This is a genomic window from Pseudoalteromonas sp. ATL1 (assembly GCF_058933015.1).
In genome coordinates this window covers 3,305,858-3,363,528 of the sequence record NZ_JBZYXL010000001.1, presented here as the reverse complement: position 1 = coordinate 3,363,528, position 57,671 = coordinate 3,305,858, and the positions used below count along the sequence as shown (strand labels likewise).

At 42.3% G+C, this 57,671-nt stretch carries 54 protein-coding genes, 1 tRNA gene and 2 pseudogenes (2 of these 57 running past the window's edge); 49 read left to right on the top strand and 8 right to left on the bottom strand.

Annotated features, from left to right (window positions below):
* Positions 1-474, top strand: the 3' portion of a protein-coding gene (locus AC5FX4_RS14740; protein WP_493607111.1) for an Ig-like domain-containing protein. It extends 2,388 nt beyond the left edge of the window; 474 of the gene's 2,862 nt are visible here — the last part of the coding sequence; its start codon lies off the left edge, out of view; it ends in the stop codon at positions 472-474.
* A 45-nt stretch (positions 475-519) separates the two neighbouring features.
* Here AC5FX4_RS14740 and barA read toward each other — a convergent pair whose 3' ends face one another.
* Complete coding sequence (barA, locus tag AC5FX4_RS14735) at positions 520-3,282, bottom strand: two-component sensor histidine kinase BarA (protein ID WP_493607110.1); 2,763 nt, start codon at positions 3,280-3,282, stop codon at positions 520-522.
* A gap of 80 nt (positions 3,283-3,362) precedes the next feature.
* Between barA and rlmD the strand changes: the two genes are divergently transcribed.
* The 5 genes from rlmD (at position 3,363) to eno (ending at position 10,838) form a co-directional block, all read left to right on the top strand.
* Positions 3,363-4,676, top strand: a complete 1,314-nt coding sequence (gene rlmD, locus AC5FX4_RS14730; RefSeq protein ID WP_493607109.1) for a 23S rRNA (uracil(1939)-C(5))-methyltransferase RlmD — start codon at positions 3,363-3,365, stop codon at positions 4,674-4,676.
* A gap of 5 nt (positions 4,677-4,681) precedes the next feature.
* Positions 4,682-6,838, top strand: coding sequence for a GTP diphosphokinase (relA, locus tag AC5FX4_RS14725; RefSeq protein ID WP_493607108.1), 2,157 nt, complete (start codon positions 4,682-4,684; stop codon positions 6,836-6,838).
* Between the two features lie 16 nt (positions 6,839-6,854).
* On the top strand, positions 6,855-7,646 hold the full coding sequence (gene mazG, locus AC5FX4_RS14720; protein WP_493607107.1) for a nucleoside triphosphate pyrophosphohydrolase: 792 nt from the start codon (positions 6,855-6,857) through the stop codon (positions 7,644-7,646).
* 118 nt (positions 7,647-7,764) lie between these two features.
* Positions 7,765-9,399 carry a CTP synthase gene (pyrG, locus tag AC5FX4_RS14715; RefSeq protein ID WP_493607106.1) on the top strand — a complete coding sequence of 545 codons (1,635 nt, stop codon included), beginning with the start codon at positions 7,765-7,767 and terminating at the stop codon, positions 9,397-9,399.
* 146 nt (positions 9,400-9,545) lie between these two features.
* Positions 9,546-10,838 carry a phosphopyruvate hydratase gene (eno, locus tag AC5FX4_RS14710; RefSeq protein WP_493607105.1) on the top strand — a complete coding sequence of 431 codons (1,293 nt, stop codon included), beginning with the start codon at positions 9,546-9,548 and terminating at the stop codon, positions 10,836-10,838.
* Positions 10,839-10,971: 133 nt separating this feature from the next.
* Here the strand turns inward: eno and AC5FX4_RS14705 are convergent, their stop codons facing one another.
* Together AC5FX4_RS14705 and mutH are read right to left on the bottom strand one after the other, a co-directional pair.
* Positions 10,972-11,859, bottom strand: a complete 888-nt coding sequence (locus AC5FX4_RS14705; RefSeq protein WP_493607104.1) for a DUF2971 domain-containing protein — start codon at positions 11,857-11,859, stop codon at positions 10,972-10,974.
* A 223-nt stretch (positions 11,860-12,082) separates the two neighbouring features.
* The gene (gene mutH, locus AC5FX4_RS14700) at positions 12,083-12,757 is read right to left on the bottom strand and encodes a DNA mismatch repair endonuclease MutH (RefSeq protein ID WP_493607103.1); all 675 of its coding nucleotides are present in this window, start codon (positions 12,755-12,757) and stop codon (positions 12,083-12,085) included.
* Positions 12,758-13,190: 433 nt separating this feature from the next.
* Here mutH and rppH point away from each other — a divergent pair, with 433 nt between their 5' ends.
* From rppH to galU, 6 genes are all read left to right on the top strand, one after another.
* Positions 13,191-13,715: an RNA pyrophosphohydrolase gene (gene rppH / locus AC5FX4_RS14695; protein ID WP_493607102.1), complete on the top strand. Its 525-nt coding sequence runs from the start codon at positions 13,191-13,193 to the stop codon at positions 13,713-13,715.
* 12 nt (positions 13,716-13,727) lie between these two features.
* Positions 13,728-15,998, top strand: coding sequence for a phosphoenolpyruvate--protein phosphotransferase (gene ptsP, locus AC5FX4_RS14690; RefSeq protein WP_493607101.1), 2,271 nt, complete (start codon positions 13,728-13,730; stop codon positions 15,996-15,998).
* A 75-nt stretch (positions 15,999-16,073) separates the two neighbouring features.
* Positions 16,074-16,883, top strand: a complete 810-nt coding sequence (locus AC5FX4_RS14685; protein ID WP_493607100.1) for a sulfite exporter TauE/SafE family protein — start codon at positions 16,074-16,076, stop codon at positions 16,881-16,883.
* Positions 16,884-16,892: 9 nt separating this feature from the next.
* Positions 16,893-17,690: a prolipoprotein diacylglyceryl transferase gene (gene lgt, locus AC5FX4_RS14680; RefSeq protein ID WP_493607099.1), complete on the top strand. Its 798-nt coding sequence runs from the start codon at positions 16,893-16,895 to the stop codon at positions 17,688-17,690.
* Between the two features lie 18 nt (positions 17,691-17,708).
* Complete coding sequence (locus AC5FX4_RS14675) at positions 17,709-18,542, top strand: thymidylate synthase (protein WP_493607098.1); 834 nt, start codon at positions 17,709-17,711, stop codon at positions 18,540-18,542.
* 8 nt (positions 18,543-18,550) lie between these two features.
* Entirely contained in the window at positions 18,551-19,429 is an 879-nt protein-coding gene (gene galU / locus AC5FX4_RS14670) for a UTP--glucose-1-phosphate uridylyltransferase GalU (RefSeq protein WP_493607097.1), read from the top strand.
* A 49-nt stretch (positions 19,430-19,478) separates the two neighbouring features.
* Here the strand turns inward: galU and AC5FX4_RS14665 are convergent, their stop codons facing one another.
* Positions 19,479-20,804: an IS4 family transposase gene (locus AC5FX4_RS14665; RefSeq protein ID WP_493604995.1), complete on the bottom strand. Its 1,326-nt coding sequence runs from the start codon at positions 20,802-20,804 to the stop codon at positions 19,479-19,481.
* A gap of 168 nt (positions 20,805-20,972) precedes the next feature.
* On the opposite strand from AC5FX4_RS14665, the gene AC5FX4_RS14660 reads away from it, so the two are divergent.
* The 11 genes from AC5FX4_RS14660 (at position 20,973) to AC5FX4_RS14610 (ending at position 30,178) form a co-directional block, all read left to right on the top strand.
* Entirely contained in the window at positions 20,973-21,521 is a 549-nt protein-coding gene (locus tag AC5FX4_RS14660) for an SPOR domain-containing protein (protein ID WP_493607096.1), read from the top strand.
* A 138-nt stretch (positions 21,522-21,659) separates the two neighbouring features.
* Complete coding sequence (locus AC5FX4_RS14655) at positions 21,660-22,268, top strand: DUF4402 domain-containing protein (RefSeq protein ID WP_493607095.1); 609 nt, start codon at positions 21,660-21,662, stop codon at positions 22,266-22,268.
* Between the two features lie 16 nt (positions 22,269-22,284).
* Positions 22,285-22,725: a DUF4402 domain-containing protein gene (locus AC5FX4_RS14650; protein ID WP_493607094.1), complete on the top strand. Its 441-nt coding sequence runs from the start codon at positions 22,285-22,287 to the stop codon at positions 22,723-22,725.
* 6 nt (positions 22,726-22,731) lie between these two features.
* Entirely contained in the window at positions 22,732-23,535 is an 804-nt protein-coding gene (locus tag AC5FX4_RS14645) for a fimbrial biogenesis chaperone (protein WP_493607093.1), read from the top strand.
* 39 nt (positions 23,536-23,574) lie between these two features.
* Positions 23,575-26,502 carry a hypothetical protein gene (locus AC5FX4_RS14640; RefSeq protein ID WP_493607092.1) on the top strand — a complete coding sequence of 976 codons (2,928 nt, stop codon included), beginning with the start codon at positions 23,575-23,577 and terminating at the stop codon, positions 26,500-26,502.
* Between the two features lie 16 nt (positions 26,503-26,518).
* A complete protein-coding gene (locus AC5FX4_RS14635; protein WP_493607091.1) occupies positions 26,519-27,247 on the top strand; it encodes an SPOR domain-containing protein in 729 nt (242 codons plus the stop codon).
* 66 nt (positions 27,248-27,313) lie between these two features.
* Positions 27,314-27,910 (top strand): FlgO family outer membrane protein, encoded by a 597-nt coding sequence (locus AC5FX4_RS14630; RefSeq protein ID WP_493607090.1) that lies wholly within the window; start codon positions 27,314-27,316, stop codon positions 27,908-27,910.
* 13 nt (positions 27,911-27,923) lie between these two features.
* Positions 27,924-28,601 carry a FlgO family outer membrane protein gene (locus AC5FX4_RS14625; protein ID WP_493607089.1) on the top strand — a complete coding sequence of 226 codons (678 nt, stop codon included), beginning with the start codon at positions 27,924-27,926 and terminating at the stop codon, positions 28,599-28,601.
* A gap of 8 nt (positions 28,602-28,609) precedes the next feature.
* Positions 28,610-29,269, top strand: a complete 660-nt coding sequence (locus AC5FX4_RS14620; protein WP_493607088.1) for a FlgO family outer membrane protein — start codon at positions 28,610-28,612, stop codon at positions 29,267-29,269.
* 82 nt (positions 29,270-29,351) lie between these two features.
* A tRNA-Arg gene (locus tag AC5FX4_RS14615) sits at positions 29,352-29,426 on the top strand.
* A gap of 278 nt (positions 29,427-29,704) precedes the next feature.
* Positions 29,705-30,178, top strand: coding sequence for a DUF1203 domain-containing protein (locus AC5FX4_RS14610; protein WP_493607087.1), 474 nt, complete (start codon positions 29,705-29,707; stop codon positions 30,176-30,178).
* A 112-nt stretch (positions 30,179-30,290) separates the two neighbouring features.
* On the opposite strand, the gene AC5FX4_RS14605 is transcribed toward AC5FX4_RS14610, so the two are convergent.
* Positions 30,291-31,481, bottom strand: a complete 1,191-nt coding sequence (locus tag AC5FX4_RS14605) for a flagellar assembly protein T N-terminal domain-containing protein (protein WP_493607086.1) — start codon at positions 31,479-31,481, stop codon at positions 30,291-30,293.
* Between the two features lie 189 nt (positions 31,482-31,670).
* Here AC5FX4_RS14605 and AC5FX4_RS14600 point away from each other — a divergent pair, with 189 nt between their 5' ends.
* The gene (locus tag AC5FX4_RS14600; protein WP_493607085.1) at positions 31,671-32,069 is read left to right on the top strand and encodes an LPP20 family lipoprotein; all 399 of its coding nucleotides are present in this window, start codon (positions 31,671-31,673) and stop codon (positions 32,067-32,069) included.
* A gap of 47 nt (positions 32,070-32,116) precedes the next feature.
* On the opposite strand, the gene flgN is transcribed toward AC5FX4_RS14600, so the two are convergent.
* The 3 genes from flgN to flgA all read right to left on the bottom strand — a co-directional run bounded on the left by flgN (position 32,117) and on the right by flgA (position 33,596).
* Complete coding sequence (gene flgN / locus AC5FX4_RS14595) at positions 32,117-32,545, bottom strand: flagellar export chaperone FlgN (protein ID WP_493607084.1); 429 nt, start codon at positions 32,543-32,545, stop codon at positions 32,117-32,119.
* On the bottom strand, positions 32,538-32,864 hold the full coding sequence (gene flgM / locus AC5FX4_RS14590; RefSeq protein WP_493607083.1) for a flagellar biosynthesis anti-sigma factor FlgM: 327 nt from the start codon (positions 32,862-32,864) through the stop codon (positions 32,538-32,540). Before flgM ends, flgN begins: the two co-directional genes overlap by 8 nt.
* A gap of 69 nt (positions 32,865-32,933) precedes the next feature.
* A complete protein-coding gene (gene flgA, locus AC5FX4_RS14585) occupies positions 32,934-33,596 on the bottom strand; it encodes a flagellar basal body P-ring formation chaperone FlgA (protein WP_493607082.1) in 663 nt (220 codons plus the stop codon).
* 184 nt (positions 33,597-33,780) lie between these two features.
* Here flgA and AC5FX4_RS14580 point away from each other — a divergent pair, with 184 nt between their 5' ends.
* The 25 genes and pseudogenes from AC5FX4_RS14580 to AC5FX4_RS14460 form a co-directional block, all read left to right on the top strand.
* Complete coding sequence (locus AC5FX4_RS14580) at positions 33,781-34,713, top strand: chemotaxis protein CheV (RefSeq protein ID WP_493607081.1); 933 nt, start codon at positions 33,781-33,783, stop codon at positions 34,711-34,713.
* Between the two features lie 17 nt (positions 34,714-34,730).
* Positions 34,731-35,564: a CheR family methyltransferase gene (locus AC5FX4_RS14575; RefSeq protein WP_493607832.1), complete on the top strand. Its 834-nt coding sequence runs from the start codon at positions 34,731-34,733 to the stop codon at positions 35,562-35,564.
* A gap of 82 nt (positions 35,565-35,646) precedes the next feature.
* Complete coding sequence (gene flgB, locus AC5FX4_RS14570; RefSeq protein ID WP_493607080.1) at positions 35,647-36,054, top strand: flagellar basal body rod protein FlgB; 408 nt, start codon at positions 35,647-35,649, stop codon at positions 36,052-36,054.
* A gap of 5 nt (positions 36,055-36,059) precedes the next feature.
* Positions 36,060-36,494, top strand: coding sequence for a flagellar basal body rod protein FlgC (gene flgC, locus AC5FX4_RS14565; protein ID WP_476287659.1), 435 nt, complete (start codon positions 36,060-36,062; stop codon positions 36,492-36,494).
* Between the two features lie 14 nt (positions 36,495-36,508).
* Positions 36,509-37,186: a flagellar hook assembly protein FlgD gene (locus AC5FX4_RS14560; RefSeq protein ID WP_493607079.1), complete on the top strand. Its 678-nt coding sequence runs from the start codon at positions 36,509-36,511 to the stop codon at positions 37,184-37,186.
* A gap of 45 nt (positions 37,187-37,231) precedes the next feature.
* Positions 37,232-38,584: a flagellar hook protein FlgE gene (gene flgE, locus AC5FX4_RS14555; protein WP_493607078.1), complete on the top strand. Its 1,353-nt coding sequence runs from the start codon at positions 37,232-37,234 to the stop codon at positions 38,582-38,584.
* A gap of 133 nt (positions 38,585-38,717) precedes the next feature.
* A complete protein-coding gene (locus tag AC5FX4_RS14550) occupies positions 38,718-39,482 on the top strand; it encodes a flagellar basal body rod protein FlgF (protein ID WP_493607077.1) in 765 nt (254 codons plus the stop codon).
* 18 nt (positions 39,483-39,500) lie between these two features.
* Positions 39,501-40,289 (top strand): flagellar basal-body rod protein FlgG, encoded by a 789-nt coding sequence (gene flgG, locus AC5FX4_RS14545; protein WP_493607076.1) that lies wholly within the window; start codon positions 39,501-39,503, stop codon positions 40,287-40,289.
* 15 nt (positions 40,290-40,304) lie between these two features.
* Complete coding sequence (gene flgH, locus AC5FX4_RS14540; protein ID WP_493607075.1) at positions 40,305-40,988, top strand: flagellar basal body L-ring protein FlgH; 684 nt, start codon at positions 40,305-40,307, stop codon at positions 40,986-40,988.
* 12 nt (positions 40,989-41,000) lie between these two features.
* The gene (locus AC5FX4_RS14535) at positions 41,001-42,095 is read left to right on the top strand and encodes a flagellar basal body P-ring protein FlgI (RefSeq protein WP_493607074.1); all 1,095 of its coding nucleotides are present in this window, start codon (positions 41,001-41,003) and stop codon (positions 42,093-42,095) included.
* A 104-nt stretch (positions 42,096-42,199) separates the two neighbouring features.
* Positions 42,200-43,177, top strand: coding sequence for a flagellar assembly peptidoglycan hydrolase FlgJ (flgJ, locus tag AC5FX4_RS14530; RefSeq protein WP_493607073.1), 978 nt, complete (start codon positions 42,200-42,202; stop codon positions 43,175-43,177).
* A 1-nt stretch (position 43,178) separates the two neighbouring features.
* Complete coding sequence (gene flgK, locus AC5FX4_RS14525; protein ID WP_493607072.1) at positions 43,179-45,179, top strand: flagellar hook-associated protein FlgK; 2,001 nt, start codon at positions 43,179-43,181, stop codon at positions 45,177-45,179.
* Positions 45,180-45,185: 6 nt separating this feature from the next.
* Positions 45,186-46,397 carry a flagellar hook-associated protein FlgL gene (flgL, locus tag AC5FX4_RS14520; protein WP_493607071.1) on the top strand — a complete coding sequence of 404 codons (1,212 nt, stop codon included), beginning with the start codon at positions 45,186-45,188 and terminating at the stop codon, positions 46,395-46,397.
* 322 nt (positions 46,398-46,719) lie between these two features.
* Positions 46,720-47,682: a flagellin N-terminal helical domain-containing protein gene (locus AC5FX4_RS14515; protein ID WP_493607070.1), complete on the top strand. Its 963-nt coding sequence runs from the start codon at positions 46,720-46,722 to the stop codon at positions 47,680-47,682.
* A 959-nt stretch (positions 47,683-48,641) separates the two neighbouring features.
* Positions 48,642-49,221: pseudogene (locus AC5FX4_RS14510) on the top strand (flagellin N-terminal helical domain-containing protein); the annotation flags it as partial.
* A 107-nt stretch (positions 49,222-49,328) separates the two neighbouring features.
* Positions 49,329-49,607, top strand: a pseudogene (locus AC5FX4_RS14505) (flagellin); the annotation flags it as partial.
* Positions 49,608-49,768: 161 nt separating this feature from the next.
* Positions 49,769-50,731, top strand: a complete 963-nt coding sequence (locus AC5FX4_RS14500; protein WP_493607069.1) for a flagellin N-terminal helical domain-containing protein — start codon at positions 49,769-49,771, stop codon at positions 50,729-50,731.
* Between the two features lie 85 nt (positions 50,732-50,816).
* The gene (locus AC5FX4_RS14495; protein WP_493607068.1) at positions 50,817-51,236 is read left to right on the top strand and encodes a flagellar protein FlaG; all 420 of its coding nucleotides are present in this window, start codon (positions 50,817-50,819) and stop codon (positions 51,234-51,236) included.
* Between the two features lie 25 nt (positions 51,237-51,261).
* Complete coding sequence (gene fliD / locus AC5FX4_RS14490) at positions 51,262-52,677, top strand: flagellar filament capping protein FliD (protein WP_493607067.1); 1,416 nt, start codon at positions 51,262-51,264, stop codon at positions 52,675-52,677.
* A gap of 11 nt (positions 52,678-52,688) precedes the next feature.
* Positions 52,689-53,117, top strand: coding sequence for a flagellar export chaperone FliS (fliS, locus tag AC5FX4_RS14485; protein WP_493607066.1), 429 nt, complete (start codon positions 52,689-52,691; stop codon positions 53,115-53,117).
* Positions 53,107-53,406 carry a hypothetical protein gene (locus tag AC5FX4_RS14480; protein ID WP_493607065.1) on the top strand — a complete coding sequence of 100 codons (300 nt, stop codon included), beginning with the start codon at positions 53,107-53,109 and terminating at the stop codon, positions 53,404-53,406. Before fliS ends, AC5FX4_RS14480 begins: the two co-directional genes overlap by 11 nt.
* A 1-nt stretch (position 53,407) precedes the next feature.
* Positions 53,408-55,492, top strand: a complete 2,085-nt coding sequence (locus AC5FX4_RS14475) for a motility associated factor glycosyltransferase family protein (RefSeq protein ID WP_493607064.1) — start codon at positions 53,408-53,410, stop codon at positions 55,490-55,492.
* 58 nt (positions 55,493-55,550) lie between these two features.
* Complete coding sequence (locus AC5FX4_RS14470) at positions 55,551-56,504, top strand: thiamine pyrophosphate-dependent dehydrogenase E1 component subunit alpha (protein WP_493607063.1); 954 nt, start codon at positions 55,551-55,553, stop codon at positions 56,502-56,504.
* Positions 56,488-57,552: an alpha-ketoacid dehydrogenase subunit beta gene (locus AC5FX4_RS14465; protein ID WP_493607062.1), complete on the top strand. Its 1,065-nt coding sequence runs from the start codon at positions 56,488-56,490 to the stop codon at positions 57,550-57,552. Before AC5FX4_RS14470 ends, AC5FX4_RS14465 begins: the two co-directional genes overlap by 17 nt.
* Positions 57,552-57,671 carry the 5' portion of a DegT/DnrJ/EryC1/StrS family aminotransferase gene (locus tag AC5FX4_RS14460; protein ID WP_493607061.1) on the top strand. It continues 1,059 nt past the right edge of the window, so only the first 120 of its 1,179 coding nucleotides appear in the window; the start codon lies at positions 57,552-57,554; the stop codon falls past the right edge of the window. Before AC5FX4_RS14465 ends, AC5FX4_RS14460 begins: the two co-directional genes overlap by 1 nt.

Below are 57,671 nucleotides of genomic sequence, written 5' to 3'. Positions count from 1 at the left end.
AGCCTCGCAGACTTTATCACGTTTAGTTATCAGGTAACGGATTTGGTGAGCCATTCTGATACTGCACAAGTTGTATTAAAGTTGACTAATACGATCCCTCAGGCTCAAAGCGCCGAATACAAAGTTACAAAGAATCAAACGTTTACTGTGCAATTAAAAGCGGAAGATGCTGACGCTGATCCAATGAGTTACCATTTAGTTGATGCTGGTTCATTATCGGGAATTAGCTTAGACAGCGCTTCTGGTGAATTGAAGGTTTCATCGAATCAAATGACTAGAGCGATGACTTTTGAGTTTTATGTTAGTGATGGTCGTGATCAGTCTGAGCCTCAAAAAGTGACTCTTAACATAGATAACAGTGAGCTAAGCAATGAAAATGGTGCTTCAGGAAGTTTTGGTATGTTATTTTTTTGGCTTCAAATCATGATTATTGCATTATCAAGACGCGCTTACTTACCAAGACGTAGCAAATAATTAATGTGTGAACCACAAATTAGTTTGTGGTTCACACATCACATCCTATGCAACCCCTGCTTGTGCATCATTCTTAAGGTTTGACAACTCGTCAATCAACTCGAGTAATTCTGGCTCAAATTCATTGATTGGCTTTGATTGCTTGAGTGCCGTTTCAAGTATTTCCGCAAGGTTCTTTAGTTTTGGTACACCTGTGTAACAGCAGGCACCATGAAACTTGTGAATGACTTGCAGTAAAGTATCTGTATCTTGATTTTCATAGGCTTGCTCAATCGTCTCTAGCATGGGTTCTAGGCCATCTAACAGCATATTGAGCATCTCTAGTGCAAGATCTGGTTTTCCTCCCGCGTGTTGTAGAGCAAGTTGCCAGTCAAGAAGCGCACTTTCAAATGGCGCTACGCTATTGTGTATCACCGTTTTATTTTTATGCTTGCTGATAGGGGATTTTACGCTGTGGTCACTGATTGTTTGCCTTAGCATGTCTTCGTCGATTGGCTTAGTTAAATAACCTTTAAAGCCATCTTTAAGTAATTGCTCTTTTTCGCCTGTTAGCGCGTGTGCGGTGACTGCGATGATTGGTGTGTCTTCATTTAATGACGATTCGAGTATGGTCTTACAGGCGGTTATGCCATCCATAATCGGCATTTGTATATCCATAAAGATCAGGTCATATTTATGCGTTTTACACAGGCCAACAGCCTGAGCGCCATTGTGTGCTGTGTCGATTACTTCTACTTGCTCTTCCAACAAAGTTGAAAGGAGCTTTAAGTTGGCATCGTTATCATCGGCTATGAGCACCTTCATCGGTAGAATTTGAATATCACTTTCTTCGATGGCAATGGTTGGGTGATCCAAGCGATACGGTGCGGCTAATACTTCACACAATTTTCTATGGTTAAGCGGTTTACTTAAGCATGCATCTGCACCGCTTCCGATGAGCGACTCACGCATGTTGTGTGAAATGGTATTAAGCATGAGGTACAGGTAGTCGGCTGAATCCCTAGCTTTGGCAATGTAACTCTTCACGGTTTGCATTTGTTCAACATTGGCCATGGCACCGATCAAACAAATATCAAAGCTAAAGTCTTTGCCAAGCGCTGTGAAAAACTCTTCTTCTGTTTGGCATGAGGTGATCTGCATATTCCACTCATCGAGTTGGGCAACCACCGAAGCATGGGTATGACTTTGCGGCTCAAAATACAAAATACGTTTGTTGGTCAAAGAGCCGTTAGGCAAATCGTCATTGTATAAACGATTTGGTAATTCAAAGATGGCATTAAAGGTAAAGCAAGTTCCGTTACCGGGCGCTGAGTTTAAAGTGATACGGCCTTTCATTGCTTCAACAATGTGCTTGGTGATGATTAGACCTAACCCAGTGCCACCAAATTTACGAGTGATACTTGAGTCGGCTTGTGCAAATGGAATGAATAGCGCGTCTTGCTTATCCATCGCAATACCAACGCCAGTGTCACTAACAGACACCAGTAAAGAGGCGTGAGAGTCATCAAGTAAACGATAAGTAATATCGACTTTGACTGAGCCTTTTTCCGTAAACTTAACGGCGTTACTGATCAAGTTGATCAACACCTGTTTGAATCGAGTTGGGTCGCCCACTAAGTTATCAGGCACTTGACGGTTAATCGAAATGGATAATTCAAGGTTCTTTTCATGCGCGCTAGGGGCCAAGAGTGTCATGACTTCGTTGACCGAATCTCGTAGCTGAAATTGGATATTTTCTAAATCCATTGCGCCTGCTTCTAGTTTTGAAAAGTCCAAAATATCACTGATGATAGTAAGCAGACTGTTGGCCGACAGTTCGATGGTATCTAAGTAATCTTTTTGATGTTTGTTAAGCGGTGTTTTGTACAACTGTCTGGTAAAACCAATTACGCCGTTGAGTGGCGTTCTTAACTCGTGACTCATTTTCGCTAAAAAGTCAGATTTTACGCGGTTTGCATCTTGCGCTTCTCGTTTGGCGATATTGAGCTGGATGTTTTGTGTTTCGTACTGCTCCAGCGTTTCTTTATAGTCGCTGGTGGCTTGGTCAATGTGCTTTTGCATCTCATCACGTTGGCTGATCATTTTTTCGTTGATGGTATTTAAACCTAGGCGCAAGAGTTCAAATTCTCCGACCATTTCGTGGTCAATATCAATATCTCTTTTACCTTCCACGAGCTTGTCGGTAGCGAGAAGCAGTTGCGAAAGGGGCATGGTAAACATTTTGCTTAGGCGTAGTGATAGGAAAGCACTCAGGAACAAGGCAAATAATATAACGCTACTACTCCAAATTAATGCCCGCTGTTGAGAGATAAGCGCCTGATTTTGGCTGACCTCTATTGCTAAAATTGCGATAGTTTTTGGGTGTGTTGAATTCCAGCGTTCCATATGTTTTGAGTGGTTTTTGACCGGGGTAAAAAACACGAAAGTATCATTGAGCTTCACTAGCTCGGTTTTGTGCAGTTGCGATATATCACCAAAAAAATAAAGTTTTTCAAAGTGTTCATGGTAATTACTGGTGAGTAGTAACTGATTGTCTCGATCAAATAGCGCAATACTTTTCACCAGCGGGGCATGTTTATTGTGTGCGGTACTAATAATGCGGTGTAATTCGGCCCTATCATGTTCTATCACGGCGTGCTCGGCGGCAATGGCGAGCGGCTCAGAAATACTGCTTCCTTGTTGATAGAGAATTTCTTCAAGCTCAACATAACGATTTACGGTAAAATAGCCTCCAAGTATTAAGCCGATCAGCACAGTGGGAATTAATGTAAGAACGAGAATGCTGTCACGCAGGCTAAGTTTAGTCATGTAAGGCAGTAGTCTGAGTTGTTTATTTCTCAATAGATTATCTAGTTAGTTGCTGATTAGCAATGTTTAAGGGGCAGAGTATGGCGCAGTTTTTTCGTGCTAAGGCATCATCTTCAAAAGGCAAAACCATAGAGCTTGAAATTGAGTCGATAGATCATCAAGGGCGCGGTGTGGGCAGGCATCAAGGCAAAGTGTGTTTTGTTGAGGGGGCGTTAGCAAAAGAGCGTGTGAAAGCACAAATCATTCATGAAAAAGCCAAGCTTATAGAAGCAAAGCAAGTAAAAGTGGTCAACCGCAGTGAAGATAGAGTGACGCCGTTTTGCCAACATTATCAGCAATGTGGTGGCTGTCAGTTACAGCATTTGGCACATACAAAACAGTTGGTACACAAGCAACAGGCGCTCGATGTTTTGTTTAAAAAGTTTACACAAAAATCGGCTATGCCTTGGCAACCATCGATTGAAAGTGAGCCGAGCCACTATCGACGTGCAGCACGTATAGCTTGTATTTTTGATAAAAAGACTCAGCAGCTAAAACTTGGCTTTCGTAGCGCTGGCAGTAAACACATTATTAATATTGCGCAATGCGATGTGCTGTCAGAAGCCTTTGCGACGAGTTTTGCTCAATTGCGAGAAACCATTGCCAGTCACAAGGCATATAGCTCAATTAGCCATATCCAATTGTGTGATGCGGATAATGGTCAATATGCCTTGTTTAGGCATACAAAACCCATTGCGGATGAACATAAACAGGCACTTGAACAGCATTTTGTTGCACAACAATGGCAGGTTCTTTGGGACAATGGGCAAGATCCCGTTGCTTATCAGCAATTACCTCACTACCAGGTTGCCGATTTACACTTTGATTTTAAGCTAGACAACTTTATTCAAGTTAACCGAGCTGTGAATGAGCAAATGTTACATCAGGCGCTTTCGTGGCTTAATCCAACCTCGCAAGATAAGGTACTCGATTTGTTTTGCGGTATCGGTAACTTTTCATTATTGATGGCAAAACAAGCAAACAGTGTGGTTGGGGTGGAAGGTTCGCAGTCTTCGGTTGCAATGGCTAAGCAAAATGCGCACACTAATCAACAAAGCAATTTGGATTTTTATTGTTTTGATTTAACGCGCGCATTAACAGAGGCTGAGTGGTTTTCTTCTAAGTTTAACGTTTTGCTGCTTGACCCTTCTCGAACAGGGGCTTATGAAATACTCAAGCAAATGCCATTAACGCAGTTTGAAAGAGTATTATATGTTTCATGCGATCCTGTGACGCTTGCTCGCGACAGTACATTGCTTTTAGATGCCGGATTTGAACTACAAAAAATCGGGCTCATGAATATGTTTCCACATACAGGACATATCGAAACTATGGCGTTATTCCACAGGAGGTAATAGGAATGGTTGCTACTCGCCAATCGCATCAACAACAGCTCCCCGCTGATTTTTCAGCGCGGTTGTCTTTGCTTGACTTATCAGACGAGAAAATGACTCGGCTGCAGCAAGCCCATGGTTTGTGCCCGGCTGAACCTGACGCAGAGATGTTGCACAATGCCATCGAAATGGTCGAAATTTTAGCTGAGTTGAATCTTGATGCAGAGTCTTTAGCAACCGCCTATTTAACCCCTTATTTTTTGTCTAATTTGGTCGATGTTGACAAGGTCGACAGTGAGCTGGGGAGTAACATTGCGTTATTGCTGCGTGGCGTAGAGCAAATGGCCACCATCAGCACTTTGGCTCATCAAGGCAAAGGCCATGTGCAAATCGACAACATTCGTCGCATGTTATTGGCGATGGTTGAAGATGTGCGTGCCGTGGTGATCAAGTTAGCAGAGCAAATTTGTCATCTGCGTGCAGTAAAAAATGCCGATGAAGATGAGCGGGTGATCGCCGCTAAAGCAACTGCCAACATCTTTGCTCCGCTGGCAAATAGACTGGGTATAGGCCAGTTGAAGTGGGAGCTTGAAGATCTTTCTTTTCGTTACCTGCATCCTGACACCTACAAAAAAATTGCCAAGCAACTGGCTGACAAGCGCCTTGATCGTGAAGCCTACATGGAGAACATGGTTAAGCTGGTAAGCGATAAGTTATCGGCTGCGGGCATCAATGCACAGGTTTATGGTCGACCAAAGCACATTTACAGTATCTATAAAAAGATGTCGCAGAAAAACTATGAGTTTGATCAACTATTTGATATTCGCGCTATGCGCATCGTGGTGGATCAAATTCAAGACTGTTATGCCGCTTTAGGGATTGTTCACACCAGTTGGCGTCATCTGCCGAAAGAGTTTGACGATTATGTCGCCACACCAAAGCAAAATGGCTATCAGTCAATTCACACTGTGGTATTTGGCCCAGAAGGCAAGACCGTCGAGATCCAAATTCGTACCGAAGAAATGCATCAAGACGCAGAACTGGGTGTGGCTGCCCACTGGATGTACAAAGAAGGAGCGTTGCCTGGGCGTGGCTCAGGTTATGAGCAAAAAATTAGTTGGCTAAGAAAACTGTTACAGTGGCAAGAAGAAGTTGTTGATGGCAGTGACTTAGCGGATGAGCTTAAAAATCAAGTAGTGGAAGATAGGGTTTATGTGTTCACGCCGAAAGGGGATATTTTTGATTTGCCTTTAGGTGCAACGCCACTGGATTTTGCTTACTACATTCATTCCAACGTGGGGCATCGCTGTATTGGTGCCAAAGTGTTTGGCAAAATTGTACCGTTTACTTACAAGCTATCAACGGGCGATCAGGTCGACATTCTTACTCAAAAGAATGCCTCACCGAGTCGTGATTGGCTAAACCCATCATTGGGTTACATTCATTCTTCGCGCGCGCGTAGCAAAATTCATCACTGGTTTAAGCAGCAAGACCGAGACAAAAACGTCCAAGCGGGCAAAGAAATTCTCGATACGCAATTGGCCAAACTTGATTTGACCTACAAGCAACTTGAGCCAGCTATAGAGCGTTTTAACTTCAAAAGCGTTGATGATTTAATGGCGGCCATCGGTGCCGGTGACATTCGTCTCAATCAATTTTTGAATTACGTTCAAGACAAGCCTGAAGAGCTGCCTAAGCTGAAAATAGCCTCTCCGCGCAAGCGCAAAGGCGACAAAAATGGCATTGTCGTGGAAGGGGTGGGTAGCTTGATGAGCCATGTGGCTAAATGCTGTCAGCCTGTGCCGGGTGATGAAATTGTAGGATACATTACCCAAGGGCGAGGTATCGCTGTACACCGGACCGACTGCGACGCGTTTGCTCATATTTGTGACTTGCATCCAGAACGTGAAATTGCGGTAAGTTGGTCAGAGGAAATTCAATCAGCCTATGCGATTACGGTACGTATTGAAGCGCACGATAGGCAGGGGCTTATTCGCGACATTAGTTCGATACTGGCTAATGAAAAGGTCAATGTGTTGAACATGAATGTGCAAACTAACGACGAACGTGCCGTTGCGGTGTTTGAAATGAAAATTGAAGTGTCTGACCTTTCAGCAATGAATCGACTTCTCACCAAACTACACCAAATTGAAGGTGTGTTTGAAGCAAAACGTCAGCATTAGGTGAGTACTTACTACTATGAGTAAAGAGATCACACAGCTTCTTGAAATAATGGCTACCTTACGCGACCCAAATAAGGGTTGTGATTGGGATAAAAAGCAAACCTTTCAATCGATTGTGCCACATACATTGGAAGAAGCCTATGAAGTGGCGGATGCCATAGAAAAGCAAGATATGGCTGCGCTTAAAGACGAATTAGGCGACTTACTGTTCCAAGTGGTTTTTTACGCGCAAATGGCCAAAGAGCAGGGCGCGTTTGATTTTGAGCAAATTGTCGCGAATTTGAATGACAAACTTACTCGTCGTCATCCACATGTTTTTTCAGAGCAAAAATCACTGACGGATGAAGAATTGGAAGCGCAGTGGCAGGCGATAAAAGCACAAGAAAGGCAACACAAAGCACCAGAACAAGCAGCGCTTTGGAGCGATATACCTCGCGCCATGCCTGCACTTTCTCGCGCCTTAAAAGTGCAAAAGCGCGCTGCAGCGTTGGGTTTTGATTGGCCTGATTATCATGGCGCGCTCGATAAAGTTGCTGAAGAAGTGGAGGAGGTCAGCGAAGCACTTGCGGTTGATCCCAATTCGGCCCACAGCGGCGAAGAATTAGGAGATTTATTATTTGCGACCGTTAACGTAGCCAGACATGCGCAGCATGACCCAGAGCAAATCTTACGTCTAGCCAGTGATAAGTTCGTAAAACGTTTTGCCCAAGTGGATAGCACGTTACAGCAAAAAGGCTTGAGTCTAGAGCAGGCCACACTGGCACAAATGGATGAGGCTTGGGAACAAGTTAAAAAACAACAAGGTTAAATATTTGCAACTTGTTTATGCTTAATTTTCGCTGGATTGATTTATCCTGCTTTGCTATACTATCGCCCCGTCCTGATTCTATTTGAATTCCATTTTTTCCTGATATTCTAGGGTTCGCATGAGTACAAAATTTATCTTCGTAACGGGCGGAGTTGTTTCCTCCTTGGGTAAAGGTATTGCAGCTGCATCATTGGCCGCTATTTTAGAAGCACGTGGCTTGAATGTAACTATTCTTAAGCTGGATCCTTATATCAACGTTGACCCGGGCACAATGAGCCCAATTCAACACGGTGAAGTATTTGTCACCGAAGACGGCGCTGAGACTGACCTAGACCTAGGTCACTACGAGCGTTTTGTTCGTACCAAAATGACCCGTCGTAACAACTTCACTCAAGGTCGAGTATTCGAAGACGTACTACGCCGTGAGCGTAAAGGCGAATACCTAGGTGCAACTATTCAGGTGATCCCACATATCACCAACGATATTAAACGTCGTGTATTAGAAGGCGCTGAAGGCTACGACATCGCAATCGTTGAAGTAGGTGGCACGGTGGGTGACATCGAGTCGCAACCATTCCTAGAAGCACTACGTCAACTAGGCACTGAGCTTGGCAGAGAGCACGCGTTATTTATGCACTTAACGCTTGTGCCTTTTCTTGGTACAGCAGGTGAAGTTAAAACCAAACCAACACAGCACTCAGTAAAAGAACTGCGTTCAATTGGTATCCAGCCTGACATTTTAGTATGCCGTTCTACATGCCGACTACCAGCTAATGAACGTGCAAAAATTGCCTTGTTCACTAACGTTGAAGAGAAAGCAGTTATCTCGCTTCCTGACGTAGACAGCATTTACAAAATTCCTGCACTACTTAAATCACAAGATTTAGATAACCTAGTGTGTCGTCGTTTCTACCTAGAAGCACCTGAAGCTGACTTGTCTGAGTGGGAACAAGTATTGTATCAAGAGTCAAACCCAACGGGTGAAGTGACCATTGGTATGGTGGGTAAATACATTGAATTACCTGACGCGTACAAGTCAGTAAACGAAGCACTTAAGCATGCGGGCCTTAAAAATCGCTTAACCGTTAAAATCGAATATGTTGACTCTCAAGATATTGAAAGCAAAGGCGTAGATAGATTATCGCACCTAGACGCAATCTTAGTACCAGGTGGCTTCGGTAATCGTGGTGTTGAAGGCAAAATTTTAGCGGCGAAGTATGCCCGCGAAAACAAAATTCCTTATCTTGGTATTTGTTTAGGTATGCAGGTTGCGCTTATCGAGTATGCGCGTAACGTAGCAGGCCTTGAAGGCGCAAATTCAACTGAATTTGACGCAAAATCGGCGCACCCAGTTGTGGGTTTGATCACTGAGTGGTTAGATGCAGAAGGTAACGTAGAATTACGTGACGAAGAGTCAGACCTAGGTGGCACAATGCGTTTAGGCGCACAAAAGTGTCATTTGAAGAAAGGCTCAAAAGTACGTGATGTGTACGGCAGCGATGAGATCGTAGAACGTCACCGTCACCGCTATGAAGTGAATAACCATTACGTTGAGCGTTTGGAAAAAGCAGGCCTACAATTCACAGGGTTATCAGAAGATAAAAAGCTGGTAGAGATCATTGAAAACAAAGATCACCCTTGGTTTATTGCGGCACAATTCCACCCGGAATTTACTTCAACGCCAAGAGATGGACATCCACTATTTGAAGGTTTTGTTGCGGCGGCGTACAGCTACCAAAAAGCAAACTCTTAACTGATGAAAGCCGTGCTTATGCGCGGCTTTTTTATGGCTTAGTAAGCAGCGATTTATATTTATCTTCAGTCATAAATCTAAACCAGTGCTTATTGTTAAGTATTTAAATTATTACACTCACCACTTTGGGAATAAGAGGAATCAAGATGTCAAAAATCGTTAAAGTGATTGGCCGTGAAGTTATGGACTCACGTGGTAACCCTACGGTTGAAGCAGATGTTCACTTAGCTTCAGGCGCATGGGGTCGTGCATGTGCTCCGTCTGGTGCATCAACAGGTACTCGCGAAGCATTAGAATTGCGTGATGGTGACAAGTCTCGTTATTTAGGTAAAGGCGTTTTAACAGCCGTTAATTTTATCAATGCGGATATTGCACAAGCACTTGAAGGCAAAGACGCACTTGAGCAACGTAACATCGACCAAATCATGATCGATTTAGATGGCACTGAAAACAAAGAAAAACTAGGTGCAAACGCGATTTTGGCGGTCTCTCTTGCAAATGCTAAAGCAGCAGCACAAGAAAAAGGCGTTGCGCTTTATGAGCACATTGCTGATATCAACGGCACGTCGGGTCAATACTCAATGCCAGTACCTATGATGAACATTATCAATGGTGGTGAGCACGCGGATAACAATGTTGATATTCAAGAGTTCATGATCCAACCAGTTGGCGCTAAGAGCTTCCGCGAAGCACTGCGCATGGGTGCTGAAATCTTCCATAGCCTGAAAAAAGTACTTAACGCACGTGGCCTAAACACTGCGGTAGGTGACGAAGGCGGTTTTGCACCAGATCTTAAGTCAAACGAAGAAGCACTAGAAGTTATCGCGCAAGCGGTTGCTGATGCAGGTTACGAGTTAAACAAAGACATCACACTTGCACTAGACTGTGCGGCGTCTGAGTTCTACGTTGACGGTAAATATGATCTGAAAGGTGAAGGCAAAGCGTTTGATTCAGCTGGTTTTGCTGACTTCCTAGCAGATCTTGCTAACCGTTACCCAATTGTTTCAATCGAAGATGGTTTAGACGAAAGTGACTGGGCTGGCTGGAAAGTACTAACTGATAAAATCGGTGAAAAAGTACAGCTTGTTGGTGACGACTTATTCGTGACAAACACGAAGATCTTAAAGCGTGGTATCGACGAAAACATCGGTAACTCAATCCTAATCAAGTTCAACCAAATCGGTTCATTGTCTGAAACGCTTGATGCAATCAAGATGGCACAAGACGCAGGCTTCACTGCGGTAATTTCACACCGCTCTGGTGAAACCGAAGATGCTACGATTGCAGATCTTGCAGTAGGTACAGCAGCAGGCCAGATCAAAACAGGCTCTCTATGTCGCTCAGACCGTGTTGCTAAGTACAACCAGCTACTTCGCATCGAAGAAGCGCTGGGTGAAAAAGCGCTATACAAAGGTCGCTCAGAGATCAAAGGTCAGTAATAGACTGAACTTTACTTAAGATGATGAAAATGCCGTCACATTTGACGGCATTTTTGTTTGGTTATATACCATTTGTAATGTAATTCCTGTACTTTTGTTTCTGATGGAGCTAAACCCTTCAGCGTCTTGCTGGCTAACATTTAATCAGACCATATTTTTTTGCCAATGCCATTACATCTCCAAGACTCGTAACAGGATTGACCTTAAGTAAGGATTCTTCTATTGACACATTTAGTTGTGCTTCCAAGCATACTTTTTCAACAACGGATGTGAACCAAGAATCAGCATAGGGTGAAATGATTATGCGCTCGATTGCACTTTGTAAATCTATGTTCAATAAGAGACCAGAATTGATTGGTGTATCTCGTTCGAGGTTGGTTTCTGAATTCCAGCCAATGAGCCTCACTTCTTTCTCGAATGAGTACGGCTTTGACTTAGATAAAAACGGCTCAAGAGGATCTTTGCCAAATTGGTCACGAATATGGCTTATATAATTAACCGCCCTAAGTTTTAAATTGTCAATCGAGCAATGTTTTAAATTGTCAATCGAGCAATTGTAATCAACAGAAGCTAAAAGTTTTTCTTTTGAAGAAAATATACAAACAGCATTTTTGTTAACACCGTATAACTTCCACATTGCTGCGCATTCATGATCTGACTGGTGCCAGCAGCTTACATATATCCACTCCCTGCACAATGGGTATAGTTTCTCTCCATTGCGACAAGAGTAGGGACCAAAAGGGGTCATAAAAGTGCGTTTGTTTATTTTTTCTGTAAATGCCTTTTTGTCTTCGTCTAAACTCTGTTTCTCTTCTTTATTTAAAGATGTACTAGGCCAATTTAAGTTTACTGCTGCGCTGAGGTACTCATGTTCATTAGATATATCGAAAAAATTGGTTAATGTTAATCCTCCTTCTAAGGCATCATCGAATGATGACATTTTAGCTAGGAAAATCTTTCTAGTTTGAATAAGGCTGATAAATTTAGGAACGTCAAAATAGCGCTGGATGATTTTCGACATCGAGTTGCCCTCATATAGAATAAGCTTGTTTAATAGTAGCGCAAAAAGGGGGGCCTCAAAGGAATCATGTCAAAGAGCTCTATCTTTGCCTTTTAACTGGTAGATATATGGCTAGCTTTTCGCAATGTTTCAGATCTTTGTCAGGTGGCGTGGCTTCGCCACTTATCCGACCTACGCGGCGTAGGTTGGATAAGCGGCAGGCGTCATCCAACAATGTCACAGCTTAAAGCTTAAATTCTTGCGCTAAAATCTCTTGGGTAAAGCTGGTTTTAAGATAAAAACCACGGGGCAGGGTTTTGATCAACTTGCCATTTGGGCCAATGGCGTCGGTGGTGACTTTACTATTGGCGGCTTTGGGACGGATTTGCATTACTTGACCAAGGTGTCCTGAAATTTCATCAACGCGGCCAAGAGCGATAAGTTCAATTTGTTCTTCCCAATCTCTTTTTAACAAAGCTTCTTGTTGGGTATTCGGTTGCCATAAAAAGCCACTGCCGATGGTGCGCTCAACCGGTTGCAGTTCTCGCTCTGCTAATACAGGTAACCACAACACATGGCTGAGCTTTTTCTTTACTGTACTTTCTTCCCAAGTCACTCCAGTTAAGTTCGTCAGTGGCACAATCGACACATAGGTGGTTTCGAGCGGTTTACCGTTGTAGCCAATGGGTAAGGATTTTAGCTCTATACCTAAATGTTCAAAGTCGGGCACGGGTTTTGAACCCGCACTTGCCCCCAGTACATACTCGAGTAATTGTCCGGGCCAACCTTTTTCCCTAAGCAAGTGTTCAGGGCTTTTAAATTGATAACGCTCGGCAAGTTCGCCGAGGGTTAGGCCGGCGATTTCATCAACACGCTGCATCAACTGCGCAATAGAGGTTGGGGGAGCTGGTTTATTCAAGAGATTTAATGGTATCCATGGTCGTTCATTCGAGCATTGTAACGAATGCGCAGTGAATAAAAAACCGTAACCATATAAATGGTTAACTTTTAACCCCTTTTTTATCGGGATAAAAAATAACCGTAAAAATATACAGTGTTATAGATTACTTATTTGATATATAAGCGATTTTTTACATGTAAAAGAAAAGCATGCACCTTTGGAAGTGGTCATACTTGGATAAATACAACAATATAAACATAATTATCCACAGTTTCTGTGGAGAAAGTACTGTATAAAACTCAATTTTGTGGATTTGTTTGTAAAACAACCTTAATAATAAAATTTTATGCACAAGTTGTGGGTAACTTGCGTAAAAGCGGGAATAATATTTGCTGTAGGCCAGAAGTTGTGGAACAATCATTAAAAATCGACTTATAAAAGAGGCACTAAGGTGATTGATGCCGAAGGTTTTCGTGCCAATGTCGGAATTGTGATCTGTAACAACCAAGGGCAGGTATTTTGGGCTAGACGTTTTGGTCAGCATTCGTGGCAGTTTCCTCAAGGTGGGGTGGATGACGGTGAGACGCCGGAACAGACCATGTACCGAGAACTACACGAAGAAGTGGGTTTAAAACCTGAAGATGTCGAAATTGTTGCCAGCTCAAAGCACTGGTTGCGTTATAAGCTGCCAAAGCGTTTGATACGAAGAGATTCAAGTCCGGTCTGTATTGGCCAAAAGCAAAAATGGTTTTTGTTAAAGCTTAGGTGCAAAGATGAAGATGTGGATTTACTTCATACTCACCATCCTGAGTTTGATGACTGGCGCTGGGTGAGCTATTGGTACCCTGTGCGACAAGTGGTGTCTTTTAAGCGAGATGTGTATCGCCGGGTCATGAAAGAATTTGCCCCATTTGCCATGCCATTTAATAAAAAAGACAACAATGGTCGAGAAAATGGCTATCGCCAGCGTCGATAAAAGGAGTTAAAAGTGTTAGCAACATTGCGTTCAATAGTCGAGTCAGTGTCACAACAAGCGGATTTAGAAGCTGCTTTGACACTGTTTGTGACTATGGTTAAAGAAGCAATGAAAACGGAATGTTGTTCAATCTACTTTGCAGACTATAGCCAAGATAATTTTGTATTGATGGCCAGTGATGGCCTTAACCCAGAAGCGATTGGGCAATTTCGTATTGGTTTTACGGAAGGCCTTGTTGGCTTAGTTGCGCAGCGAGAAGAACCGATCAATATCGCGCATGCACAATCTCACCCGCGTTTTAAACTCTCCCCAGAAGTCAACGAAGAAGGTTACAATGCCTTTTTGTCGGTGCCTGTGGTACATCAGCGTAAAGTACTTGGTGTTATTGTTGTGCAGCAAAAAATGGCGCGGGTGTTTAGCCATGATGAAGAGTCGTTTTTAATTACACTCTCGGCTCAACTTGCTTCTCAACTTTCACATGTGGGTATTCAAAGCGTACTGACTCAAGAAGCTACCGCGCATCAAACGTCGGTTTTGAAAGGGGTGTCGGGTGCGCCGGGTATCGCCATTGGTGACGCTTATGTGGTGCTGCCGAAACTGGGCTTTGACAGTATTGAGCCCCAAAAGTCAGACAATGTTGAGCACCAGCGGCAACTATTTTTACAGGCGGTTGCCGCCACACGGCAAGAGTTTCATATTCTTGCCAATACGCTCAGTGATACCATTCCTAAAGAAGCGCTGGCTGTTTTTGAAGTGTATCAGCAGCTACTCGATGCGCAGAGTTTAGGGCAACAAGTTGACGCCCAATTAAAGCTTGGTTGGAACGCAAAAAGTGCTTTAAAGCATGTCATTGAAAGCCTTGTTTCACAATTTAATGCGATGACCGATCCGTACATTAAAGAACGTGCAGTAGATGTGAACGACATCGGTTTGCGGGTTTTGCATCATCTGGTAAGTACCGAGCACGCGGTAAAATCTTACCCCGATAACACAGTGCTTGTCGCTCATACATTAACCCCAAGTATGCTTGCAGAAGTGCCCAAAGACAAACTCAAAGGGGTAGTCAGTGTATTAGGTGCCGCCAACTCACATGCATCCATTTTAACACGCGCCATGGGCGTGCCCGCAATTTGGGGTATAGAAGATATTCCCTTATTGCAGCTTGAAGGCAAAGAGATGATACTCGATGGCTATGCGGGCAGGGTTTATATTTCTCCCTCACAGTCATTACGCCATGAATATGAACAAATGCGCCGTCAAGAGAGCTTATTACACGATAAGTTTGAGGCGGAGCATGCATTACCCCCCATCACGCTCGATGGTGAACGCATCAGTTTACTGTTAAATGCTGGGCTTGATTTAAGTACCGAGTCATTGACCGCTAAATATTGTGACGGTGTCGGCCTGTACCGTACCGAAGCGTGGTTTATGCAAAAGGGCCGTTTTCCTTCACAAAGTGAGCAAGAGCAATGGTACCGTGAAGTGCTCACTCGTTATCACCCCGAACCAGTCGTGATGAGAACTTTGGACATCGGTGGAGATAAAGTACTTGACTACTTTGATATTAAAGAAGAAAACCCATTTTTAGGCTGGCGTGGTATTCGTGTATCACTTGACCACCCCGAGCTTTTTTTAGATCAACTCAAAGCAATGATAAAGGCAAATGCAGGGCTTGGAAATTTGCGCATTATGCTGCCGATGGTGAGCCACACCGAAGAGGTGGACGAGACGCTTTCACTTATCGAACAGGCTTATTTTGAGTTACAAGAAGAGTGGGCCGACCAATTTCTGTTGATCGATAGGCCTGAAGTAGGCGTGATGCTTGAGGTACCATCGAGTGTGTTTTTACTACCTGAATGGTCGAAGAAAGTGGATTTTTGCTCAGTAGGGAGCAATGACTTAACGCAATACCTATTGGCCGTGGATAGAAATAACGCACAAGTTGCTGATTTGTTTGACCCTTATCACCCGAGTGTTTTGCGCGTTTTAAACTCCGTTGCAAAAAGCTGTCAGGAGTTTGAATTGCCTTTTAGCTTGTGTGGAGAGTTAGGCGGGGAGCCAGAAGGGGCTATTTTGCTGGTGGCCATGGGCTATCGTCGCTTAAGTATGAACATTTCTTCTTTGTCTAAAGTGAAGTGGGTACTGCGTCGATTGAATGTCAGTGATATGGAAATGTTATTGGCGGAATGTTTGTCACAGTCATCAGTCAAACAGGTACATCGTTTGTTACGTAACTTTATGATTGAACATAATTTCAGCGAACTATTCTATCAATCGAATTAGCGCCTGTTTCAAGGATGCATGGCTATACATAATGCGTTACCATTACCCGCTCAAAATAATAAGAGATAACCATACATGAGCGAAGCCATTTTACTGATAGCCAGTTGTGCGTTATTAGGTAGCTTTGTCGGCTTTCTTGCTGGACTATTAGGAATTGGCGGCGGCCTTATCATTGTGCCTGTACTGTCGGGCATTTTGCACTATTTCAACGTCGTACCAGAACCTCAAATTGTGTTAGTTGCAATCGCCACTTCGTTAGCATCAATTTTGTTTACATCCACCTCTTCTGCGCTTGCACATCATCGAAATGGTAATGTGCCTTGGCATATCGCGCCTTACGTAATGGGCGGCGTAGCATTTGGCGCACTGATCAGTGGATTTTTTGCGGCCATGTTGCCCGAGTCGGTGATCCGCGGCATTTTTGCTGTCAGTGTCGTCGTCATCGCGTTAAAAATGCTCTACAGTAGCGCAAAAAAAGTACAGTCGAACCGTCAACTGCCCAGTGGTCCGATGCTCACCTTCCTAACGACGTTAATGGGTGGATTATCGGCGATGATTGGCATTGGTGGCGGGGCCTTAATTGTGCCGTTATTAAGTCATTTTTCATTAGATGTTAGAAAAGCGATTGGTTGTGCGTCCGCTTGTGGCATTGTCATCGCCTTGTTTGGTTCGATAGGATATATTACGTCTGGCAGTAGTCACTACACCGTGAGTCAAGGCTTTGCAGGCTTTATTTATTTACCCGCGTTATTTGGTATTGTGCTGACATCGTGGTTTACAGCACCCATTGGCGCGAAGTCGACGCAGTTTTTGCCAGTTTCGACAATAAAGAAAATTTTCGCGGCATTACTTTTAGTAATTGCCTTCAATATGATCATAAATTAAGGGAAAGCGATGGCTTTGCAGTTTCCACAGATTGATCCTGTCATATTTTCGATAGGGCCATTGAGCGTGCGCTGGTACGGCATGATGTATTTAATTGGCTTTGTGTTTGCTATGTGGATGGCAAATCGGCAGGCTGAGAAACCTAACTCTGGTTGGAGCAAAGAGCAGGTCAGTGATTTGCTGTTTTACAGTATGCTGGGTGTGATTTTAGGCGGCCGCATTGGCTATGTCTTGTTCTACCAGTTTTTATATTTCATCGAAAATCCGCTGTACTTATTCCGTATTGATCAAGGTGGTATGTCGTTCCATGGCGGCGCTCTGGGTGTGATCACCGCGATTATCGTGTTCGCTTTTAAAACCAAGAAATCAATCGTATCAGTGGGTGATTTTGTTGTACCACTGGTGCCAGTAGGCCTAATGGCTGGGCGCATTGGTAATTTTATCAACGGCGAGCTTTGGGGACGAACCACAGATGTACCATGGGCATTTGTATTTCCAACTGGCGGTCCATTACCAAGACATCCATCGCAATTATACGAAGCCTTTTTTGAAGGGTTAGTGTTATTTATCATGTTGATAGTTTTTGCCAAAAAGCCAAGACCAGCCGGTAGTGTTGCCGGGCTATTTTTACTCGGTTATGGGGTTTTCCGGTTCTGTATTGAATACTTCCGCGAGCCTGATGCACACATAGGGCTTTATGCTGGAGTGATTTCACAAGGTCAGATCCTGTCGTTGCCAATGGTGATTGCGGGCGCAGGTTTAATGATTTGGGCGTATAAAACACAGCCTGTAGAAAATAAGTCTTAGACAAGTAAGATAGCGATTATGAAACAGTATTTAGATTTAATGCGCCATGTGAAAGAGCATGGCACGGTAAAGCAGGACCGAACTGGAACAGGTACCATTAGCGTTTTTGGCTATCAAATGCGTTTTAATTTGCAAGACGGTTTTCCCTTGGTTACCACCAAAAAGTGTCACTTACGTTCAATTATTCATGAATTACTGTGGTTTTTAAAAGGCGAGACAAACATTGCCTATTTAAAAGAAAACGGTGTCAAAATTTGGGATGAGTGGGCAACGGACGAGGGAGAATTGGGCCCTGTATACGGTAAGCAATGGCGTTCTTGGACAGGTGAAAATGGCGAAGTGGTCGATCAAATTAAAGATCTGATCGAGCAAATCAAAACGAATCCTGATTCACGCCGTTTAATTGTGAGTGCATGGAACCCAGCATTATTGCCCGATACTCAGTACTCGCCAAAAGACAATGCTGCTATGGGCAAACAAGCGTTGCCGCCATGCCACACGCTGTTTCAATTCTATGTATTGGATGGCAAGTTATCCTGCCAGCTTTATCAGCGTAGCGGTGATATTTTCTTGGGTGTGCCATTTAATATCGCCAGTTATGCGTTGTTGACCATGATGGTTGCGCAGGTATGTGATCTTGAGCCGGGTGATTTTGTTCATACCTTTGGTGATGCGCATTTGTATTTGAATCATCTAGAGCAGGTTGATGAGCAATTGTCTCGCACACCATTTGCAAAACCAACGATGAAAATTAACCCTGATGTAAAAGACATATTTTCGTTTACATATGAAGATTTTGAGCTCGAAGGATATCAAGCTCATCCTCATATTAAAGCACCTGTGGCCATTTAGGAGAAAAAATGAAAGCTGTTATTCCAGTAGCGGGACTCGGCACGCGCATGCTACCTGCAACAAAAGCGATTCCAAAAGAAATGCTGCCAATTGTTGACCGTCCACTCATTCAATATGTGGTAGATGAAGCGGTTGCTGCGGGCGTCAAGGAAATCGTATTGGTTACACACTCGAGTAAAAATTCGATAGAAAACCACTTTGATACCAGTTTTGAACTTGAAGCGACGTTAGAAAAGCGTGTAAAGCGTCAGTTACTTGAAGAGGTGCAATCAATTTGCCCCAAAGACGTCACCATTATTCACGTTCGTCAAGGCGAAGCGAAAGGACTAGGACATGCCATCAATTGCGCTGCACCAATTATAGGCGATGCGCCGTTTGTAGTGATGCTGCCCGATGTATTGATTGATAATGTAGCGTGTGACCTGAAAAAAGACAACCTTGCACAAATGATTGCTCGCTTTAAAGAAACTGGCAACAGTCAGATCATGGTGGAGCAAGTGGCCCATGAGGATGTCGATAAATTTGGTATTGCTGACATTGGTGATGTAAAACTGAAGCCGGGGCAAAGCTGTGATTTGAATACCCTCGTTGAGAAGCCTGCCATTGATGAAGCCCCTTCAGACTTGGCTGTGGTAGGGCGTTATGTTTTGTCTAAAGCAATTTGGCCATTACTTGCCAAAACTCCGCTTGGGGCCGGTGGTGAAATTCAACTGACGGATGCTATTGCCATGCTGATGGAACAAGAAACTGTTCAAGCGTATGCTATGAAAGGCAAGAGCCACGACTGCGGCAGTAAACTTGGTTACTTACAAGCCAATGTTGAATATGCATTAAGAAGAGCGGAATTTGCTGAGCCTTTGAAGGCGTATGTGAAATCATTAGTGTAAGTAAAATTCAGTTTATGAATTAAAAAGTGCCTATCATGGCTAATGCCGTTCACTTAAGGTGAACGGCATTGTTACGTTTAGCAACCGGATATCGGTTTTTAGACACCTTCAATACCCTCGGGTAACTTCGCTCTCGTTTTCCCTCAAGTTTAAACTGACTAGCATTTCTTTCTATATCCAAGATGATTTTAGGGACATTGCCTGGGGCATATATTGGCATTTGAGTAAGTTTGTAGATGATATGTGATGAAGCATCTCTGAAACTAAGTTGATTTGGGTAAACACTTTTTAGCGATTTAGCCATCAATACCATTTTGTAGCGGATAAGGTTGTAAGCTAGTAACAAGCCCCATAGCTCTTGGTGAATTAGCTCCGGTAAGTTGCTGCGCAAGGTGAATCGACTTTCCAATAGGTGTTGCTTCATTTCTCGATAGCCCATTTCAATTTCCCAGCGGTGCGCATATAAATCTACAATCTCCGAAGCTGGATATGCCATGGCGTCAGTCATTGATGTGAGCACGCTTACTTCTTTTCCTTTCACTCGCCTAGTCAATAATCTCACTGTTATAGAGTCGGGTAAGTCAGGGCGCTTCTTCTTAGCCTGCGGCGTCATTGTTAGACGAACTAGCTTATCTTGCTTCCCTAAGCTATCAACAACTTCATACTGAGTGCCTTTCTTGAGGGGGAGCAACCAATGCGTGTTATTTCCTTTTTGCTCCCATTCATGTAGCAAGCCGAGTGAATAAAACCCCTTATCGAAGAGCGTCAAGCTATTATCAGGAATATGGTTAATGAGTCTGCTCGCTAGATTCATCTCGTTTTCACTTACACTATCAAAAGCGCTCCCCAGTATGAGGTGGCTGCTTAACTCCATTAAGCAGACCATCCTGACTTGCGGATAACCAGCGCAACTGGCTTTATTGGCTGTTCGGGCAAAGGCAGCACTGTTTGCACTGCTATCAGGCGTTCGCCAAACTACACCATCAACACCGTAAATATTAAGGCCATTCCAATGTGGATGCTCCGCACGTTCATGCCAAGTTTGGGCTGTACGGTAAAAAACATCTTGTACTACATTACTACCTAGCTTTTTTCTAGCTTGAGTGACGGCGCTTCGGGCGACATAATCCACGTCTTGAGGTAAGACGATATCTAACTTGTTAATTAGCTGACGAACGGACTCCGTTCGGAACAAGGACATACCAATGACAGCCCAAATCATAGCGTCCATTGGTAGCTTGCGTTTACGCAATGTTGCTACACCATTAGAATCTAAACAGGCTTGTATAATCTCTGGCTCTAAAACATCAGCCAAGCTTTGAAATTCAGTGAGACGAGAAATAGATGTGCGAGCAAGTGCTTCTGACAATTCCATTAAAAAATCCGATACCAGTAAACTGATATCGGATTTTGAAGCCTTCAAAAGATCGGTCAACCGATCATTGAAATATTTCTTAACTGATCGGCATTACCTATCATGGCACTTTTTTTGCTAAAAAATCGTATGGTATGGACAAGGGTTGTTTAAGGGGAACTAAGTACGATGTTAGCTAAAAATATGATGATTCTTTTGCTAGTCACTTTAATGCCTGCTTGTGCTTTGCTGGGTGAGCAGTCTATAAATGCACGGCAGCCCGTTTATCGTTCTGATATTGAGCCTTATCTGCAAGAGTGGGAACAAAGCAAGCAAAGTATTGCTCGGCTAAGAGAAATGGAAGAAGACCTTTCTCTATTACTCAAATTAGTGGCATCTCAAGCTAATATTGATGCCTTGCCCCCAGAGTTGCGCAGTGATGTTGAAAAAGTAACTCATCGAGCTACGCCGCAGACACAAGGTAGCCAAACAGTACAACCTTTCGTTAAATTGGGTACATTTCTACAAAAAGACCAAGCTCAGGCGTATCTAGCTGCATTCGAAAAGCGTTATCCGCAGCTGAAAACCATTATGTCCTATCAAATAACAAGCATTAATAACGGTAATGCAAACCGTTTCGTTGTGCTTGGTGGGCCGTTCCAATCTAGTAGCGACGCAAGTAAAGTTTGCCGAGTTTTAAATCAAATAAGTGAGTCATGTCAATTGGTTACTGACTAATTGCTACGAAAATAATCATATCTTTTAAAATATCAAAAAGTGGTACAAATTATTAAAGTTATGCGATAAAGTGTCGATAAAATTATGTCGCCATTCCAGCGTTAAGGAAGGCTAGTTCAAAAACATAAGGAATTTAATATGAATACAAAGGCCATAATTACTTCAAGTTTATTATCTCTTGCCATTGTTAGTGCAGCAGTTAACGCCGAGTCAGCAAGTTTTAAAGCAACCGTAAAGGTTACAAATATATTCTCTTTTGATAAGGTAACTGATTTGTCATTTGGTACTGTTAGGGCTAAGGCTGACACAACAGGAGCCGAGTCAGCAGGACTAGTACTATCCGCCGAACCTGGTGGTACTTTATCCCCTCTATCAAACGCTACACTCGCTAATGCAGCACTTACAGCTATGGGTGGAGAAGTATCTCCTGCAAGCTTTACGATTACTGGTGTTGCAAAAAACGCTCGTTTAACGGTTACACCGCCAACAGAAACGGATCTTATTATTGAGGGGAATCCAGACTCTGCTGCTAAATTTGTTTTGAGTGATTTCACGTATCACATCACAAAGGGCTTTACTACGGGGAATGTTGCTTCGGGTACGATCCTTCAAGCTGATGATGGGGGGAATTTGGATTTTAATCTAGGTGCAACCCTTCGCACGAGTAGCAATGATGCAAACGGTACCACAGAAGATTACACTGATGGAGATTACTCTGGTTCGTTTAATATAGAAGTAAACTATTAAGCTGTACTGTTGAGTTATGAAATGGATATTCATTAACGGTTTAGCGATATATTCAACAACCTGTATTGCGCAGGTTGTTGAACCGCTGAATTTTGGTTCCCTAGTTGTTCCTAACAATGCACGCCAGTCTTCGATAACGATCTACCCAGACAACAAAATTGAAACAAGCGGACTTTATGTGTACGAAGCTGGTAGTCCAGCGTTAATTGTATTCGACTCTTTACCTGTAGGAACTCGAGTTTATATTTCTGACGATGCGAGTGAGACACACCTAACTTCAAGTGCACATAGTCAGTATTTTGTAGTCGAAAATTTACATTATCAAAAATCACATATCGTTAATCAGTATGGAGAGCTGACACTTTCAATTGGCGCTACTTTAAGAACTTCAGCAAATGGTAGCCCATATTTTGATGGAAAATATTCTTCGGTCCTTGAGATTAGTTTGGATTACTAACTTGATATGAAAACACAATTTAGCGTTTATTCATTGTTACTTATTATGTTTCTTGTAAGTTTGGCTGGTAGTTTTAATGCGCATGCCAGTTTATTAATAGCGCCGACCCGAGTGGTGTTTGATGAGCGAACTCGCACGGCTAAAGTTTATCTCATTAATAACTCGAATGAGCGTAAAACTTATCGTTTGGGTTGGAAGGAGACACTTGCTAAACCAGAGGGGGGCTATGAAACTTTATCTGGCTTAATCGATTCATCCTTGAGTCCGATGGTAAGAATGAGCCCAAGCCAACTAACCTTAAGCCCTGGAGAGCGGCAAGTCGTCAAGTTGGCGATTAGAAAGCCTAAAGGCCTTAAGCAACAGGAATATCGCTCACACTTGCAATTCAAAGCATTGCCAAACCAAAAAGAGCACTCCAAAAAGCAAGTAGGGATTAACATCAGTATGATCATGAGTTATTCCATACCTGTAATGTATAGACCCAAAAAACAACCGCCAGTAGTTGATATTACAAGTGTCGAAATTAAGCAACCCAATACCCTGATAATTAATCTGAATAAGAAAGGGCAATATAGTAGTTTTGGTAATTATGAAGCTTGGTTTATTCCAGAAAATGGCAATGAAGAGAAACAAATTGCCGTTTTATCTCATGCCAGTATATATGCTGAAACAAACGAGGCCGTGGTTGAACTGAGCACAATTGATGGTTTTAAATTTAACCAAAATGGGACTATAAAAGTAACTTATATAGGTGAGCAAGAGTATAGAGGTCATACTTTTGCGCAACAAACAATTCCTTTTAAGCTTTAGAAGCGGTCCCTTCAAGTGCCAGTATGCAACCGGACGATTATGCCTCTGCTATTGGCGTTAGCTTTCAACACCAGCGCTAACGCCAATAATCACTATGACAATATTCTAGAAGTCTTAAAACGTATTGATGATAAATTCGTTGAATCTCAATTAAGTCCTCTACAGCAAAATGCATCCGGTAGTATTCCTGTCGGCGAATTGTTGTTTCTTTCTATTTATGTGGAAAGGAACTATTTGGGTGAGGCTGTGGCCGTTAAAAGTAACACAGGCGCTTGGCTTGAACTAACTAGCTTTTTTGAAAGTCTAGACTTTGCAATCGATAGTCACTCTGGAAAGTATAGCGGTTGGTTTATTGATACAAGCAATCGCTTTTCTTTTGATCCAGAATCGCTAGTAGCCGAAGTTGCCGGGCAAACTTATAAAATAGACAAATCAGACTTGTATAGTGAACAAGGCGAATTTTATATTGATTTAGCCGTATTAGAGTCTTGGTTTGGTTTAGAAGTAGAAGTTGATTACGCAGCTTTGCAGGCGAAAGTGAGTTCCAGGCATGTGTTGCCTATTGAAGCAAAATTGGACCGAAAAAAGCGCTCAAAGAGCCAATGGAGCGGTAGTCGTTATGCCACCAAACCATGGAAAGCTAGCCCTTATCGGTTTATGTCTTCTCCGTTGGCTGACATTCAGTTTGGGTATAGAAAAGATAAAGCACAAGACAACTTAAATTATTCAGTTTTAGGAGCGCAAGACTTCGCATACTTGAGAAGCGAGTACTATTTTTCAGGTTATGAAGGGGATTTACTTAATCAAGCTCGTCTGTCATTCAGTAGAGAGGAGCAACAAGGCAGTCTGTTTGGCTTTATGAATGCAACTCAGTTTAGTGTTGGGGATGTCGTTGCTACTCGAGTGGGGAGTTTGCATCAAAATCAACTAAGCAGAGGCATAAAAGTATCCAATACACCACTGGGTAAATTGCTTGATCAAAATCGCATATCTATTTTTGGTGATGTACAGAATGGGTGGGATGTTGAGTTATATCAAAATGGCGTATTGGTAGAACAACTATTTGACAGTAATGATGGCCGCTATATTTTCGAAAATATCAATTTACTGTTTGGATTAAATGAATTTGAAATCATCCTCTATGGCCCTCAAGGTCAAGTTGAAAAGCGTACTGAGCAGCATTTTATTGACGGAAATGCGCTAGATTCTGGTGAAGCCGTCTATGAAGCGTCTCTCACTCAGCAAGGACATCGAGTTCTTGACGACGAACAATATCAAATTGGCCCATTGGGGTGGCTTTTATCTACACGCTATGAACAAGGCTTATCAGACTCCATGTCTATATATGGTGCTACATCGATTCGTGAAGGTATTGGACAAGGGCCGAAGAGTATATTCTCCATTGGTAGTAATATGACACTGCTTGAACGTTTTCTTATCAATACAAATTATGAGCAAGATGATTTATCGCAGTCTCGTTTCGAGTTGATAACTCGTGGCAAAATCCTTAACCAAGCAATGCGATTGCACTACCTGCGTTTGAAAAAAAGTGTCTCAGATAACTTTTTAAAAAATGAAGTTAAGGCACAGTCAAATTGGGGAATTGAATTTTCTGGCAGTGTATCTTCATCTGAGTATGGGCGACTGAACTACAAAAATGCACTTTCCTATACAAGTAAACATGAGCTAAGTAGCAATAGAACGTTTACCAACGGGCTAAACTATACGATTGGCAGATACACGTTCGGTAATCAACTACAGTGGCGAGATACATCAAGCGGTGAACGCAGTGGGACTGGGAGCACACGATTCCAAACAAGGCTAGGGAAACTGTACGGTCGTTTTTCTGTTAATTATAAGTTCAAACCAGAGCGTGAATTGACAAGTTACTCAGCAGAGTTATACACAAATATTTTGACAGATATACAAGCTCAATTGAGCTATACAAGCTCGTTAGAAAACGAGCTAGATACCACTAAATTGGCGCTGAGTTGGCAACATGATGACTTCAGTATTAATACATCGATGTCATACAATAGTGACGACCATTGGCAGGTGGGTATATTCGGGCGTTTTAGTGTGGGTTATAACGCTATGGATAACAGCTACTTTACCGCTCGCAGAAGCTTAACACAAAGTGGTAGCGCACTTATTAGAGTATTTTTAGATCAGAATAACAATGGTCAGTTTGATGATACTGAATCGTTAATTGAAAATGTGAAGATTAAAGCAATACAAGCGAGTCGTTATGCTACAACGAATCAGCAAGGAATTGCAGAACTTACAGGTATGTTGGCAAATAGAAGGACAGACATCGTTTTGGATGAACAAAGTATTGACGATCCTTTTGTAATGCCAAGACATGAGGGCGTTTCAATAACACCTAGAGCTGGGTATGTTGAGTATTTGGACTTTCCTTTGGTTAACGCCAGTGAAGTTGAAGGTAATGTTTATATTGAGGGGGGCAAAACTTTGCCGTACGCCCAAGTTAAACTCATAGATGAGAACGGAACTAAGGTGGCCGAAACCGAAGCCGCTTTTGACGGCTACTATTTATTTACTGATTTAAAGCCTGGAAAATACACAGCTCAAGTTAGTGAAGCACAGGTGATGCGTAAAAACTTGAAAGTAAATGAGCAAATAGCGGTTGAGCTACCAGAAGAGGGTGCTGTGCTTTCTGGGGTAGATTTTACATTAAAAGAAATGAAAAAAGTGAATGGGCTGGTCGCAAGTTTAGGTGAATTCTCGAGTTTACCTATTTTGAAGACGTACTTTATAATGATAAACAAGCAGTTAAGTCAATACCCAAACTATTCTCCTTTTTACTTTAAGGAGTTAAAAAGTGGTAAATATTTATTGGCACTAGATTATTCAACTAACTCAACGAGCAGTGTGAATGAAGCATGTGAACGATTGAAAAACAATGGACTAGCCTGCGAAGTCAAGCAAGCACTGATGCAATACTGAATTTAAAGGATGAATGATGATAAAGCTCAAACTACTCAAAACAAGTGCTTTGGTTTGTGGAATTTTATTTTTAGTGGCAGGGTGTAGCAGTACGTCATCAAAAAATGAGAATATCGCTGTTATTACTAAATCAGAACTGGCAGAACTGCAAGAATCAGCGAAACAATGGCAAGAAGCTAAAGCTGGGGTTGATCGTTTGCTTAAAATAGAAAGAGATTTAGGCGTTTTAATTACCCAGCTAGATGGGTTAGTAAAAAAACAAATGGAACAAGAGTCTAGGCAGACAATGTATGCTCAAAATGTGCTTAGCAAAGACGCAGAGGTTGAAGTATCGAGTTTACCCGCCAAGCCAGTGCCAGTTGAAGATAATAAGACGCTAACCTTACAAACTGCTCCTTCTGAACCTCAAAATACTGTCACAGCAACAGTAAGTGAGCCAAAAGCAGCAGATAGAAGTAATCACGGTAATAGTGGCTTAAAATATGCGTTGCAGTTGAGCTCAGTGACGCAAAAGGCGCGTTTGGAGAGTTTACTTCCCTTGCTCAAAGCGAAGTTACCTGAAACATTATACAAACAGTTAAATGTTGAAACAGCCAATGTCAATAATGTGACTTTTTTTCGGCTTAAAGCGGGAGGCTATGCCGAAAAATCAGCCGCACTCGACGCTTGCAAAGACCTCAAGAAAAAAGCCATTAATTGTATTGTAAGCAACTTTAATCAAGACTCTCTAACTACAAAACTATAGCAACACCTTTTCGGTATGCTTTTTGCATTTATCATGAGCAGAACTGTTAATTTGGGCTCGATGATAATGCGCGTAGTACTTCTTTTAATTTGTATAGGCCTTGTTGGCTGCCAAAGCGCAGGTGATGTCGAGAAGCATCACCCGTTATATGTAACACCAGAACGTACCATGGCACCTTACACTGTACATCAGTATGTCAGTGATTTAAGTGTGCAATTGAGTAACATTACAGGGGTGAGAAAACGCAATGCCAGTATAGCCGTAATGAGCTTTTTCAAAGCCGACGGGTTAGGAAAAAGCCTTGCCAGCCAACAAATGTCGGGCCTAAGTCAGCAGATCCAAGAAAGCCTACTCACTCAGTTTACGCAACTGGGTTACCACGCTGTAGAGCATCGTCTAGAAAATCAACTCACGCTACTTGAGAACGCCGATAGCATGCTAAGTCGTAAGCTCGATAACTTAAGAGAACGTCAGAATATTGACTTTGTGATCACAGGTACCCTGACTCAGCAACAACATGCCTACATCGTCAATGCTAGACTTATTGATATGCAAAGCTCACGCGTTGTCTCTGCTGCAACTACTGAGATCCCAATCAATGTGATGTGGTCGGATGAAAAAGTACAGCAACGCGATGGTGCTATCTATCGTACTGAATATTAATGAGGAACACACAATGAAGAATTTGTTATATATATTGTTATTACCATTGGGTGTTGGATGCGCCAATATGATGGAATCATTTGGTACACAAAAGCAAGGTGATTTGTCAGCATCAAGTACTCAACGTGGCGTTATGGCACCTGCGACAACCAAAGAAGCATTTCAAGCGCGTAATGCAATTCCTAATCAAGTTAGCCAGATGGCAAGCGTCAGTCGTAAGAATATCAATCACTATGTGCGCGGTATCATGCAAGATATGATTGAAAATTTACAGTACGTCAACGCTAAGACTCCTTTGGCTGTTTCTAGTTTTGTATACCTAGATGATGACTACGGGCAAGGCACGTTGCTTGGTAACCAACTGTCGGAGAGTTTCATGCATGAGTTACATAAATTTGGTGTTGCAGTGGTGGACTTTAAAACGACAGACTATATGCGTGTGACGCCTCAAGGTGACTTTGTTTTTAGCCGTGACTACCTAGAGCTAAATGAAACTCAGAACTTTCAATACGTTTTAGCGGGCACATTAGTTAATCACCAAGGCGGTGTATTGGTTAATGCGCGAATCGTTGGGATCAATAGTAAGGCGGTGGTAGGCTCTGCACAGGGGTTTATCCCTCAGTCTGTAGTCGATGCCTTGGGTAACAGCTATCGAACCGATGGTGTTTTGTTAAAAAAAGCGAGTAATTGAGGTTTAAGATGAAACAGCAATTTTGTTTATGGGCAACGCTTTTAGCATCGTTAGCTGGGTGTCAATTAATCACACCGATGCAGCAGCCTGTTCATCCGCAACCAGCAGCAAGTCCATTGGATGAACTCTATCGTCAAGCACAAGCTACAAAACAACGTGAGCAGGCGGATGAATACGCAATGAATCAAAACGCATTGAAGTTTAACCCGATGCGACATAACTTGAGTTTGTCTAATTATGTCGAGCAAATGGCGCTCGATCTCGTAGACACGATGACTTACGAAGATGAGATACACATTGCTGTCGCGTCGTTTGTCGAGTTTGACAATAATTTGCGCTCAACCAATCAGTTGGGTAATCAGCTATCGGAAACTTTTATTCACCAGCTACAAAAGTTTGGCTATGGCGTGGTTGATTTCAAGACAGCCAACTCTATTACGGTGACAGCGAATGGTGATTTTTCATTTTCACGAGAATTGAAACGGCTGGCACAGAAAAAAGTGGCCAGTCATGTTTTATCAGGCACCATGATATACAGAAGCACCGGCGTTGAAGTGAATGCACGTATCGTTGATATCGAGTCCAAGCAGGTCATTGCTACCAGTAGTAAGCTTGTGCCCAGTTATGTTTTGCAAAGCGCTGATTTGATTGTGTCGCAATTTCCGTAAGCTTGTCTCGTTTCAAGTTACTGAGTTATATAAAAAAGTCTTGAAATTTCAGAGGCCAAAACGATATACTTTATACTGTTGCGGCCTCTTAGTTAAATGGATATAACAGTCCCCTCCTAAGGGATAGTTACAGGTTCGATTCCTGTAGGGGCCGCCAACTCTTCCCTTAAAAAACAATTACCTAATAATTTGTTTCGTTAATCCATATTCTTATGACTGGGTTCAAAATGAGCCCAAAGCGTACGACGAGTGGTACTCGTAGTTCTGTTGCTCCTAATCGTTCACTGTTTTCTAGAGTCACTTAACTCACGTCTTCGTGTGCGTCGTTTAACCTTTGTTTATTGATAACAACCTTTTGGCATTGTTGATTCTATATCTGGCGAGTATGTATCCAGCACATTTCTATAATGGGATTTCCATTAAAAGGGGAGTGTTATGAAAGAGCAATTTGTTATTAAAGGACTGAGTTATGAAGACGTTGCACATCTTTTCAATGCGCAAGCGGATGTGTTACAAGCACACAATGCGACGTGGTTGACCGCAGATGAGCAACAGGGTTATCCGTGCCGTTTGTCGCTAAAAGATGTAGAAGTGGGCGAGCGGGTTTTGTTACTTCACTACATTCACCACGATGTATCTGGGCCTTATCGTGCGTCTGGTCCTATTTTTATCGGTGAAAATAGTCAAGAAGCTAAACTTAAGGTGAATGAGATCCCTCAGGTACTGTACTCACGATCACTCTCACTCAGGGCTTATGATCAACAGGGCAATATGGTTTCAGCCCAAACAACGCTGGGGGAAGTTGTCGATAAATGTTTGCATGAGATGTTCAAGGTGCAAAGTGTAGAATACATTCAAATACATAATGCAAAGCCTGGCTGTTTTAGCTGTACTGCGTATCGAGCTTAACCATGTGCTGTTAATGCCCATGCGTAATTATTAAACAAGACTGTGCTGGCTGAAAATGGAGCAGTAAATTAAGTAAATTGGTATAAAAGGTGCCTATTGAGCACCTTCTTTATTATTCAAGCTCGAATGATTCATCAGACTTAACGAGTACTTGAACTATATCGTTGAGCTGTACATTGCTCAATGGGCGCGTATTTAAGTTAATGGCGGTTGCGCTTTGCATATTCACGTTGACAACCTTTAGTTGGTCGATAGTTTGTCGCGTTGAATTTATAATTTTGCCATTACCAGTGACGATGTCACTACGATGCATGATTGACAGTACTTTGCCTGGTTCTAGGCCATGTTTCTTGCCCAAATTAATCACAACTTGCTCATTATCGATGTACAAGATCTTGCCTTTGGTTGGTATACAAGCCACTGCTATATCTAGGTCTTGACTTACTTTATTAAAAATATCTTGGATCTGTTGTCCATAGTGCGATCGCCAAAATTGCTCACTATATACGTCAACAATTTTAGTCTTTTTGAATGGCCAAACCCCTTGAGTAACATAATGTTGCTGCCATACCTGCTCGAATGTCATTGAGTCGTATAGCGCAAAGTCAATTTTAAAGCTGCGAAGATACTCATCATCTTGCCAAAAGGCATAATCATTATTGAGTTTATCTAACCCCGCGACATCTGTTATTTGGCTTAGCAACACGTATTGGCTATTACTATTGGTTGAAATTGTTTCAATCAACATATGATCATAGTTAAATTGCTGAGAAAAGTACTCGCTGACGTTAAGCGGGGAATTCAAATAAGGAATTGGTTTGACTGCCGAAGTACGCTCATTCAGGGTATTAAACAAACGGCGAGATGCAGATTTAGCAATGTCAAAAATTTGACCCAACCTTGCTTGGTGGGGCTGTGTTAATTGGCTTTGCGTAATGGCAATTTGTTTATTAAATTGCTGGCCCGGACATTTTTTCTCGGTGGCATAAATATCTAAGTGCAAGGTAACACTATATTGTTCGTCACTTTGGTTTTCGCTGACTAGGTTAACTTGTTGGATTTCACCATGGGACTTGATCTTTATCTCATCTTGGCTCAAGACGCCGTCAGCCACCGTTTGAACGCTGCTTATAGTAGCGCCAGAGAAGATCAACGCTTGTGTGATAGCATCTTTAACAGCTGCTTGACGAGCATCAGCCATGTCGCGCCCTTGCGTACTTGCATAACCGATGACTTCATACCACTCAGCTTTAACATTACTGCTCATTGCTGCCAGCATAAGCAAAGCGACTGCTCTAATCATAATTAAAACCTTAAAGAATAACTGTAATGAACTTAGCAAGTCATATACCAACATTTTTGGCAAGAATTGTGCATTGGATAAATCATCAAATTTAAGAGGTAGAGAATGATGAATGCCACACGAACTTCTAACAGTATAGGCTTTGTCGCCATAACCATACTTTTATTTTTATTGGGTGGATGTAGTTCGATGTTTGATAAGAACATTGAATATGAATACATTGAACCAGATCACTACCCAGTCTTGAAGGCAATTGGTTACGCTCCACTAAGCGCTCAGCCGGGCGAAAGTGATACGCAAAAAATGCTGATGGCGGTGAAAGTATCAAAGCTAGAGGCATACAGAGAGTTAACAGAGCAAGTCTATGGACAAAATATCTCTGCAGGTATGACAGTTCAAGGGGCTGTCGCTAAGAATGATGGACTGAGGAGCCAAGTTACAGGTTTGATACGAGGAGCGAAGGTTGTGAAGAGCTATGCGTCGGGTGATGCATATGTGACTGAACTAGAACTTGATATGAAGCGTGTGCACGATTTATATATTACGCAGGTAAAACCGAGAAAGATAAAACGCGTAACTTACTACTGATTAGATGTGAGACTTGGTAACGCTCTGTTTAGACACAGAGCGTATTGCTATGCTTTAAGGTTTTTAACCAATTCGCTATTACCAGTCACAACGTTACCGTCTTGGCCATAAGTAATAGAAGAAGGGGCGCCTAAAAGAATACTTTTTAATTCTCTCGCGCTTAAATGAGCTTGATGTGCAGCCTGTGCGTTTACTTCATTTTTTCTTTTACATTCAATGAGCAGCTCTTCAATTTTATCGGTTTTCTCAATTGCTTCTTCAGCTTGGAAAAGTGCTTTGTCAAAGCCAGACAATTCTTTGTCTTGTTTTTGGATAGTGTTCAGTAAGGTGAGTTTGTCTCTCGCAAGCTCTTTTAAGTGGTCACCTTTTCGAGCAGCTAACGCATTAAGCTCACTGTCTAGCAACTGGGTCAAAGTTGCTAGGTTAGTGAGCTGTGTTTCTAGTTTATGAAGACAGAGGTTAAGCTGTTCATCCATACATATCAAACTCAAAAGCGGCGATATTCTTAGCGAGTTTTTCGGCATCAATTTGATACTTGCCTTCGCTAATGGCTTTTTTAAGTTCAGCAACCTTATTACTATCGAATGCTGGGGCGTCTTTAGCCTTTTCTTGCAAGTTTTTAAGTTGCTGTGCTTGAGGTGTTAAACTTACTGAATCAGTAGCGGCTTTTTGCGGCGCTTTAGTGGGCGCTGTATTAGCAGCATTCGCTTCATTTTTTTGCAACTCAGCCTTTTGCTGCTTAATATTATTAAGCACGCTGTTAGATTGCGTTTGACCTTTTACGTTATTTACCATGATCTGTGACCCAAAATTAAATTCTTGTTTAGAATATCGGCTGCTCTGACTATAACTTTAGCAAAAATTTTAAATATTGACCTCAACAGAATCAACATCTTTTACTCTTCCAGAGACTATTTTTCCAGACTTTTGATTTTTAACTTGAATTTGCTCACCAATGTTACCGTCTTCTAATGCAATACCGACGGTTTTAATCGTCAAAGTAGTCGTTCTTGCATAAATATTGATAATATCTCCTTTGCAAACCATGCAAATTTGATGCATGCCAATGGGCATTCCTTCACGTATGACACGCTTACTTCGACTACCAATTAGCAAAGATTTATCGTCAATATGAGTCGCCCGGACAAAGTATTTCGCTAGGAAGTCTAATTTGAGATGTTCCTCTGCTATTAGTTCTCCTTTGGCTATCATCGTGCTACTGACAATCACTGGAAACAGTTCTTCAATACGAACATGTACATATTGTGTCCAGCCAATTAAATCGTCACATTTAAGTTGTACGGTTACCTGCCGATTAAATGGGGGCGACGCATGTGTCATGATATCAATGGGCTTTTCACACTCGCGAGTGGGTAGCCTTGCATCCAGTGGTAGAGCTGAAATTTGTATTTTGCTTTCAGGGCTAGCTGGGACCATGTTTTCAATGTAGGTCCTGGCAGCTTCTTCTAGGTCTTGATTATTGAATTGTTGAGCATAAATTTCACAACTGAGCAGAATGTATACCATCGAGGTTAAAAACCCGATAGATTTGGTTTTTTTTAACAAACTCATGATGTTTCGACTATGCTTATCATGTGAAAAAAGGTATAAAGATTTTGCGTTAATTGTGGCACCTCTTCAAGAGTTATCGTTCCTTTATTAGCGTCTGCAAGTATCGTTCCGTTAAGCATTAATATAGTAGGAGAGTGAAATGGCAGGTATTTTAGACTCAGTAAACCAACGTACCCAGTTGGTTGGGCAAAACCGCCTAGAGTTATTGCTATTTAGGCTTAAAGGTCGACAACGCTTTGGCATTAACGTGTTTAAAGTTAGAGAAGTGCTCCAGTGTCCACCGCTAACGAGCATGCCTAAATCCAACGCCTTTGTTCGAGGTGTTGCACATATTCGTGGGCAAACTATTTCAGTTATTGACATGTCTCTGGCTGTAGGCGGACCTCCGATAGAAGATATCCATAATTGTTTTATTATTATTGCTGAATATAATCGTTCTGTTCAGGGTTTTTTGGTTGGTGCCGTTGAGCGGATTGTGAATATGAATTGGGAAAAGATCATGCCGCCACCTTCCGGTGCTGGTCGATATTCGTATTTAACTGCGGTCACAGAAATTGAAAATGAGCTTGTCGAAATTTTAGATGTTGAAAAAATCCTAAACGAGATTTGTCCGGTCAATACTGAAGTCAGTCAAGACATTATTTCTGACGGCGAAATGCAAAAAGACTTGGGCGAGCGCATTGTATTTATTGCCGATGACTCTGCAGTTGCACGTAACCAAGTAAAACGCGCGCTTGAACCATTAGGCGTCCAAACAGAACTTGCCAAAAATGGTCGTGAGGCATTGGTGCGTCTTAGAGAGATTGCACAGATGGATTGCCAAAACGACATCACTGAACGTGTCGGCTTATTAATCTCTGACGTTGAAATGCCTGAAATGGATGGTTATACGCTCACCGCTGAAATAAAAGCAGATCCTAAGTTGGCACCATTGCACGTTATCTTGCATACTTCGCTTAGCGGCGTATTTAATCATGCGATGATTGAAAAGGTAGGTGCTGATGACTTTATTGCGAAGTTTAACCCTGATGAATTGGCAGCTGCGGTTAAAAAATGGGTTCACTGTGATTAATGAATGGCGGTAGTACTTTGGAAAATAAGCATCTTCAGCAGGGCGAATACGATCAATTCAGAACGTTTCTAGAACAACAATGTGGCATCGTTCTAGGTGATAACAAGCTTTATCTTGTCAAGAGTCGCTTAGCGCCTCTGATGGCGAGATTTGGCGTTGATACACTTTCTGCATTAGTCGCAAAAACGCTCAGTCCACATGAGCGGCAATTACGTGCCGCAGTCGTCGATGCGATGACGACAAATGAAACTTTATGGTTTCGTGATACCTATCCTTTTGAGCTTTTGAAAACTAAAATATTTCCAGAATTTAGCGAGTTACGTAGACCAATCAAGATTTGGTCTGCGGCAAGTTCGTCGGGGCAAGAGCCTTATTCAATTGCGATGTCGGCAAGTGAATACCAGAGTAAAAGCCCTGGTGCATTGAAGATGGGTGTGCAGATCACGGGCACCGACATCTCCAATACCATGCTTGATATGTGTAAAAATGCGGAGTATGACGCACTGGCACTCGCTAGAGGACTGTCTGCGGAAAGGCGAAATAAGTTTTTTAAAGACAGCGGCAACGGCATGGCACAAGTTGTTGACCCTATCAAACGAATGGTAAATTTTAGACATTTAAACCTGTTAGATTCTTATGCACTAATGGGGAAGTTTGATGTTATTTTTTGTCGAAATGTATTGATATATTTTTCACCTCAAGTGAAAGCAAAAATCATTTCTCAATTTGCGCAAGCGCTCAATCCAAAGGGATATCTCTTTCTCGGCGCTTCAGAATCAATGGCTGGATTAAGCGACGCGTTTGATATGATACGCTGTAATCCAGGTATAATTTATCAGAAAAAACAATAACTTAAGGCGGTTTTTTCCGCCTTTTTACTTCTGGCCTAACTTTTGCAGTAACACTCCTGAGTCAAATTTTTGGAGTAGTGTTATGGCAATCAGTTTTGATAAGGCATTGGGAGTACACCCTCAAACGATGGTGATCCGTTCTCAACGAGCGGAGATCCTCGCCAGTAATATCGCCAACGCTGACACCCCAGGTTATAAAGCTAAAGACATTGATTTTGCCCAAGCATTTAAAGCGGCAAAGTCGGGTCAAGAGCGCGGCAATAATATGGTCCGTACAGATTCCAACCACATCGCTGGTGGCACTAAGTTAACTGGCGGTTTAGAACTATTTCGCAATCCAAATCAAACAGATACGGGTGATGGTAACTCGGTTGATGTACAGGTGGAACGAAACTTGTATGTACAAAACTCATTAGAGTATCAAGCCAGTTTGCAATTTCTGTCTGGTAAGTTTAAAAGCCTTAAAAAGGCGTTAGGTAGTCAAGGGTAATTATTATGAGTTTATATAACGTATTTGATATTGCAGGTACAGGTATGAGTGCTCAGAACATTCGCCTAAACACTACTGCCAGTAATATTTCGAACGCAAACAGTATTAGCTCTAGCCAGGATAAGGTTTATAGAGCAAGGCACCCGGTATTTGCAGCTGAGTTAACCAAGGCGTCTTCAATGCAAGACCCGACACAGCTAAATGCATCTGTGGGGGTGAAAGTGTTAGGGATTGTAGAGAGTGATAAACCACTTCAAGTTGAGTACAACCCTAATCACCCGAGTGCCGATAAAGATGGATACATCTATAAACCCAATGTGAACGTGGTTGAAGAAATGACCAATATGATTTCTGCATCTCGTTCGTATCAAACCAATGTACAAGTAGCTGACGCAGCTAAGCAAATGCTTAGTAAGACTCTACTACTTGGTCAGCGTTAACGGGAGTATAGCTGATGAGTAATGATATTAATGCGGCATCGTCCTCTTATATGGATTCCCTGCGTTGGAATAAGGAAAACAAACCACAAGAGAAGAACGATCAGTTAACGCAAGAAGACTTTTTCTCGTTGTTAACACAACAGCTTTCCTATCAAGATCCAAGTAAGCCGGCTGATAATGATCAGATGATAGCGCAAATGACCAACTTCACGATGGCAGAGGGGATTTCTAACTTAAATTCGAAGTTTGAAATGCTATCAGCATCGATGACGTCAAACTCAGCGCTGCAAGCTTCAACCTTGGTTGGCAAAAAAGCATTACTCGAATCAGATACTATTAATGTTGGCTCTGATCAATTGGCAAAAGGGTCGGTGATCGCCACTCAACCGGTTGAAGATCTTACTATCAGTATTTATGACGACAAGAATCAGTTGGTTCGTACCATGGAAATGGGCAGTCAAACCGCTGGCGCTTTACGGTTTGAGTGGGATGGTAAGAACAACGATAAAGTTCAAATGCCAGATGGTGAATACAAAATTAAGGCAGAAGGCAGACTAAATGGCACGTATACAAGCCTGCCTATGGCGACATTTAAAAATATAGATAGCGTAAATGTGAATGGTGCAAATGGTATCGTGATCAATACAAGTTCGGGTGCAGTGAAACTGACTGATGTCGCTGAAATCGCATAGTTATCTTAGTTACAGAATTAACCTTAGAGTACAAGAGGTGAGAGTATGAGTTTTAATATAGCATTAACGGGTTTGGCGGCAGCACAAAAAGACCTAGATGTAACGGCCAATAACATTGCAAACGTGAATACCACCGGCTTTAAGGAGTCGCGTGCTGAGTTTGCTGATGTTTATGCAGCGTCTGTTTTTAGTTCGGCTAAAACCAAAGCAGGTGATGGTGCGCAAACCACCATGGTTGCTCAGCAATTTCACCAAGGTTCATTAAAGTTTACGAATAACTCTTTAGACCTTGCCATTACTGGCGAAGGTTATTTTGCAATGAGTGAAGAGTTTGGTTCACAAGACTATACCTATACGCGTGCAGGGGCGTTTAAGCTGAACAAAGACAACTTTATTGTGGATGCGCAAGGTAATTTTCTACAAGGTTTTCCTGTTGACCCATCTACGGGGGATACAACATCTGTGAGCTTAAGTACCTCAACGGCTTTACAGATCCCAGATGCCTCGGGTTCGCCAAGAGCAACATCGACTATCTATAATTCGTTTAATGTGGACTCTAGAGAGCAGGTACCGACAATTGCGTTTTCTCCGACAGAATCCGCTTCATATAATTCATCCACATCCACAACAGTCTATGACTCTTTGGGTGAACCGCATGTTATGCAGCTATTTTTTAGAAAGACAGCGGCAAATACGTGGAATGTATACGGTACCTTGGATGGTAATTCATTTACCACTAATGGTGCACTAGATACTGGCTCACCGCTTACAGCCCTTACTACCTTTACCTTTGATGCGAGTGGCTTACCGGCCACGCCCGTTAGCGCAGGTAACACAACTTTTGATGCGCTTAACCTGACAGGTCCAGGCGCCGGAGGCCCTCCTTTCACGAGTGGCTTGACATCGCTTTTGACCAATGGTGCGGCGTTTCCCAACAATATCACTATGAACTGGCGTGATGAAGCAAACACGTCGAACAAGCTACCTACCCAATACGCTAGTCGTTTTGAAGTGAAAGCGCTAGAACAAGATGGTGCAACAGTGGGTCGTTTATCTAGTATTGATATTGGCGCTGATGGTAAAATTATTGCGGCATATAGTAATGGTGACTCGACTTATCTGGGCCAAGTTGCGATGGTACGCTTTTCAAACTCTCAGGGCTTGTCACCAGTTGGTAATACTGCGTGGAAGAAAAGCTTAACCTCGGGAGAGCCAATAGCAGGGGAACCTGCGTCGGGGACTTTAGGTAGTATTAGTTCTTCATCGCTTGAGCAGTCGAATGTAAATCTAACTAATGAACTGGTTGATTTGATCAGTGCTCAGCGTAACTTCCAAGCAAACTCTCGTGCACTGGAAGTGAACTCAACGCTGCAACAAGCAATTCTACAGATCCGATAATTATATTTCACGTTCTAAGGCCGCATCATGCGGCCTTTTTCATACCCTTTCATAGACTTAAAAACCGTCATTTATTTGTTGGCACTATTATTGCTTTTATTAGTTAGATGAATTTATTAGTAAGGTTAGTGTTATGGATAAAATGCTCTATGTTGCAATGTCTGGCGCAAAACAAAGTTTGCGTGGCGTTGCTATTAAAGCTAATAACTTAGCCAACTCAAATACCATAGGTTTTAAAGCCGACTTTGCGCAAGCACGTTCAATGCAGGCATTTGGTGAAGGCTTGCCGACTCGTGTGTTTGCGATGCAAGAGCGCCCTGGGACTAATTTGATCTCGGGGCCAATTGTTGAAACGGCAAGAGATTTAGATATTTCGGTTTCACAAGAGTCTTGGATCAGCGTGATGGACGAAAGTGGCAACGAAGCGTATACCAAAGTGGGTAATTTAAACATTCGTGCAGATGGCGCTTTGGTCACCAGCCATGGGCGTCAACTTATTGGCGAGGGCGGTCCTATCATATTACCTATTCCTGTCGATAAGGTGGTATTTAGTGATGATGGCTCTATTCAAGTTCGCCCTCAAGGCGCACCTGCTAACTTTATGGAAGTTGTGGACCGATTAAAAATTATTGATGCGGACAATAGCCAGCTTGAAAAAGGCAATGATGGCTTGTTTCGTCCAAAAGATGATGCATTAGTTAACGGCCAGTGTGGGTTTTGTGATATTTCCCCAACGGCACGTGTCATGAGCGGTACGTTAGAGCGCTCGAACGTTAACCCTGTGCACGAGATGGTGGATTTGATTAACCACCAGCGTCAATTTGAAATGCAAATGAAATTAATGAAGACCGCAGAAGAGATAGACGAACGTCATGTATCTTTGCTGCGTATCGTCTAACCGAGTGAGGTAATTGTTATGAACCCAGCATTGTGGATCAGTAAAACAGGCTTAGATGCGCAACAAACAGATATTGCGGTTATTTCTAACAACTTAGCTAACGCGAGTACTGTTGGATATAAAAAGAGTCGTGCAATTTTTGAAGATTTACTTTATCAAAATATTAACCAACCCGGTGGTCGGTCGTCGCAAGATACTGAGTTGCCATCAGGTTTGATGTTAGGCGCCGGCTCTAAGGTGGTCGCTAACCAGAAAAATTTTTCTCAAGGCAATATGCTCAGTACTGAAAATACTTTGGATTGGATGATCCAAGGCCCTGGTTTTTTTGAAATACAGATGCCAGATGGAACAACAGCTTATACACGAAATGGTCAGTTCACCACCGATGAAACCGGTCGAATTGTAACCTCAGGTGCAGGTTTTCCGCTACAGCCACAGATGAACGTTCCAGAGAATGCAAAATCCATTACTATTTCTCAAGATGGTGAAGTGTCGGTCACAGTATCAGGTGAAGCGGAAAATGCCGTTATCGGCCAGTTGGTGATCAGTGACTTTATCAACCCTGCGGGCTTAGAGCCAATGGGTCAAAACTTATACACGGAAACGGCAGTGAGTGGTGCACCGGTACAAGGTAACCCGAGCGTTGATGGTCTAGGGCTTATTGTGCAAGGCGCACTAGAGACATCAAATGTAAATGTAACTGAAGAGTTGGTCAATCTGATTGAAACTCAACGGGTTTACGAGATGAACTCAAAAGTCATTTCATCAGTGGATGAAATGCTTAGTTATATCAACCAGCAACTTTAAAATTTAGGGGGCAGTATGCGTGATTTGAGCTTAGCCATTTTAGTAACCACTTTACTTGCAGGATGTGTGTCAACGCAAAATAGTGATGTGGTGCGCGATGACCCATACTATGCGCCCATGTACCCTGAACAGGAAGCAGAACCCGTAGTGGCAACCGGATCTCTGTTTAGTGAATACCGAGCCAATGATTTGTATTCGGACAAAAAGGCCTTAAGAACCGGCGATATTATTACTGTTATTTTGCGTGAAACAACAGCCGCGTCAAAGGCCGCGAATAACCAAACAGATAAAGAGACTGACGCCTCGCTCAGCCCAATTACGGGGTTAGGTGGCTCTGCCATTAATATTGGTAAAGAAAGCATTCAATTTGGCTTAGAATCTGAGTCTTCGTTCAAAGGAGATAGCCAAGCGAATCAATCAAATAGCTTGTTTGGTAACATATCAGTGAACGTGATGCGTGTTTTACCCAATGGCAATTTGGTTATTCGTGGGGAAAAGTGGCTGACATTAAACACGGGTGAAGAGTTTATTCGTCTTGAAGGATTAGTGAGGGCATCGGATGTGAAAGCGGATAACACGGTCGAATCAAACCGTATCGCTAATGCACGTATCCAATACTCAGGCAAAGGCCAGCACCAAGAAACACAAAGTCCAGGTTGGTTAGCTAAATTCTTCTTAAGCACATTACTACCATTTTAAAGGGTTAAGACAATGAGATTGTTAATATTACTTGGCGTATTGGTAGGCAGTGTACTGTCAGCAAGTGCTAATGCAGAGCGCATTAAAGACGTTAGTATGGTCGAGGGCGTTCGCTCAAACCAGTTGGTAGGTTATGGTTTGGTGGTGGGTTTGCCGGGTACTGGGGAGCAGAGCCGTTTTACTGAGCAAAGTTTTAAGGCGATGTTGAGTAGCTTTGGTATTACCATGCCCGCGAGCTTGAAACCAAAAATTAAAAATGTCGCCGCTGTTGCGGTACATGCGGATTTACCACCTTTTGTAAAACCAGGTCAAAAAATTGATATTACGGTTTCTTCAATCGGGAGTGCGGGTAGTCTACGTGGCGGTACTTTACTACAAACCTTTATGAAAGGGGTTGATGGTAACGTATATGCAATAGCACAAGGTAGTTTGATTGTTGGCGGTTTAGGTGCTGAGGGCATGGATGGTAGCCGTGTTGTTATTAATACCCCGACAGTAGGTAGAGTACCCAATGGTGCTATTGTGGAGCGAGCGGTAAAAAGCCCATTTACACAAGGCGATCATATTACTTTTAACTTGAATAGCCCCGACTTTACAACGGCTAAGCGACTAGCTGATACCATTAATGAGTTGGTTGGTCCAAACAGCGCAAAACCAATGGATGCTGCATCGGTGCGTGTTATCGCGCCAAGAGATCCATCGCAGCGCGTAGCTTATCTTTCTACACTTGAGAACTTAGAATTTAAACCGGCAGACACCACCGCCAAAATTATTGTTAATTCACGAACAGGTACCATCGTCATTGGTAAAAATGTGAAGCTACAACCTGCGGCTATCACACATGGTGGTTTAACCGTGACCATTGCTGAACAACAAAATGTATCTCAGCCTCAACCTTTAGGTGAAGGAGAAACCACGGTAACGCAGCAAAGTATCATTGACGTGAATACGGATGACTCTCGTGCCTTTGTATTTGACCCCGGTGTTAGCCTAGATGATTTGGTTAGAGCGATTAACCAAGTGGGCGCGGCACCTGGCGATTTAATGGCGATTTTAGAAGCGTTAAAAGAAGCCGGTGCAATCAATGGTCAATTAGTCGTCATATAAAGAGTTATTTTTAATCAATAAGTTAGCCCCGATTAGTCGGGGCTTTTTTTTGGCTCAGTTTTTGCATTTATATCACTATGAATTTTTAACGTGTCGTTGAGCTGATGAATACCAATCCGTTAGACAAACAGAACTTTTTTGATTTAGGCGATCTGAACTCGTTACGTCAAGATGCCTTGAAAAGCGGCACCGATCAAAAAGCGTCTAATGAAGCTTTGAAAAAAGCGGCGCAGCAGTTTGAGTCGATCTTTACACAGATGCTGCTCAAAAGTATGCGTAAAGCCAATGAGGCTATGGAAGATAAAGATAGCCCGTTTAACTCTAGTAGTGTCAAGTTTTTTGAAGAAATGCACGATCAACAACTTTCGGTAGAGTTAGCGGGTAAGGGCAGCTTAGGGTTGGCAGATTTAATTGTGCAGCAATTATCGCCAAACTCAGATGGTTATACGCCTGCCTCAGTGATCCGCACTAATGCCAATTTAGCCAGTGATAAGATTGCGAACGGGCAAATGCCAGCTGATAAACAAGATAACTCGAGTGCTGTTCAAGCTAGCGTATCCGGAGATGATGAGCAGAAAAGCGTGTTTGATGATCCCGCATCATTTGTAGAATCTCTATGGGAACATGCGAAAGAAGCGGCTAACAAAATTGGTTTGAATCCAGCTGTTATGATCGCGCAAGCCGCATTAGAAACAGGTTGGGGCAAACATGTTATTTCCAAGCCTGATGGTTCAAGTAGTTTCAACTTATTCAATATTAAATCAGATAAAGCATGGCAAGGTGAAAGCGCCAAGAAGTTGACGTTGGAATTTGAGCAAGGTTTACCTGTGCAAAAACAAGCGAGTTTTAGAGCGTATGACTCAATCAAAGACAGTATCAACGATTATGTTGCGTTCTTACAAAGTAACCCACGCTATGAAGAGGCACTGCAAAAAGTGAAGCAGCCGAGTCAGTATTTAGACGCATTGCAGCAAGCTGGTTATGCAACTGATCCTAATTATGCCGATAAAATTAAGAACGTGTTACAGCGTGGCGAGTTTAAGCAGATGCTCACATCATTAATTCGTCGAGGAGTAAATTAAGATGTCTTTTGATCTTATGCAAATTGGTACGAGTGGTGTACGCGCCAGCTCGGAGCTACTGCAAACAACCAGTAGAAACATATCCAATTTAAACACCAAAGGTTATATACGTGAGCGTACGGAGCATGCGACGACCGTGGGTAACATGGTGGGCCGCTCTGAAACTGTAAGGCTAATCAACGACTTTGCTGCAAAGCAGTTGAATCGTGATATGTCGAACAAGACGTACTACGATCAGTTTGTCAATGACTCGTCGCGTATCGATACTTTGTTTGCTGAAGAATCGAATAGTCTTAGTACCAGTATCAATACGATGTTCAACAGCTTACAAGAAGCCATGAACCAACCAGCTTCAACGGTTTCTCGTTCATTATTTATGAATTCTGCTGAAGGCTTAGTTCAGCAAATGCATCGTTTATCGAATATCGTATTTGACCAAAAAAGTGTCGTAAACGAGCAGTTAGAACTGTACACGAAAGAGGCCAATACGCTTATTGAAAAAGTCAGTGAGCTTAATAATAAGGTTGCTTCCACATATACCAAAGATGATCACACAGTGGCTTTGTCTTTGCTGAATGAACGAGATCAAGCGATCCGCGACTTGTCAGAACTGGTCGATGTTGAAACCTTAGACGGGCCGAACGGCGAGAAGCTTGTATTTCTTGGTTCTGGCCAAGCGCTTGTAATGGAAAATGGTACATTCAATGCGTTTGCACTTGATGGTGATCCAGATCCTAATGTTAAAGATCTCAAGCTAGACGTTAATAGCGGAAGTGCGGTCGCGTTGGATGTGGACCTAGGCTCATTAAAAGGGAAAATAGGTGGGTTATTAGCATTTCGTGACGAAATTTTACAGCCAGCACAGAATAGGCTTGGCCAAATAGGTATTGCTATTGCAGATGCGGTTAATCAGCAAAATGCGCTAGGTATGGACTTAGACGGCAATTTTGGTGGTGATATTTTCAGCATTCCAACCGTACAAGGCTATGCGTTTCAAAGTAATACTGGTACTGGTGTCGTAAATGCGACAATAGAAGCTGGATTAGGTAGCTCGTTGCCAGCCACTGATTTTCAGGTGACATTTTTAACAGCGACAACGGTTGAAATTTCTGCAATCGACAGCGAAGGAAATGTAATAGGTACACCTTCAACAGCGAATGTCACCGCAGGTGCCATCAACTCAGGTACTATTATATCAGGTGAATCATTTGGTTTAGATATGACTGTGACGGGGACTCCGGCCACAGGTGACCAATTTACTGTAAAATTAAACTCTATTGCAGCAGGATCGCTAGAGCTTGCAACTGATAGGCCAGAGAGCTTAGCTCTTGCGTCACCAATAAAGACGCAACTGGGTTTAAATAATATTGGTAATGCATCTATCAGTGCAGGCGTAGTGACGGCGGGAACCAATTTCTCTGGAGGCGCAGGGACCGCAGTTGGCATGACCCAAGGCACTATGATAATAAGGAAAACGGCAGTTGCAGATCAATATCAAATCACAGATGTAAACGGCACAAATTTAGTGCTTATTCCACCACCAGGCAAAAATGCGCTTGCAACGGCTGGTGGTGGGTACAGTAGCTATGGCTTTGATTTTGATATTGAAGGCTTACCTGCTACAGGTGATGTCTTTGAGGTGGTTGTGAACACCGATGGTTTCGATGATAACCGCAATGGCCTAGCTTTGAGTCAATTACAAAATAGTGAGTTGGTCCGTCAGGGAGTTGTCGCCAGTGCCGACAATTTGAAAACCTTCAATGAGGCATATTCAGGTTTAGTCACTGAAGTGGGTGTCATAGCCAACCAAGCCAAGACAAATAGCACAGCTTTCGAAGCTTTGGCGGCGCAGTCAGAGGCTTGGTTTGAATCAATTTCTGGCGTAAATTTGGATGAAGAAGCGGCAAACTTGCTGCGTTTTCAGCAGTCATATTCGGCTTCAGCACAAATCATTTCAGCAGCACGTACTGTTTTTGATACGTTGTTAAGTGCAGCGAGGTAATTAGTTATGCGATTATCAAACAACCTGATGTTCAGGAATAATCTCAATAGCATCTTGAATAATCAAGAAGAGGTGAATAGATCACAGCAACAAGTTAATACACAAAAACGCGTATTAACTGCGTCTGATGATCCTGCAGCTATTGCAAGTGCGATGTTATACACCGATAAAATTCAATCTAATGAACAGTTTGCTAAGAGCAACTCAAGGCTCAGTAGTCGTTTGGAGACTGAAGAAAGCTATCTCGAGAGTATTAAGGATGCAATTACATCAGCGCAAACACTCGCGGTTCAAGCGGGTAATGGTGCTTTGTCTGATGCAGATAAAAGAGGTGCTTTAGCGGCTGAGCTGGAGTCATTGCAAGACGCCATTTTTGAAATGATGAATGCCAAGTCAGAAGATGGCGGTTATATTTTTGCAGGCTATAAAGATAGTCAACAAGCATATGTGCTTAACCCTGTGAGCGGTCGTTATGACTACGAAGGTGATCAAGGTCAGCACAATATTAAAATTGGTGAAGGTATTAGCATCAAGTCTAGTGACAATGGTTTCGATGTGTTTGAAAAAGCTGCACAGCGCTTGAATGTCAGCACTTCAACTCCTGCGGGGGCGACCGTTTACATTAATCAGCAAGGCGCATTTGATAGTTTTCATAAAGCAAACTACAACGCCGATCCTTCTGCGCCTGCGAACGCGAATCAGGTGCGTATCATCCCAACTTCTGCAACGACATACGATCTCGAGTTTGCTGGTACCGTCATTGATTCGGGGAATATTAGTGATGGCAAGGTTAACGTTAAAGGGATGGAAATTAAATTTACCGGCGCGCCTGCGACAATTACTTTTGATTTAAAGCAGCCGGGAAAGCAAAATGTGTTGAACACACTTGAAGATTTAATTGCCACGGTCAAAGACTCTACCTTAAATGCAGAGGAGTATAAGCAGAAGCTAGCCGACGCGAGTGTGGGTTTAGATAACGCAAAAAACTTGGTGTCGCAAACTCAGTCAGTTTTAGGTGGGCGGTTAAACACCACCAGAAGAATTGATACGGCGAATGCAGACTTGGATATCAATAATAAATTATCCAAAGCCAACTTAGTTGAACTAGATATGGCTGAAGCCATCACCGAGTTGACTAAACACGAAACAGCACTTCAAGCTTCACAGGCTACTTTTGGTCGCTTATCAAACTTATCTTTACTGGATTACATCCGATAATTTATTGCTGCCATAGTTTTGGCAGCATATCTCTCTATTGCTTACTTTTCTCAATGGTGGGAATAAATAATTCTCACTTTTCATGCACATATACTATTGTAACTAGACATTTAGAGTTGATTTTTATTATTTCTCATTTTATTTAGATGTAAACTTTAAACTATTTAAAATCATGTGGTTATGTTTTTTTTGAAAAAAGTTCTAAAGGATTTTTTTTGTCTTCCGATAACTTAAGTAACCAAGCTGGAGATTAAAAATAAAGTCGAAGGCTTAAAGTTTTAAGTTTGAGAGTAAACCAAAAGTTTACATTGGGAGAACTATCATGGCACTTTATGTAAATACTAACGTAAGTTCATTGAACGCACAAAGACAATTAAATGGCTCAGGTAACGCACTTGACGTATCGTTCAAACGTTTATCTTCAGGTTTTCGCATCAACAGCGCAGCTGACGATGCAGCCGGCCTTCAAATCGCAGACCGCTTAACTTCGCAAATTAACGGTCTAAATCAAGGTAACCGTAACGCAAACGACGGTATCTCTCTTGCACAAACTGCTGAAGGTGCAATGGACGAAGTAACATCAATGTTCCAACGTATTCGTACGCTGTCTCAACAAGCAGCGAACGGTTCAAACACTGATGAAGACCGTCTAGCAATTCAAGAAGAGATCCAATCTCTTGCAAAAGAAGTAAACCGAGTAGCAGCTGATACCACATTTGGTGGGCAAAACTTGCTTGATGGCTCATATTCAGCGAACTTCCAAGTTGGTGCCGACGCTATCCAAACAATCGGTTTCAGCATGCAAAATGTGGGTGGTACTGCCAACTCACTGGTTGCTAACGGTGGTTTTACTCTATCAGGTATCGCTGGTGTTGCCAGTGGTGTAACAGGGGCTTCGCTGAGTGCGGTAGCAGGTACGATTAGTTCAACTGTAGGTGCTAGCGCAAGTAACACAAGTTTTGCGACAGTATTTAAAGCGACGAGTATCTCAGTATCATCACAAGCAAATGCTCAAGCGGTACTTGCAGGTATGGATCAGTTGATTGCGGTAGTTGACAAAAAACGTGCAGAATTAGGTGCGGTACAAAATAGATTCCAATCTACAATCCGTAACCAGTCAAATATCTCTGAAAACCTATCGGCAGCGAAATCACGTATCAAAGATACTGACTTTGCTCAAGAAACAGCAAACTTAACTAAGATGCAAATCTTACAACAAGCTAGCCAAACAATCTTGAGCCAAGCTAACCAACGTCCTCAGGCGGCACTAAGTCTACTAGGATAAGTTAGGAACAAATAGAATGGGTGTCCGTGCTTGATGGGGTATTAACACGGACACCGAGTTTGGACAAAAAAGCGGAGTACTTTAAATCCAAGTTTGTTCATCAATTCAATGAACAAGTATTTATAAGCATAAGCTATGCCAATGTTTATGCTAATTTATTGACACTCACTCTCAAACTTCAAAAAAGGGCCTTAGGGCCCTTTTTTATTTTCAAACTTTTAAGCTAGTTGAACTCACTAATTTGACTATCGCTCTTCATCTTCTTTTCGCCACATAAAAGGATACACATACGGTTTTGCCATCGGCTGTTCCAGACGCCACAGTAATAAGGCTGTGCAATAAGCATGTGTAAAACACCACTTCCCCTATTAGGATGATAGAAAAAGTGGGTCTCAAAAATATTGGAACACATGGTTTATATCGATCGTTTATACATTCATTCACAACTATTGGAGGTTTACCTAAATCACCGTTGTCTATAAAGCAGGCTTAGATAAAACAGCATGTCATTCGCAAGGGATCTGGTTTCTCTGAATACGTGACGAATCTGGTTATTGCGGCAACAGTCGGCGGCAATAGCTAAATAAGCACGCCTTTGTAGTTGTCAAAATTCCGTGGGTAAAAATACTTATTGGGTACAATCAGGCTTGAGATGCAACTGGATATATTCATGTTTTTTATAGAGAAGAGTAATAAGTTATTTTTTCAAGGTTATGATATTTAATTGTTTTTTAGCTTTATTACACTTGGTGAAAAGTGATTGAAAAAATTGTGATGAATGAGTTGGAACATTTTGGCCCAACACTTGCTTTCTCTGAGTACAAATGAATCAAGAGTACAAGGTGGCAATTATTTGCCCCATCTTACACAACAAGATGTAAGAGAATGAAGTGACGCTTTGTACTCACATGATAAATATGAGCTTTAAACAGCTCTAGTTTGATAAGAGAGAAAGAGTTATGGCTTTATTTGTAAATACTAACGTCAGTGCGTTAAATGCACAAAGACAATTAACTAGCTCAGGATTAGAACTAGATACTTCATTTAAGCGTTTATCATCTGGGTTGCGTATTAACAGTGCAGCTGACGATGCCGCAGGTTTACAAATCTCAGACCGTTTGATGTCGCAAATTAACGGTTTGAATCAAGGTAACCGAAATGCAAATGATGGTATATCTTTGGCGCAAACAGCAGAAGGCGCGATGGATGAAATTACCAATATGTTCCAACGTATTCGTACGTTGTCGCAACAAGCAGCAAATGGTTCAAATACCGATGAAGACCGCTTAGCACTTCAGCAAGAAATTCGCCAACTGGCATTGGAAGTGAATCGTGTGGCAAGCGATACCACCTTTGGTGGACAAAACCTACTCAATGGTAGCTATGCGGCAAACTTCCAAGTAGGCTCTGACGCAATTCAAACAATCGGCTTTAGTATGCAAAATGTGGGTGGTACTGCAAACTCACTGATTGCTAACGGTGGTTTCACTCTTTCAGGCGTAGCAGGGGTGGCGAGCGGTGTAACGGGCGCGGCATTGAGTGCTGTGGCTGGTACAATCAGTACCGTAATAGGCACTTCAGCATCTGCCAATAATTTTGCGGGTGTTTATACTGCTTCAGGTATTTCAGTATCATCTCAAGCAAATGCGCAGGCAGTAATGGCTGGTATGGACGCGTTGATCGCTGTTGTTGATAAAAAGCGTGCAGAATTGGGTGCGGTTCAAAACCGATTTCAGTCAACCATTCGTAACCAAGCGAATATTTCTGAGAACTTAGAAGCAGCGAAATCGCGAATTAAAGACGCAGATTTTGCACTTGAGACAGCGAAATTAACCAAAAACCAAATTTTACAACAAGCAAGTCAAACCATATTAGGTCAAGCAAATCAAAGACCTCAGGCTGCATTGAGCTTGCTACAAGGGTAAAATTTAAAAAATAATAAAAAAATTTGCAAATAAAGCTAAAGCTTCCGCTTCAGTCGCCGATAGATGAGCTAGAGAACTATAAATCTAGGACTCTAATTGGGTTAGTAGCAGGGTAGGGGTATCCCGCTAGTAGCCAATTTATCAAAGAAGCGGAGGCTATTATGGCTTTATATGTAAACACGAATGTGAGTTCTTTGAACGCACAAAGACAGCTAAATAGTTCAGCAAATTCGCTTGATACATCTTTCAAAAGATTATCATCGGGTTTCAGAATTAACAGCGCATCTGACGATGCTGCGGGTATGCAGGTATCAAACCGTCTAACGGGTCAGATCAATGGTCTAAATCAAGGTATCCGAAATGCTAACGATGGTATTTCACTCGCGCAAACTGCGGAAGGTGCACTTGATGAGACTACTTCAATGTTTCAGCGTATTCGTACGCTTGCACAGCAGGCATCAAACGGTTCAAACACAGATGAAGACCGTTTGGCTATTCAAGAAGAGATCCAATCTCTTGCAAAAGAAGTAAACCGCGTTGCTGCGGATACAACTTTTGGTGGTCAAAACTTACTAGATGGTACATACAACGCTAACTTCCAAGTTGGTGCTGATGCGATTCAAACTATCGGTTTCAGCATGAAAGATGTTGGTGGAACTGCGAACTCGATCACTGCAAACGGTGGTTTTACATTGTCAGGTATCGCTGGTGTTGCCAGTGGTGTAACAGGGGCTTCGCTGAGTGCGGTAGCAGGTACGATTAGTTCAACTGTTGGTGCTAGCGCAAGTAATACGAGTTTTGCGACAGTATTTAAAGCGACGAGTATCTCTGTATCATCACAAGCAAATGCTCAAGCGGTGCTTGCAGGTATGGACCAGTTGATAGCGGTAGTAGATAAAAAACGTGCAGAGTTAGGTGCGGTACAAAATAGATTCCAATCTACTATCCGTAACCAATCAAACGTTGCTGAAAACCTAACAGCTGCAAGATCTCGTATCAAAGATACCGACTTCGCTCAAGAAACCGCAATGCTAACTAAGATGCAAATCTTACAACAAGCAAGTAGTTCAATCTTGAGCCAGGCTAACCAACGCCCGCAAGTAGCATTATCTCTACTAGGGTAATGTAGCTTAATGCGTACAGCCAGTCCGGGTGCACTCTATCCGGATTTGGCGTATGCTATACTTTAGGTGATATGGGAGGTGTTAAATGAAAGATTTTGACTCTTCGAGTTTAGCTGTCAATGTTTTGACTTCACCTTCATCTCAATTGAGTGAAGTGAAGAATCAGGAAACCGCACGTGCGGTTGAAAAAGCCTCAAGTTCGGAAGAAAGTAAGGCGCAACCGCAAAGTGAGCAGCTAGATACGCAAAAAGACAGACAAGAACTGGTTAAAGAAGTTAAGCAAAATCTTGAAAAGCTTAATGAATTTATACCTGTTACGTCGACTAATTTGTCATTTGAATTTGACGAAGATGGTGATCCACCCTTTATCAGAGTAATTGATAGAGATAATGATAAAGTGATCAGGGAGATCCCGTCGGAGGAGTTCAGAGCGGTTGCTAAAGCTTTGGACGAATTTGCCGATAAATTAAATGGAAAAGGCTTTTTGTTCGATAGAACAGCCTAAGTTTAACTGAAGTTGGAGGTAGCTTATGCCACTTATTACATCTGCGGGTATCGGCTCGGGTCTTGATTTAGAAAGTATTATCAAGGCTTCCGTTGATGCCGAAAACCGCCCAAAAATGGCGGCTTTCGTCAAGAAAGAAGAACGTCTGCAGGTAGAGTTATCGGCAATAGGCGAAGTCAAATCAGCTATGTCTAAATTACAAGACATTGTGAAAAAGCTAGCTGATATTGACAACTTCGGTAAACGTACTGCAAATATAACACAGCCTTCTACTGGCAATATAATCAGTGTTACTCCAACGTCTGATATCTCGGTAGGTCAATTTGATGTCGCTGTTAAGCAATTAGCACAAGGTAGCCGTTTAGAATCTACAGATGATGCTTTTTCGACAGTCGACAGTGTTGTTACAGCTTCAGGTGGTACTTTAACCTTCAAAGCTGGGACAGACAAGACGTTTGACTTGACGCTTTCTGCGGGTGCAACGCTTGCCGAACTTAGAGATGCAATTAATAGCTCTGACGATAACTTCGGCGTGACTGCGAATATTGTAAATACTGGGACGGTGGGGTCTAAGCTAGTTTTAACATCAAACGTTACAGGTGAACTCAATGATCTGACAGTTACTGGAGACACCTCAGAGCTAGATGCGGTCACGACCACTGCGTTTGACTTATCTACCGGTGGTATGTCTAGCACTAAGTCAGCGCAAGATGCGATTATTACCATCGATGGTTTGGAAGTGCAAAATAGCACAAATACCTTTAAAGACGCCGTTCAAGACATGACGATAAAAGCACTTGAACAAAGTGAAGAAACTGCGGGGGCAGGTATTTATGATACTGCAAAACTAAGTGTTGAATACGACCGAGAGTCTGTTAATACACTGATTGATGAGTTTGTGTCTGCTTACAATAACCTAGTGGGTAATATTGGTTTTCAAACCCGAGTTGGTAAACCGTTGAATGGTGATGCGTCAATGCGTTCGTTGAGTGGCCAGTTAGTTAATACACTTTCGACCCCTTTAACAGATGCAGGTCCGTTTGAGTCTATCTTCGATATTGGTATTAGCGTAGATAAAGAAGGTTATTTGCAAAAAACGTCTCTCGTTCGTAGTCTTAATGAGGCTATGGATACTAATTTTGATGATATTGGCACAGCTTTTGCTGGTGATAATGGTGTAGCCAAGCAGCTAGAAACCTTGATAGCAGGTTATGTAGACTCTGGCGGTTTGATTAAAGAGCGTGAAACCAACTTAAATGGTCAGCTAGACGATTTGGAAGATGATGTCGCTAATCATGAGTTTCGCATGGCTTCGCTTGAGGAGCGTTTGCGTAAGCAATACGCTGGTTTAGATGTTTTGTTAGCGCAAATGCAGCAAACACAATCATACTTGGGCGCACAACTTGCTAATTTACCTGGCTTTACAAAGTCTAAATCATAGAGGGTATTACCATGTACAATGCAAAAGTTAGAAATTATCAAAAAGAGGCACTGAAAACCCAAATTGCAGGCGCTGATAGATATGAAGTGATCCAGATGCTAATGGCTGGTGCACTTGAGAAATTAGTGCACGCTAAGGTTGCGATTGAAAAGCGTCATCTAGAAGCGAAAGCTGAACATATTTCGAAAGCGTCAGCCATCATTGAGGCATTAAGAGGGTGCCTAGACTTTGAAGTGGGCGGTGAAGTGACTGAAAATCTATATGCCTTGTATTCGTATATGCTTGACAGACTATTAGATGCAACAATCAAAAATGACCCAACGCTAGTTGAAGAAGTTGGTACTTTACTGAAAGAAATTAAGTCGGCTTGGGATGCTATTCCTGCGGATGTGAGACATAAAACGATCTCTGAAAGTCAAGCGAGTACTAATGTCGGTTGATGCAATTACAGCTTTGCAGGAGCAGCTTGAAAAGCTGGAAAAAAATATAGAAGACGGTGAAATTGAAGAAGCGTGTGCGGTTGAACGCGATATTGCCACAAAACTCGAGCAGTACTTTGCTGAACCTTCTAATATTAAAGAAAAAGAATTCCAAGCTCTGCAACAGTTGCTAAGTGTTTACGAGGGGTTAGCTCGTAAAGCGTTAGACAGCCAATTAGCAACTAAAAAAGATCTTATCGACCACCAAAAAAACAGCAAAAAAATAAATATTTACAAGCAGTTTCGGTAATATGACAGAACCTAAATCATTAGAGAGCCAAATTAAATCGCTCTCGAAAAGCGCTGAGGCGTCTCTAGATGCCGCTAAACGAGAAGCTGAGTTTGCCACACAAGCAAATGAAAGGTTCACTAAAAATCTCGCGTGTTTTTCAAAATACTATCCAGATATAGCCAAAGCAATACAAGAATATAAAGTTGAAGACGACTTCTGCATTCATGTAGAGAAAGATGGTTTTGCCAATATAGATGTTGTAGGCAAAGACGTCAGATTTTATTCTGCGGAGCCGTCTAAGCAAATATCAGAACAAGTAGCACGGTCTATTAAAGCACCAAAATTAACATTAACAGAATATACAACCGTTAGTGCAGATTACAAAGATACAAGAGTTCACATTCGATATATGCGCGAGTTAGGCGCATTTTTAAGAAGTGCTAAAGAGTCGGGTGAACCTGATAGAATAGAACAATTACCCGCTTATTTTCCAACGGCGATGATTTTCGGTGTTGGACTTGGATATCATATTCCTATGTTACTGGAGCATACCCAATTTGATTATACATTTATAATCGAACCAGATTTCAAGCTCTTTTTTGCCAGCGTGTTTTGCATTGATTGGGCTGCAATCGTGGAAGAAGCTGATCGTAACGGAAATTGTATCTTCCTATTTATTGGATGCAAACCTGACGAATTAATTACAGAGTTGAAAAGAACGACGGAAAATATAGGGGCATTTTCTATCGTGCGAAGCTTTTGCTACCAACATTACCCGCTAGCCTCCATTAACGAAAGCATAGCTAACTTTTTCAGAGACTATTTTCAGTTCCAGTTCGGCCATGGCTTTTACAATGATGCGGTGACTGGATTGGCGCACTCTTATATGAACGTTAAGAAAGGTGTGCATTTTTACGATGCCAAGCGCAAGCCTGTAGATAGTCTTAAAGATGTGCCCGTATTTATCGTTGGAAATGGTCCTTCTTTAGATCAATCTCAAGAGTTTTTATTAAAAAATAAAGGTAAAGGGATAATCTTTGCGTGTGGTACAGCCCTAACGACGCTCATTAATATGGGCATACAACCAGATTTTCATATCTTAGTAGAGCGGCCATATAGAAACTATCAAGCGGTTCTTGATATGGCGTCGAAGGAAGAATATTCGAAGCTTAATCTACTTGGTGTGAACACGATTTATCCAGACACAATGGATTTGTATAACTGGGTCGGATTGTCATTGAAAGGTAATGAAGCCGGAACAGATTTTGTTAATGTTCAGCTTGCCATGAGAGGTGAAAAAGGGTTGTCTACGACAGCTTACTCAAATCCTTTGGTTGCGAATACAGGGTTATCGTATGCGCTGCACTTGGGCTTCAAAAACATCTATCTTTTCGGCATAGATAATGGGCGCTCTGCATCAGGAGCAAGCCACTCCAAACTTAGTATTTATAATCAAGATCAAGGGGACAGGAAGTTCAAATACCAAGCTATGGGCAGTGACGGCAGCTTTTTGCCTGGCAACTTAGGCGGAACTGTAGAGACCAATGACACTTATCGAATGTCTAACCGTCAGCTTGAAGAGTTAATTGCTTTAAAACCTGCCGTAGTAATGAATATCGGTGATGGTGCCTACATAAAAGGTGCTATTCCAACTGATACTGATAATTTATTTGATCTAGAAGACAACTTAAACAAAGCAGAATTAATTGAAACGATAAAAAGTGAATTTGTTGATCTGCAACTTGAGGATTTGGACTTTAGCAGGTTAGGCAAAGAACTAATTATCGAAGCTTTTGATCACTTATCTACTATTGCAAAAGAAGAAGTCAGCACGGTTCACGAAGCGTCTGAAAACTTGAAACGACAAGAGCGTTATCTTTACGCTTTTAGAGGAACCAGATTTAGTCATATATTCCATATCATTAAAGGCTCTCTTTTGTATTACCATTGCCCGATGGTTACCAACTTGTTTAAGTATAAGAGTGAAGATGAATCGCTACGCATTTATTTAGGTTTGAATCAGCGCTGGTTGGAGTATTTGGCTGAAATGAAAGCACATTTTGTCGAAAAAGGCTTAGATAAATGTGATTGGGAGCTGTACTAGGTTATTATTACCAGCGAACTTCGATGATTAAATTCAATAAAAGTAGGATAACGCAAGCATGAGTTCATGTTTATCATTAAGTGAAAGGCTCTACAGACAAGTTGCATTAATAAGAAGAGCTGAAGAAGTTATCGCGGAAATTTATCCCAGTGATAAGATTAAAAGTCCTGTTCACTTAGCTATTGGGCAGGAATATATATGTACCGCAGTTATAGACCATTTGCGTCAATCAGATTACGCGTGTGGTACTTATCGCGGTCATGGCGTTTACCTTGCGAAAGGCGCTGACTTAAATACCATGATGGCAGAGCTATATGGTAAAGCAACCGGTTGTGCCAAAGGCCGTGCAGGCTCAATGCACCTGGTTGAAGCTGAGCATGGGGTGATTGGGATGTCGGCGGTCGTTGGTACAGGCATTCCGGTCGCAGTTGGATACGCATTGGCTATCAAACAACAAAAAACTGACGGTGTGGTTGTTGTATTTATGGGAGATGGCGCAACGGAAGAAGGGTGTTTTAGTGAAAGCCTAAATTTTGCAGCTCTTCATAAGTTGCCTATCTTATTTGTCTGTGAAAATAATCAGTTAGCAATCCATGAACCCATTGAAAAGCGCTGGGCATCTCTTGAATTAACGCAGAGAGTATCTTGTTACGGTATACCAGCAAAGCAATTTACGACTCCAGACATTTTTGCCATCCACGAATATGCAGGGCAGCAAATCGAGAATATCCGAAAAGGCCAAGGCCCATCTTTTATCGAGTGTTATACCCATAGGTGGAGTGAACATGTGGGGCCGAATGAAGATTATGATCAAGGGTATCGTTGTTCTAAAGAAGGTGAAAAGTGGCGAAAAGACGATGTGTATTACACGCTTGGGAACACCTTAGATCCTGTGGTTAAAGCCAACATAGACCAGCAAATAGAAGAACAAGTAAAAGATGCCGTTCACTTTGCAGAGCAAAGCCCGTTCCCTGATGCTAAGGAGCTATTCGATTATGTCTACGCAAAGTAGTTCTCGATTATTAAAATATTATGAAGCGCTACGTGAAGGCGCAGAGCAAGCGATGCTTGAAGACGAGCGCGTATTCATCATGGGGTTAGACGTTGATGACCATAAAGGGATCCAAGGTTCTACCTTAGGGCTGGTAGATCAGTTTGGTCCAGAGAGAGTTTTTACAACACCGTTATCTGAAGACGCGATGACTGGGGTGGCAATTGGAGCGGCGATGGCTGGAAGGCGTCCTATCCATGTTCATATTCGTATGGACTTTATGATGCTTTGTATGAACCAGCTTATTAATATAGCCGCCAAGAGCCACTATATGTATGGTGGTACAGTACAAGTTCCCCTTGTTGTTAGGACCATGATTGGTAAATCTTGGGGCCAAGGTGCTCAGCACTCACAAGGTTTACATTCAATGTTTGCACATGTGCCCGGCTTGAAAGTTGTTGCGCCTTCAAATGCGCATGATGCCAAGGGCTTAACGATTCAGGCGGTGCGAGATAATAATCCAGTGATTATTATGGAGCATAGGCTGCTTTATGGAACTGAATCATATGTACCCAAAGAGCCTTATAGCGTTGAATTCGGAAAAGCACGTGTATTAAGTGAAGGTACGGATATCACCATTGTTGCAATCTCGAACATGGTAGCTGAATCAGTTAGGGCGGCAGAGCTTTTAAGTGCACAAGGCTTGAGTGTCGAAATCATTGACCCTGTTACTATTTCGCCACTAGACTCAGAAACAATAGAGAGATCGGTTGAAAAAACAGGTAAGTTACTTATCGTAGACAATGGTTGGTTAAACTGTGGTGTCTCTGCTGAAATTTCCGCTCGGGTTGCTGAAAGTGATTTAATAACGAAAAAAGTAAAAGTTAAGCGCTTAGGTTTTGCACCGACGACATGTCCAACAACACCAACACTAGAAAATGCATTTTACCCTTCACCAAAAAGTATTGCGATTAGCGCAATGAATTTGGTTGACCCGCAAAGTAGCTGGGAGCCAAATGATGCAGAGTGTGAGCTTGCGTATCAGCAACAATTTAAGGGACCTTTTTAATGTCTTACAATTTAGCCGCCCCAACATGGGGTGATGAAGAGTTAGCCGCTCTACAAACCGTGATAGATTCAGGCTTTTTTACGATGGGACCAAAAGTGGCAGAGTTTGAAAAACAATTT

What these genes read in the sequence shown, in the direction of transcription:
- flgJ (WP_493607073.1), top strand. Translation starts at nt 42,200, where the DNA reads ATGAATACCAATCCGTTAGACAAACAGAACTTTTTTGATTTAGGCGAT.
- AC5FX4_RS14660 (WP_493607096.1), top strand. Translation starts at nt 20,973, where the DNA reads ATGTTAGCTAAAAATATGATGATTCTTTTGCTAGTCACTTTAATGCCT.
- barA (WP_493607110.1), bottom strand. Translation starts at nt 3,282, where the DNA reads ATGACTAAACTTAGCCTGCGTGACAGCATTCTCGTTCTTACATTAATT.
- AC5FX4_RS14620 (WP_493607088.1), top strand. Translation starts at nt 28,610, where the DNA reads ATGAAACAGCAATTTTGTTTATGGGCAACGCTTTTAGCATCGTTAGCT.
- AC5FX4_RS14650 (WP_493607094.1), top strand. Translation starts at nt 22,285, where the DNA reads ATGAAATGGATATTCATTAACGGTTTAGCGATATATTCAACAACCTGT.
- pyrG (WP_493607106.1), top strand. Translation starts at nt 7,765, where the DNA reads ATGAGTACAAAATTTATCTTCGTAACGGGCGGAGTTGTTTCCTCCTTG.
- AC5FX4_RS14665 (WP_493604995.1), bottom strand. Translation starts at nt 20,804, where the DNA reads ATGGAATTGTCAGAAGCACTTGCTCGCACATCTATTTCTCGTCTCACT.
- AC5FX4_RS14645 (WP_493607093.1), top strand. Translation starts at nt 22,732, where the DNA reads ATGAAAACACAATTTAGCGTTTATTCATTGTTACTTATTATGTTTCTT.
- AC5FX4_RS14535 (WP_493607074.1), top strand. Translation starts at nt 41,001, where the DNA reads ATGAGATTGTTAATATTACTTGGCGTATTGGTAGGCAGTGTACTGTCA.
- flgC (WP_476287659.1), top strand. Translation starts at nt 36,060, where the DNA reads ATGAGTTTATATAACGTATTTGATATTGCAGGTACAGGTATGAGTGCT.
- eno (WP_493607105.1), top strand. Translation starts at nt 9,546, where the DNA reads ATGTCAAAAATCGTTAAAGTGATTGGCCGTGAAGTTATGGACTCACGT.
- AC5FX4_RS14580 (WP_493607081.1), top strand. Translation starts at nt 33,781, where the DNA reads ATGGCAGGTATTTTAGACTCAGTAAACCAACGTACCCAGTTGGTTGGG.
- AC5FX4_RS14560 (WP_493607079.1), top strand. Translation starts at nt 36,509, where the DNA reads ATGAGTAATGATATTAATGCGGCATCGTCCTCTTATATGGATTCCCTG.
- AC5FX4_RS14605 (WP_493607086.1), bottom strand. Translation starts at nt 31,481, where the DNA reads ATGATTAGAGCAGTCGCTTTGCTTATGCTGGCAGCAATGAGCAGTAAT.
- relA (WP_493607108.1), top strand. Translation starts at nt 4,682, where the DNA reads ATGGTTGCTACTCGCCAATCGCATCAACAACAGCTCCCCGCTGATTTT.
- AC5FX4_RS14630 (WP_493607090.1), top strand. Translation starts at nt 27,314, where the DNA reads ATGCGCGTAGTACTTCTTTTAATTTGTATAGGCCTTGTTGGCTGCCAA.
- AC5FX4_RS14465 (WP_493607062.1), top strand. Translation starts at nt 56,488, where the DNA reads ATGTCTACGCAAAGTAGTTCTCGATTATTAAAATATTATGAAGCGCTA.
- AC5FX4_RS14655 (WP_493607095.1), top strand. Translation starts at nt 21,660, where the DNA reads ATGAATACAAAGGCCATAATTACTTCAAGTTTATTATCTCTTGCCATT.
- flgA (WP_493607082.1), bottom strand. Translation starts at nt 33,596, where the DNA reads ATGGTATACATTCTGCTCAGTTGTGAAATTTATGCTCAACAATTCAAT.
- AC5FX4_RS14515 (WP_493607070.1), top strand. Translation starts at nt 46,720, where the DNA reads ATGGCACTTTATGTAAATACTAACGTAAGTTCATTGAACGCACAAAGA.
- AC5FX4_RS14475 (WP_493607064.1), top strand. Translation starts at nt 53,408, where the DNA reads ATGACAGAACCTAAATCATTAGAGAGCCAAATTAAATCGCTCTCGAAA.
- galU (WP_493607097.1), top strand. Translation starts at nt 18,551, where the DNA reads ATGAAAGCTGTTATTCCAGTAGCGGGACTCGGCACGCGCATGCTACCT.
- AC5FX4_RS14550 (WP_493607077.1), top strand. Translation starts at nt 38,718, where the DNA reads ATGGATAAAATGCTCTATGTTGCAATGTCTGGCGCAAAACAAAGTTTG.
- flgB (WP_493607080.1), top strand. Translation starts at nt 35,647, where the DNA reads ATGGCAATCAGTTTTGATAAGGCATTGGGAGTACACCCTCAAACGATG.
- flgK (WP_493607072.1), top strand. Translation starts at nt 43,179, where the DNA reads ATGTCTTTTGATCTTATGCAAATTGGTACGAGTGGTGTACGCGCCAGC.
- flgN (WP_493607084.1), bottom strand. Translation starts at nt 32,545, where the DNA reads ATGGATGAACAGCTTAACCTCTGTCTTCATAAACTAGAAACACAGCTC.
- AC5FX4_RS14470 (WP_493607063.1), top strand. Translation starts at nt 55,551, where the DNA reads ATGAGTTCATGTTTATCATTAAGTGAAAGGCTCTACAGACAAGTTGCA.
- lgt (WP_493607099.1), top strand. Translation starts at nt 16,893, where the DNA reads ATGGCTTTGCAGTTTCCACAGATTGATCCTGTCATATTTTCGATAGGG.
- AC5FX4_RS14635 (WP_493607091.1), top strand. Translation starts at nt 26,519, where the DNA reads ATGATAAAGCTCAAACTACTCAAAACAAGTGCTTTGGTTTGTGGAATT.
- flgE (WP_493607078.1), top strand. Translation starts at nt 37,232, where the DNA reads ATGAGTTTTAATATAGCATTAACGGGTTTGGCGGCAGCACAAAAAGAC.
- AC5FX4_RS14675 (WP_493607098.1), top strand. Translation starts at nt 17,709, where the DNA reads ATGAAACAGTATTTAGATTTAATGCGCCATGTGAAAGAGCATGGCACG.
- flgM (WP_493607083.1), bottom strand. Translation starts at nt 32,864, where the DNA reads ATGGTAAATAACGTAAAAGGTCAAACGCAATCTAACAGCGTGCTTAAT.
- AC5FX4_RS14480 (WP_493607065.1), top strand. Translation starts at nt 53,107, where the DNA reads ATGTCGGTTGATGCAATTACAGCTTTGCAGGAGCAGCTTGAAAAGCTG.
- fliD (WP_493607067.1), top strand. Translation starts at nt 51,262, where the DNA reads ATGCCACTTATTACATCTGCGGGTATCGGCTCGGGTCTTGATTTAGAA.
- flgH (WP_493607075.1), top strand. Translation starts at nt 40,305, where the DNA reads ATGCGTGATTTGAGCTTAGCCATTTTAGTAACCACTTTACTTGCAGGA.
- AC5FX4_RS14705 (WP_493607104.1), bottom strand. Translation starts at nt 11,859, where the DNA reads ATGTCGAAAATCATCCAGCGCTATTTTGACGTTCCTAAATTTATCAGC.
- AC5FX4_RS14610 (WP_493607087.1), top strand. Translation starts at nt 29,705, where the DNA reads ATGAAAGAGCAATTTGTTATTAAAGGACTGAGTTATGAAGACGTTGCA.
- AC5FX4_RS14640 (WP_493607092.1), top strand. Translation starts at nt 23,575, where the DNA reads ATGCCTCTGCTATTGGCGTTAGCTTTCAACACCAGCGCTAACGCCAAT.
- AC5FX4_RS14600 (WP_493607085.1), top strand. Translation starts at nt 31,671, where the DNA reads ATGTTTGATAAGAACATTGAATATGAATACATTGAACCAGATCACTAC.
- mazG (WP_493607107.1), top strand. Translation starts at nt 6,855, where the DNA reads ATGAGTAAAGAGATCACACAGCTTCTTGAAATAATGGCTACCTTACGC.
- rlmD (WP_493607109.1), top strand. Translation starts at nt 3,363, where the DNA reads ATGGCGCAGTTTTTTCGTGCTAAGGCATCATCTTCAAAAGGCAAAACC.
- flgL (WP_493607071.1), top strand. Translation starts at nt 45,186, where the DNA reads ATGCGATTATCAAACAACCTGATGTTCAGGAATAATCTCAATAGCATC.
- flgG (WP_493607076.1), top strand. Translation starts at nt 39,501, where the DNA reads ATGAACCCAGCATTGTGGATCAGTAAAACAGGCTTAGATGCGCAACAA.
- fliS (WP_493607066.1), top strand. Translation starts at nt 52,689, where the DNA reads ATGTACAATGCAAAAGTTAGAAATTATCAAAAAGAGGCACTGAAAACC.
- AC5FX4_RS14500 (WP_493607069.1), top strand. Translation starts at nt 49,769, where the DNA reads ATGGCTTTATATGTAAACACGAATGTGAGTTCTTTGAACGCACAAAGA.
- AC5FX4_RS14625 (WP_493607089.1), top strand. Translation starts at nt 27,924, where the DNA reads ATGAAGAATTTGTTATATATATTGTTATTACCATTGGGTGTTGGATGC.
- AC5FX4_RS14685 (WP_493607100.1), top strand. Translation starts at nt 16,074, where the DNA reads ATGAGCGAAGCCATTTTACTGATAGCCAGTTGTGCGTTATTAGGTAGC.
- AC5FX4_RS14495 (WP_493607068.1), top strand. Translation starts at nt 50,817, where the DNA reads ATGAAAGATTTTGACTCTTCGAGTTTAGCTGTCAATGTTTTGACTTCA.